The following is a 45261-nucleotide window of genomic DNA, read 5'->3' on the forward strand; positions in this document are numbered from 1 at the left end:
ATAATCCTCTACGTATTCAGGTAGGGTACGGTGCTGGAGCTTTGCTACTTGGAGCAGTCCTTGCTATAAGCATCGGTTCCTATTCAACTGCTATAGATGGAATACAGTCCTTCATCCTTATGCTAGGGCTCTATCTACTGCTCCTGGTATCTTCCTATATCTTTGTTACCCGTCGTGAATTCAAATCTGCTGTACTGCGAGAGGAACAATCATGACCCACCTTGAGGCACAAAATATCACTGTAGTTATAAGAGAGAGAAAAATTATTCAGGAAGTTTCGCTTTCTGCTATGCCGGGGCAGATTACGGCGCTTACAGGAGTCAGCGGCAGCGGTAAAAGCACCCTACTAGCTACCCTCGGTCTTCTCGTAACACCAACATCGGGAAAAGTTACTATTGATGGCCATGACACAAGCCCATGGCCAGAGAAGAAACGGGCCCAGTTTTGGGCTCAGAAGGCAGCCTTCATATACCAGGATTACGGAACATTGACTGATGAAACAGTCGGCGCAAATGTAACCCTCTCAGACCGGGATTTTAAACGTAACCGCCAGACTGTCGAAGAGGCCCTAACCCAGGTAGGGCTGGAAGGGCGTAGTCTAGAACCCGCAACCGTACTTTCTGGAGGTGAAAAACAGCGACTAGGCATTGCCCGGGCCTTGTATAAAAGGGCTGATGTTCTCTACGCTGATGAGCCCACAGCTTCACTAGATCACCATAATAGCCAACTAATATATGACTTACTCAGACAAAGAGCAGACGCCGGTGCTACGGTACTTGTAGCAACTCACGATGACTGGCTCATCTCACGTTGCGATGCTGTCTACCAACTGCCGTAAACAAAGAAACAAGGTAGACAATATGCCTTGTCTGCCCACTCTCTAAGGTAAGAGAGTAAGGACGCCCGTGCCCCGGACAGGTTGCCCCTGGCCGGGGCACTGCCCTTTAAAGACGAGGGCAGGAACCGTTCAGCGGGTGCCCAGTTCAGGCGGTAAAATAGGAAACTCACGGATGAGAGGGCAGGAAGAGCACATTATGGCACGCACACCGGGTAAGAAACCCAACCCCATCGCAGCCTTTTTTGGCTTCGGCCTGGGCAAGCTGGCGTCCGCTCCCTCTCGGGAAAAGCAGGCCAAATCCCGCCGCGCCCGGGCAGCTAAGCCCCTGCGCGCTGAGACCGCTGAAACCCCGGCACAGGAGCTGGCCACCCCGGTAGCCGCCCACTCCTTTAGCGGGCACTTCATCACCTTTGCCATCGTGTTGGTGATCATCGCCTTGTCGGTCTATAACCCCCTGACCTCCTTTATCCGTCAGAACAACGAAATCAACGACGCCAAGGCCAGCATCGCTGCCCTGCAAGCCGAGCAGGACTCACTAAACGCCCAGGTCAGCTGGTGGCAGGACGACAACTACGTCAAACAACAGGCTAAAAGCCGTCTCTTCTACGTACAGCCGGGGGAGACCCCCTACCTGGTCGTGGGCCTGGACTCCACCAGCGAACTAGCAGATGACACCAGCGCATCGGCTAAAACCGCCCCCGAAGACTCCTGGACCACCAAACTCTGGGGCTCCCTGCAACTAGCTGCTGAAGACACCTCCGTCAGCAGCCCCGCCCCCGAGAGCTCAAGCAACCCGAGCGCCAGCACCTCAGCTACCCCGAGCGCAGAGCCCACCGCTACCGCCACCACCCGCTAGCGCCGGTAGACTAGAAAAACCAGCACCACCCTCTAAGGACACCATGACCACACCCGCAAGCACCGAGCACCAGCCCCAGGGCTTCGGCGTCACCGCCGAAACCCTCACCCCCACCGAGCTTGACCTGAAAGTGCTCTCAGCCCAGCTAGGTCGCACCGTGCGCGACGTTGTAGAAATCCCGGCCCGTTGCGTCTGCGGCAACCCCCTGGTTGCTGCTACCGCCCCGCGCCTGGCCAACGGCTCGCCCTTCCCCACCACCTTCTACCTGGCCCACCCCGTCATCACCGCCGCAGCTTCCCGCCTTGAAGCAGAAGGTGCCATGTACGAGATGACCGATGAAGTCACCGACGACGAGAGCAAGGCCGCCGCCTACCGGGGAGCCCACGAGAACTACCTGGCAGAACGCGAACGCATTCGCGTCAAAGCCGGCCTAGAAGACGTGCCCGAAATTGAGGGCGTTTCAGCAGGCGGCATGCCCACCCGCGTCAAGTGCCTGCACGCTGTGCTCGGCCACACCCTAGCTGTTGGCCGCGGCATCAACCCCTACGGGGATGCAACCCTCGACCTGATTGCCGAGTGGTGGACCCCCGAAACCTGCCACTGCGACCCCGCCTGGCGTAACTAGTCGCCCACCGGCGTCCGCCCCCATATATCACCTATACCTGCCCTACGAGTCACTGGGAGTAACCATGCGCGTTGGCGCTATCGACTGCGGAACCAACTCAATTCGCCTGCTCATCGCCGAGGCCGAAGCCACCGAAGAGGGCTTTGTGCTCACCGACCTTGAGCGTCGCATGAAAATTGTGCGCCTGGGCAAGGGCGTGGACGCCACCGGCTGGCTGGCCAAAGAATCCCTGGAACGCACCTTCGCCGCGGCCCGCGAATACGCCGACCTGCTGCGCGAGTACGGGGTAGAGCACGTACGCTTTGCCGCCACCAGTGCCACCCGGGACGCGGGCAACCGCCAAATCTTTATCGACGGAATCCGCGAGATTCTTGGGGTAGAACCCGAGGTCATTACCGGCCGTGAAGAGGCCGAGCTTTCCTTTGTCGGGGCTGTCTCGTCCGTGGGCAATACCGAGGAGATGACTCTGGTAATTGACCTGGGGGGCGGCTCCACCGAGTTCGTGCTGGGAAACAAGGACGGCCTGGCCGCAGCCCGCTCGGTTGATATCGGCTGCGTGCGTATGACCGAACGCCATATTAGCTCCGACCCCGCCAACGTCACCCAGGTTTCCCGCGTCATTGCAGATACCGACCGGGCTATCGCAACCGCAAGTGCCTCCGTTGACCTATCGGCGGCCCGCCGCGTCGTGGGCGTGGCGGGAACCGTCACCACCGTGGCAGCCCACGTGATGGGCCTTGACGCCTATGACCCCGAAAAAATCGACCGCGCCGAAATCGCCATCAAGGACATCTCCCGGGCCGCTGCCGACATGGTCGCTATGACCAGCGCCGAACGTGCCGCCCTGCCCTACATGCACGAGGGTCGGGTGGACGTCATCCCCGCAGGGTCAGTTGTCTGGGCCCGCATCGTTGAGCGCATCAGCGCCCTCACCGGGGGAGCGGTCACCAGCGCTATCGCCTCAGAAAAAGACATCCTCGACGGTCTGGCCCTGTCGGTTGCCGAACGCGCCAGCCGCTAGGAGCCGTCCATGGCCTTTCGGCGACTCCCCACCGGCACCGCCCTGCTCGCAAGCAGCCTGGCTCTAGCCACCGCCCTGGCGCTCGGCGTCCTCCCTGCCCGAGCTACCACGGCAAGCCCCTCGGCTAGTGCCAGCGCCAGCCCCACAGCAAGTGCGTCAGCCAGCGCTACCTCAAAGGCCAGCGCCAGCCCCAGCGCCCTGGCCTCGGTACCCACCATCGCTACCCCCAAGGGCGACTCGATCCGCGCCCGCGAGTACTGGCTCACCCAGTACGGCTTTACCGACCTGTGGAGCGAAACCACCGGCAAGGGCGTTACCGTCGCCGTCATCGACACCGGTGTAGACGGCACCCACCAAGACCTCACCGGTAACGTGGTGAGCGGCTACGACGCCTCGACCGGAACCACTAAGAACAAGGGCTGGAAGGGCCTGGGTGTTGAACCCGAACACGGCACCCTGGTTGCCTCTGTGATCGCAGGCCACGGCCACGATGACGGCATCACTCCCGCTAATTCCGGCGAACCCGGCGAGTCCGCAGGCATGATCGGGGTAGCACCCGATGCCATCATTTTGCCTATTTCCCTAGAGCTCGGTACCACCAGCGCTACCACCCGCTCGGTCGACGAGCAGATTCCGGACGCCGTGCGCTACGCCGTCGATAACGGGGCCGATATCATCAACCTATCGGTGGGCTCCGATAAAACCAGCTGGCCCGAATCCTGGGACTCAGCCTTTGCCTACGCCGAAGAAAAGGGCATCATTATCATCGCCTCTGCCGGCAACCGCGGTGCCGGTCTCACCCAGGTCGGGGCACCTGCCACCATGCCCGGGGTACTCACCGTTGGTGGCGTCGATAAGAACAAGCAGGAATCCTGGTCCTCATCCTCGCAGGGTATCTCTATCGCTGTCTCAGCCCCCAGCGAGTCCATGATCGGCGCTATCCCCAACAACAAATACGCCACCTGGTCAGGCACCTCAGCCGCCGCCCCCATCGTCGCCGGACTTGCCGCCCTCATCATGGAAAAATACCCCGACCTGACCGGCAACCAGGTGATTCAGCGCATCATCGAATCCAGCGATGACGCCGGAGCGGACGGGCGCGATGCCCTCTACGGCTACGGCATCATCAACCCCAAAGCCGCCCTGGCCAGCTCCACCCCGGACGACACCGACACCAACCCGCTCGGCTCCATGAGCGACTGGATCAACGTCCACCGCAAAAACACCGCCTCAGCTGCGCCCAGCGCCAGCGAAACCCCCGTGCACCAGGTCGGCGAAACCATCACAGAAGCAGCCGCCCCCACTCCCGTCCGCCCCGTTGAAGACTCCGGCATCCTACCCTTCATCGTGCTCGCCGCCTTCGCCCTCTGGGTCGGCATCATCACCTTCGGCTCCATCCACCAGCTCACCAACATCATCAAACGCAGCCGTCGCCGCTAGCCCGCGCCCACCTCATCTAGCCTTCATCAAATCTTCACCCTGCTCTGAAAGGCTAGACACCGGCAGGGCAAGAAACGCTCACAGCAAATACACCGCCCAAAACTATGCTTAAACCCCGCAAAAGTGGCAATATAAGCATGGAGACTTTTTGCCGGAACACCGGCACTACACCAACAGGAAGTTAACTCGCATGGCATTCAACAAGATTGCACAGGACCGCCCCCGCGTCCTCATCGTCGGCGGCGGCTACGTCGGCTTCACCGTCGCAAAGAAGATCCAGAAGGTCATCAAGGAGTCCGGCGGCGTCGTCACCGTTGTCGACCCCAACCCCTACATGACCTACCAGCCCTTCCTCCCCGAAGTAGCTGCAGGCTCCATGGAAGGCCGCAACGCCACCGTACCCCTGCGCCAGCACCTGCGCGACTCAGAAATCATCGGCGGCCGCGTCGTAGCAATCAACCACGCTACCAAGACCGCAACCATCGAACCCATCAACGCCGGTGAAACCTTCGAACTGACCTACGACGAAATCGTCCTGGGCGCAGGCGCCGTCACCCGTGCCTTCCCCATCCCCGGCCTAGCCGAGGTAGCCATCGGCATGAAGACCGTTGAAGAAGCAGTCTCCGTCCGCAACTGGGTACTCGAGCGCATCGAAATCGCCTCCCTCACCACCGACGAGGACGAGCGCCGCCGCGCCCTCACCTTCGTCATCGTCGGCGGCGGTTTCGCAGGCGTCGAAACCATCTCCGAACTTGAAGACATGGCCCGCGAAGCCGTCAACCGCAACGACCGCCTGCGCATCTCAGACCTGCGCTTCGTCATGGTCGAAGCAGCCCCCCGCATCATGCCCGAGGTCCCCGCAGACCGCGCCGAAAAGGTTGTCGCTGAACTGCGCGCCCGCGGCATCGAGGTCCTGCTCAACACCTCACTCTCCGACGCCACCGACGGCCACCTGCAGCTCATCAACATGGGCGACAAGTCACCCGCCGGTGAACTCGACACCGACACCCTGATCTGGACCGCCGGCGTCGCAGCGTCCCCCATGCTCAAGGACACCGACTTCCCCATCGACGAGCGCGGCCGCGTCCGCGTACAGGCCGACCTGCGCGTTGCAGGCGATGAAGGCATCATCGAGGACGCCTGGGCAGCAGGCGACAACGCAGCTGTACCCGACCTCTCCGGTGGCGGCGTCGGCGGCTTCTGCGTCCCCAACGCCCAGCACGCCTCCCGCCAGGCCCTCAAGCTGGCAGAAAACCTGCTGGCCAAGCGCCGCGGCGAAGCACTGACCGACTACTACCACGAGACCATCGGCGTCGTTGCCGGCCTGGGCCTGTGGAAAGGCGTAGCTAACTTCAAGGGCAAGACCATCGGCGGCCCCATCGCCTGGCTCATGCACCGCGGCTACCACGGCACCGCTATCCCCACCACCGAACGCACCGCACGCGTCATGGCCACCTGGGCACTCAACCAGATCTTCGGCCGCGACACCTCATCAATCCGTCACCAGCGTTCACCCCGCCGCGCCTTCCAGCAGGCTACCGGCACCGCACCCGAAAAGACCAAGGCAAAGCTCTAGGAACTTTTCTGGTATAAAGGTATAAGCGAAAGCGCTCGCCGGGTGAGGCCCGGCGGGTGCCCGCTCAAGGCCCTATAGCCCAATTGGCAGAGGCAGAAGACTTAAAATCTTTGTGTTCCGGGTTCGAGTCCCGGTGGGGCTACAAAAATGGAGAGTACGTCAAGCGCAAAGCGCAGGCGTACTCTCTTTTTTGTTACCTGGGTGAACTGGGCGCCCCTGACTAATTCTGTTTAGGCTGAAGACTTGCACGGCATATCGATAAACGATAACATCGATAAACGATAGTATTGAAAAACGATATGTAAATAGTTGAGAGAGTTCATGCGAACAATCATCAATTAGTCAGAAAGGAAGCGACTGTGTCTACAAGTCCCCTTAGAAAGAAAAGCTTCTGGTCGTTTGACGTTACTGCATTGGCTATGTTGTGCACCCTATTTCTTGTCACTTACGTACTGAATGTATTTGTCGATCAGAAATTTCATACTTTCCTGAGCCCGGCAGTTGAAGGTGGTGTCAGTTTTGACCTTGCAGCTGGGGGTCCCTTTGCATACTTAATGACAGGTTTTGTGCTCAAGTCGGCGAGCCTGCTAGTTGCTATTTGGGGAATGTGGTCCATGCTGAATCGCATTAAGAATGGTCAGCTGTACACCGAAGAGACATCAAAACGTGCGGTTGTCGTTGCCTATGCGGTACTCGGCTGGCTGGTTGGCAGTGGTATTGAAGGCATGGGTAACAATTTCCTTGCGCACCGTCTTGGCCTGAACGACCAGTGGAGCGGTGGTCTACTCACCAATACTTCAGTCATGGTTCTTGTGTTCCTGCTGCTTGCGATGCTGTACGTCCTGCAGGGGTCGATTCGTCAGGCAATTGAGCTTCAGGAAGAGGTTGATGACCTTGTCTGAACCGGTTGAAAAGAGTGGCAAATACATCCACTGTAATTTGGGTGTTTTACTTGATCAGCGTTCTATGACGTTGCTTGAGTTGTCAGACCGAGTTGGGGTGACAGTTGCTAATCTTTCTAAACTCAAAAACAATCGTGCGAAAGCTATACGGTTTAGTACGCTCCTTGCTATTTGTGATGTTCTAGAATGCTCGCCGGGCGACCTTTTGAGTATTGAATAGGGAAATGACCGCGACTGTCACTCATCCCCCCCCCCCCGAGAGGGGGCTTGGGGTCATAAGTAAGACATTGTTTTATTCACCCTATTCGTTTTCTCTTGACCCCGAGATAATCTATAGGGTCAAGAGAGAACGAGTAGGGTGAACTTCTAGGTTCGGGTAAAGGACGCTGCGGCAGTAGTATCTGCGGCTTCTAGGGTTTTCGATAGAGTAGAAGCTATGAAGACACCTCATCTCTATGCCGTTGACCTCGATGGAACCCTGCTGACTGACCACAAGACCTATAAGCACGAGCAGCTGGATCACGTCCTGACCCTGTTGGCTGAGCAGGGCTCATCCCTGGCGGTAGCAACGGGTAATCAGATGCCGAAAATTGAGCAATATCTGGCCGGTCACGAGCACCATGAGAACCTCTACTACATTGCAGAGAACGGTGCCATTATCCATAACCGGGGCACTGATTTAGCTCTGTGGGGTTTTACCCCCGAACTGGTTCAACAGTGTCTGGCAGCCCTGGAAGGCTTCCCGGCCCTGGGTATTATTTTGTCCTGCCGCCACCACTCCTTTGTGCCCAGCGACCGCTTGGCAACCATCGCAGGGCGAGTATATGAACAGGTGACTAAGGTGGGAATCGATTTACCCGGGTGGGACCCGCAGGATCCCATTACGGCCATCCGTCCTTTCTACCCCAATGTGGAAGCCATCGATGACCCGAGCACTATCACCGAAACCGTGGTGAAGATTGCCCTGAACGCTGACCCCGGTGAAGGTATCTATGAGACCATTGAGAAACTTCATGCCGCCCTGCCGGCAGGGGTTGCGGCAACCTCCAGCGGGTTTGGTGCTATCGACCTGATTATCGAGGGCAACCACAAGGGGCACGGCCTGGCCTGGTTGGCTGACCACCTGGGGCTGGCTGCTGAGCAGACCACAGCCTTTGGCGACTCTGGCAACGACCTTGAGATGTTTAGCTACGCCGGGCGCGCTATCGCCATGGAACACTCTGACCCGGTTCTCGCCCCGGTCACCGACCTGACCATCGGCTCGAACAACGATGGGGCCGTCCTTAACTTTCTTGAAACTGAACTGACTGCCTAAACCGCAGCTGCTCACGCCCTGAGAAAAACGGGCAGAAATACCGGCCAAGATTCGGTAGGGTAGAAGACAAGACATTTACCACGACTACTTATTACCACTAGGAGACAACAGCCGTGGCAGGTAACCCCCTGATTAACAACATGACTAAGCCCGCTGGCGATCCCCGCTTCGGGCAGTTCGGTGCTGGCGGCACCACTACCGCCAACCCCTATGGCCAGCAGGCTCAGAGCCCCTACGGCACCTACCAGCAGGGTAGCTACACCCAGCAGGCTCCCTATGGCTACGAGAACCAGCAGGTGTCGGCTGGCCAGCTCAACGACATGTACAACGCCGGTACCGCTGGTCCGGTTGATACCAACCGCATCACTATCAACGACATCATCATGAAGACCGGCCTGAACCTGGGTCTGGTTGTCGTGGGTGCTGTCCTTGCCTGGTACATGCCCGTCCCCATGTTCGTCGGTTTCATTGGCGGCCTGGTGCTGGGCTTCGTCAACGCCCTGAAGAAGAAGGTCTCACCTGCCCTGGTGATGACCTACTCGGTCATGGAAGGTCTGCTGGTTGGCGGTATCTCTCGAATGTTCGAGGCTTCCTACCCCGGTATCGTGGTTCAGGCTGTTCTGGCAACCGTCATCGTATTTGCAACCATTCTGGCGCTCTACAGCTCCGGTAAGGTGCGGGCAACTCCCAAACTGACCCGCTTCTTTATGATTGCGACGATTTCCTACGCCGTCTTCTGCCTAGTCAACCTCGTTGCCTCCTTCTTCTTCGATTTCAACGCCCGCGGTGTTGAGGTAATGGGTATTCCCCTGGGTCTCATCATCGGTCTCTTCGCCGTGCTGCTGGCTACCTACTCCCTGCTGCTGGACTTCACCCACGCTTCTGACGCCATCAAGATGGGCGCCCCCGAGCGGGAATCCTGGCGCATTGCCTTCGGCCTGATCGTGTCACTGGTCTGGCTCTACATCGAGATCCTGCGCGTTCTCTACTATGTACGCTCTATGGCCGATGACTAAAATTTAGGCTCTCTCCTAGCCTGCTAGGAAAGGAGCACAGCCCGGGGTGGAAGCAGCTCTGCTTCTGCCCCGGGCTTTTCTGTGTCGTGCCCCAGCTGCGGGGGAGGGGCAGGGGGATCCGGCAGGACGCACCCCGCCCGGCTTCATGGGGCGAGTTTGGTCACGCTTGTGCCCGGGATGCGGGCAGGCAAGGGACAGATAGTAAGGAAACGTGGGAAGATGGAAAGTATGAGTGTCATTATTCCTGAACCCCCTGCCCGGCAGAGTGAATCTGACCGTCAGGTGCCTTTTGCCTTGCAGACGGCAGCAGCCTGGTCTTGGCGTTTGATGATTGTGGGTATCGTAGCCGCAGCCCTCTACTGGATGCTGGCTAAGATCTCCCTCATCGTCATTTCAATCATGATTGCGGCCCTGCTGGCCGGTCTCATGTCGCCGGTTGTCTACTTCCTCCGTCGCAACCGAATCCACGCCGGTATCGCTACCGCAATTACTGAACTGGGTCTTATCGCCGGTGTCATTGGTCTACTAGCGCTGGTAGGCCAGCAGCTGACCGCTGGTTTCTCATCCCTGTCTGACCAGGTTGTCGAGGGCTGGAACCAGATTGTTGCCATGCTCAACAACCTGCCTATCGACCTGGGGGCAGACAAGATTGACCAGTACATCAGCCAGCTGGTCACCACCTTGCAGGACAACACCTCCAGCATCCTCAACGGGGTAGCCAGCGTCGGTTCTACCGCAGCCGATATCGGTACCGGCATGGTAATTGTTCTCTTCACCCTCATCTTCTTCCTCATGGAAGGTGAACGGATCTGGCTTTTCATCGTCAAGCTCTTCCCCCGCAATGCCCGTCGTGCTGTCAACGGTGCTGGCCGTCGCGGCTGGACCTCACTGGTTTCCTATGTGCGTGTGCAGGTCTTCGTGGCTGCCGTTGATGCTATCGGTATTGGCCTCTCAGCCTTCTTCCTGGGCGTCCCCCTGGCGCTGCCCCTGGGCGTCCTGGTCTTCCTGGGCTCCTTCATTCCCGTCGTCGGTGCGCTGCTGACCGGTGTTATCGCCGTCCTGCTAGCCCTGGTCGCTAACGGCCTGGTCAACGCCCTTATCATGCTGGCCATGGTGCTGATTGTGCAGCAGATTGAATCCAACATTCTTCAGCCCCTGGTGATGGGTAAGGCAGTTGCTCTGCACCCCCTGGCCGTCGTTATCGTTGTGGTCGCAGGCTCTATGCTCTACGGCATCGTCGGTGCCCTCTTCGCCGTGCCCGTCCTGGCCGTGGTCAACACTGTGATCCGCTACCTGTCTGGCCACGAATGGGAGCACGACCCCCATATTCGCGAGGAGGAGTTCCTCTACCCCCACGAGATTAAACGCCGCGAGAAAAAGGCAATCGCAGAGAAGGTCAAGGAACGTCTCAACCGCATTAAGGAAGCCGAAAAGGCCGATGAAGATGCTCTAGAGGCCATTAACAACGGCGCCCAGAAATAAGAGACAAGACGAGGTAACGATGCAAGAAGCACCCGCCCCGGTTGAGCTCCCCGTGAGCCTAGGCCAGATTGAAGATGCCGCCCGCCTACTTGACGGCGTTATCGAACGCACCCCCGTTGCTCACTCGCGTGCCCTGAGCGAGCAGATTGGCTCGGAGGTCTTTCTTAAGTGTGAAAACCTCCAGCGCTCTGGCTCCTTCAAGGTACGCGGTGCCTACGTGCGCATGGCTAAGCTCACCGAGGCTGAAAAAGCCGTGGGCGTGGTGGCAGCATCGGCAGGCAACCATGCCCAGGGCGTAGCCCTGGCCGCCTCTCGTCTTGGCATCGCAGCCCGTATCTACATGCCCCAGGGTGCAGCCCTGCCCAAGATCGCCGCTACCCGCAGCCACGGGGCTGAGGTTGTGCTACACGGCGTGAACGTAGACGAAGCCCTGGCCGAAGCTAAGCGCTACGCCGAAGAAACCGGCGCCGTCTTCGTACACCCCTTCGACAACGAAGACATCATCGCGGGCCAGGGCACCCTGGGCCTAGAGATTCTTGAGCAGGTTCCGGACGTCGACACCATCTTGGTGGGCGTTGGCGGCGGCGGCCTGCTGGCGGGGCTCTCTATCGCGGTGCGCTCGCTGGAAGAAAAGCTAGGGAAAAAGATCCGTATTATTGGTGTGCAGGCCGAGCATGCGGCAGCCTACCCGCCCTCCCTCGCAGCGGACGCCCTTGTACCCTTGAAGAAGGTCTCCACCATCGCCGACGGTATCGCGGTGGGCCGCCCCGGCCAGCTGCCCTTCACCATCATCAAGAACCTGGTGGACGACGTCCACACCGTCTCCGAAGACGAAATTGCCCGCGCCCTCATCTTCCTGATGGAGCGCAACAAGCTGGTCGTTGAACCGGCCGGTTCTGTCTCGGTGGCGGCGGTCATGAGTGGTTCCCTCAAGGAAAAGTACGGTGATTTGGGCACCACGGTCTGCCTGCTCTCGGGCGGCAACATCGACCCCATGCTCATGCTCAAGGTTATCCAGCGAGGCCTCTCAGCTGCGGGCCGTTACATGACCATCAAGCTCATGCTCAACGACCGCCCCGGCGAGCTCACCACCATCTCCCGCATCATCTCGGAGCATGACGCCAACGTCACCGGCGTAGACCACACCCGCCTGGGTGGGGCCCTTTCTATGGGTGATGTCTCCATCACCATCGACATGGAAACCAAGGGCGTAGAGCACTGCCAGGAGGTCATCGCAGCCCTGGAAGCTGAGGGCTACAAGCCGATTGTGGTTTACTAAACACAGCAGTGTGCGGCAGGCATGCCGGGAGCCTGCTGGCCTGGGGCTGGCATGAATTGGCTAGTTCGCGAAGCGAACCGGCCAAGAGGGTCGCAGGCAGAGGCATGCCTGCCGCACTACTAACTACTGTGTGAAAGCAAACCGAAGCCCGGGCGTCCGCCCCTGTAGAAAGGGGGAAGGACACCCGGGCTTCGGTTTTATCTACCGGCGGGCAGGTTTAGCCCTGGAAGGGCTTAGCAGAGACAATCTTGACGGGAATCTGCTTGCCGTTGGGGGCCTCGTAAGAAAGCTCGTCACCCACCTTGTGGCCGTTAATGGCGGCGCCCATGGGGGACTTCTCCGAGAAGACCTGCAGGTCGGAGCCACCGACCAGGGTGTCGGCTACTTCGCGGGAACCGAGCAGGAAGGTCATGGTCTTGCCGGCGATATCGGCTTCAACGACCATGCCGGGCTCAACTACGCCGTCATCGGCTGCGGGCTTGTCTGATACCTGGGCGGTTTCGAGCAGGTGCTGTAGCTGCTTGATGCGGCCCTCGTTCTTGCCCTGTTCTTCGCGGGCTGCGTGGTAGCCGCCGTTTTCTTTGAGGTCGCCTTCGTCGCGGGCCGCTGAGATACGGTCGATAATTTCCTGGCGGTAGGGGCCGGAGAGGTGCTCAAGCTCAGCTTTGAGCTTGTCGTAGGCTTCCTGAGTGAGCCAAGCGCCTTCGTTTTCTGCCATGTGTTTACTCCTTGTCAGCAAGGCCCCGAAACCGTTGTGGCTGGGGACCCTGTATGCGGACGGGGCTAGTGAGGGCCCCGTGTAAAAGGTCAGTCGTGAGCCTAGTCTACCCATAGGCGGGGTAAGCTCCCTAACTTTACCCCTAGAGAGAAAGGGCTTTAGTTAACCTTCCAGCAGCTATCGACGGTGGCTGTGGTTGCTTCACCGAGTACCCTAAACTGTACGGTCTGCACCGAGATACCGTTCCCGTTGTCGTCGGCGTAGGGGCCGATAGCGACTTCCTTCCAACCGACGGGGGCACCTGCGGTATTCAGGGCCTTAACAGCGCAGACAGCGGTGTCTTCAGCTCGTTTGCTCACCTCAAAGGTGACTGAGACTTCATCAGCGCTGGTGAGGGTAAAACCAACATCACGACCGGTGGGATCATCGCTGGAGTCCGACTGTACCCAGACCACAAAGGCGATGCCCACCAGTACAGCTACCAGGGTCAACCCGTACCAGAACCACTGGGGTAGGGTAGTACGCTGGCGGGGCATGCCATAACGGGCGGACAGGTCAGGGGAGGTCATCGACCCACACCTTTCATACGGGGTAACAGAGAAGGAGGGCGGCTCCGCTAAGACGGGTAGAATTGACCAGTGTCTTTGAATGCGGGCCTTCCTCATTTACGATACCCCAAACATTACTCGAGCCACCTTCGCACAAATGGAGTTTTGCATGAGCAGCATTGAATCACCCGCACCCGGTTTTGACCCGTCCCTGCTGGCCCCCCTGAAAGAGGACTACACCGGCCTGCGCATTCTGGCCGTTCACGCCCACCCCGACGACGAATCCTCCAAGGGTGCCGCCACCATGGCTGCCTATGTAGCCCGAGGTGCCCGCGTGATGGTGGCGTCCATGACCGGTGGCGAACGGGGAGACATCCTCAACGAAGCGGTCAAGAGCAACCCGGCTGCCCACCGCGATTTGGCGGGCGTCCGCCGTCTTGAGATGAAGCGGGCCGCCGCCGTGCTGGGTATTGAGCACCGCTGGATTGGTTTTGTTGATTCGGGCCTGCCCGAGGGTGACCCCCTACCCCCGTTGCCCTACGGTTCTTTTGCCAGCCTACCCCTGGAGCAGGCGTCCGCCCCGCTGGTGCGCCTGGTACGAGACTTTAAGCCCCACGTCATCCTCACCTACGACGAAATCGGCGGCTACCCCCACCCCGACCACATCATGACCCACCGGGTCTCCATGGAAGCCTTCGAGAAGGCGGGGGACGCGGACGCCTACCCAGGTACCGGTGAGCCCTGGCAAGTTTCCAAAATCTACTACGACCGGGCCTTCAACTACGACCGCATGCTAGCCTTCCACCACTATCTCGAAGAAGCAGGCCTGGAGTCACCCTTCGCGCAGTGGATTGCCATGTCAATGGAAGAAGACATTGAGGGGCACCGCCCGCCGGTCTCCCGCCACCAGACCACCACCCGGATCTCATCGGCAGACTTCTTTGAGAAACGAGATGAGGCCCTGCACGCCCACCAGTCCCAGGTCGCCCCGGACTCAGCCTTCTTTGCCGTCTCTCCCGAGATGCAGCGTAAAATCTGGCCCTTCGAAGACTACGTGCTGGCCCACAGCAGAGTGAAGAGCGAGGTGCCGGAAACCTGCTTCTCAACCGGTATCGACTACCGCTCCTAAAGACAGGAAAGGCCCAGCCCCACCGCGTAGAATAGGGGTGACCGCCTAAAGGCGGCCCCTGCGCCCCAGACCCAGACCAGAGGAAACCTTGACAGTGTCAGCCCTGATCCCTGTATCTCTTACGATTCTTGCAGCCGAAGCGACCCCCACCGTCATTACCACGGTCAACCCCGACGGGTCCTTCCGCGGCTCACCCGGTATCGTGGGCTTCATTGTCACCTTCTGCCTGGCAATCGCCATCGTGCTGCTGGGGCTAGATTTGACCCGCCGCGCTCGCCGTCTGCGCTACCGCAGTGAATACGCCATTGCCCGTGAGGCTGAGGAACGGGCAGCCGCTGAGGCAGCGGCGCAGGGGAAAACTGAGGAGCCCGTTCACGCCACCGTGCGCGATGAGGCAGTGGTGGCTCAGGATCACCTGCGCCGCCCCCACTAGCTTTCTTCGAGAAGATAAACTCAAGGACGCCCTACCCTACTCGGGTGGGGCGTCCTTTAGTTTGAAGGTCACGGGGTGCGTCTATACAAAGATGCAGAACATGACGGCAATGTAGTGCTGGATGAAGCCGAGCACCGTAAAGACATGGAAGAGCTCGTGGAACCCGAAAATATGTGGGGCCATAACGGGTCGCTTGGTGCCGTAGAAGATAGCACCGATGATGTAGCTGGCCCCGCCGGTGGCGATGAGAATAGTGGCGACGGGTGAGACCTGCCAGAAATCCCCCAGGTAGAAGACCGCCATGAGCCCCATGACAACGTAGATGGGGGTGTAGAGCCAGCGGGGAGCCCCGGTCCAAAAGACTCTGAAGAGGGTGACCGACAGGGCGCAGCCCCAGATACTCCAGAGCAGCACTGCCTGCTTAGTGCCTTCTAGGAGGGTAAGAGCCACCGGGGTGTAAGTACCCGCAATGAGCAGGGTGATGTTGGCGTGGTCCAGGCGTTTGAGCAGCATGCGGGCCTTAGCTGACCAGAAGCCGCGGTGGTAGATGCCGGAGATGCCGAAGAGTAGGACGCCGGTGAGGGCAAAAATGGCACACCCGACGCCCACCATGCCACCGCCGGAGAGGGCAATCAGCACGATACCGGCAATAAAGGCGACGGGCGCGAAACCCGCATGAATCCAGCCCCGCAGCAGGGGCTTACCGTTCTCGCGGTAGAAGTCGATGACTTCACGCTGAACATCGGTGAGCCGGTCAAGGACGCTCGGGTGGGGTGTAGTTGAGGAGCCGGTGGTCTGGGAGCGGTGAACACGTGAAGCCATATATTTAGTATGGCAGTTCAAAATAAGTGCGGTCTAGGGGGTAGCTAGAAGCTGAACCTGAGGGCAGGAGCCCAGGGCAGCGTCCGCCTAACCACCGCAGACGAGGCTAAGGAGCCTACCCGCCCCGGTCTTACAGGTAGAATGAGCAGGTAAGAACCCCGGCCACCTTCAGACCAGGAGCAGCACATGAAGCTACCGCAGCCACTGTACACGGTGTATGAGCGGTCCCTGATTTCTGGGATTCCAGCGGAGAAACTGCCCCAGCATATCGGTGTGCTGGTTGATGGTAACCGCCGCTGGGCTGCCCTGCTGGGAGAAAGCACTAAGCACGGCCACGAGGCCGGTGCTGCCCGTATTATCGAATTTTTGGGCTGGTGTACGGAGCTCAAGATTCCGATGGTCACCCTCTATATGCTCTCGACCGAGAACCTCAAACGTAGCAGCGATGAGCTCAATGATCTGGTTGAGGTTATTGAGGGGTTCGTGGGAAAGCTAGCTGCCAGCGGTCTAGCCCGCATTCGCCCGGTGGGCCAGCTCGAATCTCTACCTACCAGCCTGCGCTCTGCTTTCGAGGTGGCCGTTGAACAAACAGCGGCTGTGAGCGGCTTACAGGTCAATATCGCTGTTGGCTACGGCGGGCGACAGGAGATTACGGACGCCGTGCGCGGCCTACTGCAGGAAGCAGCAGCTTCGGGGCACAGCCTGGACGAACTCGCAAAGAGCCTGACCAGTGACGATATCTCCCGCCACCTCTACACCAGTGGCATGCCCGACCCCGATCTCTTAATCCGCACCTCTGGCGAGCAGCGTCTCTCTGGCTTTATGACCTGGCAGTCGGCCTACTCCGAGTTCTATTTCTGCGAGGCCCTGTGGCCGGACTTCCGCCGGGTTGATTTTCTGCGGGCCCTGCGCGACTATGCTCAGCGTCAGCGCAGGTTCGGCTCCTAATAGTGGCCGGGAGCAAATGTGCTCGAACAGATATATAACCTAGCAGTAGAGGGTCTGGGCGGACGCTGGCAGTCGGCTCTTGCCTGTGTGCTCCTGGTCTGGGTGGTGGCGTGCTACCTGGTGGCAGCTGCCCGTCTGTGGGTGATTGATGTGCGTGAGCACCGTCTTCCTGACCGCATCGTCCTTCCCCTCTATGCCCTGCTGGGCCTACCCCTCTTTTGGGTGATCCTGCTAGCTTCGCCTGACTCCTTTGCCCAGACCAGGCAGACAGCCTACGGGGCAGCGGTCATGTTCGGCTTCTACGCGCTCATGCGCCTAGCATCTCGCGGGGCACTTGGATTAGGCGATGTAAAACTGGCCGGGGTACTGGGCCTGCCCTTGGCCTATTTCTCGCCCCTGAACCTGCTCTGGGGCAACCTGCTTATTTTCCTCACCGGCGGGCTATATTCTCTAGCGCTCATACTGACTCGTCGCGCTACCGGCCGTACCCACATAGCCTTCGGCCCCTTCATGCTGTTAGGCACCACCATCGCTCTTTTCTTCCCCGCCACCTAACTAGCCAAGCGTGGTCTGCTGCCACGGGCGTCCGCACCGGCGCCCATTCCACGAAAGGACACTATGCCTACCCCACCATTCATTACCGACCTGCGGGCTAAAATCGGCTCCGACATGCTCTGGCTCTCTGGCGCTACAGCTGTGATTCAGAGGGACAACGGCGATATTCTGCTGGTTCGTCGCAGCGACACCGGGGCCTGGACGCCGGTCACCGGCATAGTCGACCCAGGTGAGAACCCAGCCCTGACCTGCCTGCGGGAGGCCGAAGAAGAAGCTGGGGTCGTTATCGAAGTCGTGGGCTTTGCCCAGCTGAAAGCCGACCCGCCCATGACCTTTGACAACGGGGACCGCTGCCAGTTCCTCGATCACACCTTTTACTGCCGCTACATCTCGGGGCGAGCCCGGGTCAACGACGAGGAATCGAGCCAAGTGCGCTGGGTACCGGTGGACCAACTGCCTGACTACTGTAGCGAGCGCATGCTCGATAGAATCGATGCCGCCCTGCACTGGCAGAACGGCGCCCGATTCGATCTAGAAGCCAGATAATTAGGACTCGGCTGAGAGCTTACGCAGGAGCTCAACCAGCAGGGTACGTTCAATCGGTGTGAGCTTCTCAGCCCACCGGGCTTCTAGCTGGTTCTGCTGGGTGAAGATGGAGCTGATGAACTCGGTGCCAGCGGGGGTAAGCTCAACGAGGGTGCCGCGGCCATCCTCGGGGTCCTTGGCCTTGGTGATCAGCCCCTTGGTTTCTAGGGGCTTGCTGATATTCGAAACAGCGGCCCTGGTCATACCGGTGATATTGGCCAGGGAGCTAGCTGAGGTTGCACCCGAATGCCAGAGAGCAAACAGCACCCGGTAGGCTGCCCAAGAGCTCCCCGCAGGGCGGTGTACCTTAGACTCAAAATCGTGGGTGATAGCCACAGAAGCGCGGTTGAGTGACATGGCGAGTAGGGTGGCATCAATATTGACGGGAGCCTCAGACTGGTGGGTGAGATTATCTCCGACCCGGTCGATAAAAGACCAGTAGGTGTGGTTACGGGGTGATGGTTCCATTCCTTAAGCCTACTCATTGCGGGGCCAGGACGGAAAAATTAGCCCCCTATTACAGGCTCGAGGCGTGGTGCGTGCGCCATCTATCAGTCTAGTCTTGACCGACAGGCTGCTCGGGGTTAGTCTCTAAGAAATCCCTGAGATAGCAGGTGCAGCGATGATGCTGCAGAAGGAAGAAATATGCAGACTACCAACAAAGACGTTGTCATTATCGGTGCTGCCCGCACGCCCCAGGGCAAGATTATGGGAGCTATTTCCTCGCTGACCGCCGTAGAGCTGGGGTCGATTGCCCTAGACCGTGCCCTGCAGGGGGCAGGCGTTACCCCTGAGCAGGTAGATGCCGTGGTCTTTGGTCAGGTGGTGCAGGCGGGTGCGGGGCAGAACCCTGCCAAGCAGACCGCCCGCGCTAGCGGCGTCCCTGTATCCACCCCGGCGGTGACGGTGAACAGTGTGTGCCTTTCGGGGCTGCGCGCGGTGATGGATGCTGCCCGCCTCGTTCGTGCTGGAGAAGCAACCGTTGCTGTAGCGGGCGGTCAGGAGTCTATGTCTCAGGCTCCCTTCCTGCTGCCGGACTTCCGCTCGGGCCGGGTCTTTGGTGCTACCGGGGTTCTGGACGCTGTAGAACGCGATGCCCTCACCGACGCTCAAAGTGGGGAATCTATGGGCCTGCTCACCGAGGGCGCTAACGCTGATTTTGAGCTGACCCGCGAGCAGCAAGATGAAATCGCCGCTGCCTCTCACCAGCGAGCCCACGCTGCTGCTGCCGCGGGACTTTTCGAGGCTGAAATTGCACCTGTGCAGGTGAAAGGACGCCGCGGGCAGGTCACCGAGGTCACCGCCGACGAAGGAGTTCGTGAGGGAACCACGGTGGAGGTCCTTGCAAAGCTGCGCCCCGCTTTTGACAAGGACGGCACCATCACCGCGGGGAATGCCTCCCCGCTGTCTGATGGTGCAGCTGCCCTGGTGCTTTCCACCCGAGAATTTGCCGAAGAGAACGGAATCAAGCCGCTGGCAACCGTCCTCGCCTGGGCTAATACTGCAGGCCCTGAGAACGTGCTGCACTACCAGCCTTCCCGCGCTATTGCAGCTGCCCTCAAGAAGGCGGGTCTCACGGCATCTGATCTCGACCACGTTGAGATTAACGAGGCCTTTGCTGCGGTCTCGGCTGTGTCTATCCGTGAGCTGGGGCTGGATGCAGAGAAGGTCAACCCTCATGGCGGCGCTATTGCATTAGGGCATCCGGTGGGGGCATCCGGTGCCCGTCTGGTTGTGCACGCGGCTCACACCCTGAATCAAACACCCCAAGCTACCTATGCGGCAGTAGCGCTCTGCGGAGGTGGTGGACAGGGAGACGCTCTCATTCTGGGCAAGGCATAGCCAGCCTTGCCAGATGGCCCCAAACACTGGGCCCCTGCCCTGTCAGAAGTAGAGATATAGAAAGGCTGGCCCCCGAGAACTCCTCGGGGGCCAGCCTTTACTCGGTGGAAAAGCAGGGTTAGAAGTTACCCAGCATCTTGGTGACGTCCAGCGCATCATCAAGCTGGGCCTCGGTGACTTCACCGCGCTCAACGTACCCCAGGGCGATGACGGCCTCACGCACGGTGGTCTTGTTAGCCACCGAGTACTTCGCGATCTTGGCTGCTGCCTCGTAGCCAATTAGCTTGTTCATGGGGGTGACGGTAGAGGGGGAGGCCTCAGCCAGGAATCGAGCCCGCTCCACGTTGGCTTCCAGGCCGTCAATCATCTTGTCTGCCATGACGCGGGAGGTGTTGGCCAGCAGACGGATGGACTGCAGCAGGTTGGCAGCCATGACGGGGATACCCACGTTCAGCTCAAAGGCACCGTTGGTGGAAGACAGCGCGATAGTGGTGTCGTTACCGATCACCTGGGCACAGACCATAATGGCTGCCTCACAAATCACGGGGTTGACCTTACCGGGCATAATCGATGAGCCGGGCTGCAGGTCGGGGATGTGCAGCTCGCCCAGGCCGGTGTTGGGCCCTGATCCCATCCAGCGAATATCGTTGTTGATCTTCATGAAGGAGTAGGCGATATTACGCAGCTGGCCGGAAGCCTCAATCAGGCCGTCACGGTTAGCCTGGGCCTCAAAGTGGTTGCGGGCCTCGGTCAGGGGCAGGCCGGTTTCCTCAGCCAGCAGTTCAATGACGCGGGCGGAGAAGCCGTCGGGGGTGTTGATGCCGGTGCCCACAGCGGTACCACCCAGGGGAACCTCAGCGACACGGGGGAGGGAAGCGTGGATGCGCTCAACTCCGTAGCGGACCTGGGCTGCGTAACCGGAGAACTCCTGGCCCAGGGTCACAGGGGTGGCATCCATCAGGTGGGTGCGGCCGGACTTAACGACGTCCTTGAACTCTACAGCCTTGCGCTCCAGGGACTCAGCCAGGTATTCCAAGGCCGGAACCAGGTCCTTGAGCAGGGCCTCGGTAGCGGCCACATGCACGGAGGTGGGGAAGACGTCGTTGGAAGACTGGGAAGCGTTGACGTGATCGTTGGGGTGGACCTCGACGTCCTGGCCCTCCAGAGCCTGGTTAGCCAGGGTCGCCAGTACCTCGTTGGTGTTCATATTGGAGGAGGTGCCAGAGCCGGTCTGGAAGACGTCGATGGGGAAGTGTTCATCGTAGTCACCGGCAGCTACCTTATCTGCAGCATCGCGGATAGCGGCGGCGCGGGTGGCGTCAAGAACACCCAGCTCTTCGTTGGCGCTCGCTGCTGCCTTCTTAATGAGGGCTAGGGCGCGGATGTGGGCAGACTCCAGTGTCTGGCCAGAGATGGGGAAGTTTTCAACGGCACGCTGGGTCTGGGCGCGGTAGAGGGCGTTAACCGGTACGCGGACCTCACCCATGGTGTCGTGTTCAATGCGGTATTCAGTGTTTTCTGCCATACTGCCTAGTCTAATACGCCGCCGTGACGGCTGTCGCACTGGTCGTAAAAATGACGCGGTAGCGGACTATGCCTGTGGGAAGAAGCGCCGCCCGGTTGGAGATTCTAGATAGTAATCAGCGGTGAGGAGGAGTAGACCAGGTCGGCCTTACCGTCGGCCAGGTGGTAGAAGACGCCAATGACGGCCAGGGAGCCGTCCTCAATGCGTTGACGAATAATGCCCGACTGCTCAGCAATCCGGGCCGCAGTCTGGCGGGTATGCTCCACCACCATATCGTTGATAGAGGCACCTTCGGGCAACTCCGGTGAAATAACTGACGGCAAGATACCCTCCACCAGATTGCGGATAAACCCGCCGGGCATTTCACCCTCGACCAGGGCCTTATGGGTTGCGGTAATAGCGCCACAGGAGTCGTGGCCCAGCACCATAATCAGCGGGGTCTTGAGCTCCCCGCTGGCGTATTCCAGGGAGCCGAGGACGGCGTCGTCCAGCACCTGCCCCGCCGTACGGACCACAAAGGCATCGCCCAGGCCGAGGTCGAAAATGATTTCTGCTGCCAGGCGGGAGTCGCCACAACCGAAAATGGCGGCGAAGGGGTGCTGGCCAGCTACGAGTTCAGCACGACGGGCGGCGTCCTGATGGGGGTGGGAGCGGTTGCCCTCCACAAAGCGGGCATTGCCTTCAACAAGGCGTTCCCATGCCTGGACGGGGGTTTCGATAGCGGTCATAGCTGACGTCCTTTCGCAGTGGCTTAGGTCTAACCTAGCAACCTGCCAACCTAAAAACCTGTGTAAGGCGAATTACATTTTTGAAAAAGGACGCCGGTGAGCGGCTTATTGGATTCCGCTTGAGGGGGTGGGGGAGGCAGTGGAGGAGGGGGCTGCCATGTAGGCGACAGTAGCCTCAGCCAGGGCCTGGAACTCAGCCGCCTCAGCCTCGCCTTTGAGAATGACGGTGGTACCGTCCACCTCACCGATATAGAAAGTGGTGACCTTGCTCTTGTCGTCAGCGTCCACGAGAGAGCGCACGTCCCAGTCCACGCCCCCGGCCTGCACCGTAGCCTCGGGCACAGCCTGCCCTACCGTCTGGGCAACCCAGGTGGGGTTGGTGTCGGTGGCCTGAATGAGCTCGATAAAGTCGTTGGAGGGGGTTACTTGGCCGGTGGACCAGTAATTGATGCCGTCTGCCTGGCCGGTGTTCCAGCGGGCATAGTTGTAGTGCCAGCCTTCCTGCTCGGCGGCTGCGACCGGGTAGCCTGCCTGGTCGCTGGCCTCGTAGGCAATCACGGGGAGGTCAACGGTGGGTCGGTAGGGGTTCTTGTTGGGCTGCGGCATCAGCCAGATGACCGGCAGTAGCAAGAGCACCATGACGATCATCGAAATCACCATATTGCGGGCGGGCGCATTGATGCGGGCAGCCTGCTTTTCGGTAATTTGTGGGACTACCTGCTCGGTGGCGTCCGGGGCCTGGGTTTCAGGGGCGGACGCCTGTGGCAGGGGCTGGTTGCTGGGGTTAGTCGATGAAGTCACGCCTTCTATTCTGGTCTAAAGGGGGCGCCCTGTGCCACTTGCGAGCGAGAATTGCCGGCATCATCTGTGTCAAGTAGGGGCGCACCGGCCCGTAACACGGCGGGGAAGCGAGTACTCTAGAGTGTGGAGGCTGAGCGCCCCATAACAGGGAGCCAGCTGGCACTGTTAGAAGCTACTCGAAGGTGAGTCATGTCAGAAGTAATGAACGAAGATCGTAACCTTGCGCTGGAACTGGTGCGTGCAACCGAGGCTGCCGCTATTGCCTCGGGACCACTGGTGGGCGCAGGCGATAAGAACATGGCCGATGGCGCTGCTGTTGATGCCATGCGCGCCCGCCTTAAGACCGTGCACTTCAACGGCACCGTGGTGATTGGCGAGGGCGAGAAGGACGAGGCCCCCATGCTTTTCAACGGGGAGCAGGTGGGCGACGGCTCAGGTGCTAAATTCGATGTTGCCGTTGACCCTATCGACGGTACCCGCCTGACCGCTCTGGGTATGGATAACGCGCTTTCCGTCATTGCGGTAGCTGAAGGCGGCACCATGTTTGACCCTTCCGCTGTCTTCTACATGGAGAAGCTGGTTACCGGCCCCGAGGCGGCTGATCTGGTCGATTTGCGCCTGCCGGTCAAGCAGAACCTGCACCTGGTTGCTAAGGCTAAGGGCACCAGCATTAACCAGCTCACCGTGTGCGTACTGGATCGCCCCCGCCACGCCAAGCTCGTTGAAGAGATTCGCGCAACTGGCGCCCGTACCCGCATGATTCTCGACGGCGATGTGGCTGGTGCTATTGCTGCCTGCCGTGAGGGTACCGGCGTAGATTTGATGATGGGCACCGGCGGTACCCCTGAGGGTATCGTGGCTGCCTGCGCTATCAAGGCCACCGGTGGCATTATCCAGGGCCGTCTTGCCCCTATCGATGACGCTGAACGCCAGAAAGCTCTGGATGCCGGCCATGACCTGGACGCCGTGCTGACCACCGATGAACTGGTCACCACCGATAACTGCTTCTTCGCCGCAACCGGCATCACCGACGGTAAGCTTCTGCGCGGTGTGCGTTACGGCCGCGACACCGTCACCACCCAGTCCCTGGTCATGCGTTCTAAGTCAGGCACCGTGCGCCTGATTGAGGCTGAGCACAAGCTCTCCCGCTACTCGGCAATGATCGCCGGGACCATGAATCGTTAGAACTCTAGAGCAGATGTAGGTTCGGATACTAGAGATTGAGCAGGTCTTCCCGAAAGCCGACTGGCTGGGGCTGGCATGAATTGGGCGAGCGCCCAGCGCGAGCCCAAGAAGGTTAGTCGGCGAAGGGAAGACCTGCTCAATCTTATTTACCGATATGCGCCCGAACCTTACCGACGGCGTCCTTGGCCTTGGGAAGCAGGGTGCCGGTGGCGAACTTTTTGCCCTGGGCTAGGGCTTCGCGGCCTGCGCGGATGCCCTGGTAGGCCTTGTAGCCGGCGGTTGAGACGGGCAGGTCCCAGGTGCCGGGGTAGGCTACCGAGGTGCCGCCGAAGGACTTCTTGAACTTGGTGAAGCCAGCCCATTCGTGGTTGGGGTCGTCGTTGGGGGCGATGCCGAAGAGGTCCATGTAGGTTAGGCCCTTTTCTTTGGCGTCCAGGATGATGGTGGAGAGCAGGGGGTTGCCGACCTTGAGTTTGCGGTGCTCATAGGAGGTGGCGGTGTGGGCGTAGACGCGGGTGTCGTCTGAGTCGTAGATGAGGGAGGCACCGATGGGCTCGCCGTCTACTTTGGCGATGAAGAGGGTGGCGGCGTCGGCGGGCATAAGCACCTGAGCAACTCTGGTGAGGTAGTCGTCCTGCTGACGATTGAAGCCAGCACGACCGGCGGTTTCGTCGAGGTATTTGAGCAGAATCGTGATGTCTGCGGGGTTCTGAGATTTCTCGAAAGTCACGCCCTTCTTATGGATGTTCCGGTGCAGGTTGCGGTTGGTCGATTTCATGTCTTTCAGAATCTGATCTTCAGATTGGGTGAGATCAATGATCTGAGTGTGTGAGGGTTGCACCTGGCGCGGTGAGAGGGTGAATCCGCGGGCGGCGAGGAAGGCTTCGCCGCTCTGGGAACCCCAGATTGCGTCATTGATGGGCTCAATGCGGATGAACCAGCATTTGTTGTCGGTTGCTACGCGTTTCATATCTGCGATGGCTGCGTCGAAGGCGGCGGCGCTGTCGGCTTCGGGCCCGTAGGGGGCGTAGAGGTAGCGGCCGGTGGAGCCGCCTTCAAGGGTGGCCATGTAACGCCAGCCTTTACCTTCGCCACGGAAGACCTGATGGCCGTTGGCTTCTTGGAGCTGGGCCCAAATATCTGACTGCAGAATTGTACTCATGGGCACCAGCTTACCGTTTTGCCGCGGGGCGTGGGGTTAGGGGACCGAGCAGGTGCCGTTCTCGCTGAGTTCTGAGGTGAGCTGTGCGCGGTAGGCGGCGGTTTCAATCACGTCGAGGCCTGAGGGGCCGGACGCTGCTGAGCCGGTGCTTGAGGCAGCTGCGGTGGTGACGGTGGGCTGGACGCCTGAGGCTGAGTCTGCAATGACCTGCTGGACTGCGGTGTGGAGCTGGTCGAAGTCGGGGTAGGTGGGGAAGCTGGTGTCGAAGTAGGGTGGGCCTGCTGCGAACTGGATCAGGTCGTAGTTTTTGGATTTGAGGGCAACATCACCGAGGGCTGCGAGGCCGTTTTGGGGGATGTTGGTTTCGATGACCTGTTCGCCGGCTGCGGTGATGTCTGCGAATTTGGTGAGTACGTTGGCGGGGTCGAGCTGCTTGAGCATAGCTGCCTGTACGCAGCGTTGGCGGGCTTGACGGTCATAGTCTGAGGCTCCTTCGCGGGAGCGGGCGTACCAGAGGGCGTGGAAGCCGTCGAGGTGCTGTACACCGGGTTCGATGTAGCCGTCGATGGGGTTGGGCAGGCCGGTAATTTCGTTGGTGCCGCCGCCGATGGGAACGTAGCCACCTACGTCGATGGTGATGCCGCCCAGGGCGTCGATGAGCTGCTCAAAGCCCGACATGTCGATGAGGATGTAGTTCTCGACGGTGATACCGAGGATACCTGAGACAGCGTCCATGGTTGCTTCGGCTCCGGGGTCGTCGGTTCCGGGGTAGAGGTCAGCGTAGTCGGCGGTGACGGTGGGGTAGAGGGCGTTGAGGATGCATTCGTCACCGCAGTCGAAACCAGTCGGGTAAACCTCCCAGAGGGGGGAGCCGTCTTCAAAGATGGCGTTTTGTAGGTTGCGGGGTACTGAGATGGTGATGGCCTGACCGGTGGCTGCGTCGATGGATACCACGGTCATGGAGTCGGGGCGGCGGCCTACGCGGTCGGCGCCGGCGTCCCCACCCATGAGCAGGATGTTGTAGCGGCCGTCCTGTTCCTTGATGGGGGTGCCACCTGCAAAGATGTTGCCGAGTGCTCCGCGCCCTACCCAGGTGATGTAGGCGGCGTATCCTAGCCCGCCGCCGGTGAGGGCGATGCAGGCGACCAGGGCGAGGGTTATCAGGGGTTTGGAGCGGCCTTCGAGCAGGCCGGGGCGGATAGCGCGCAGGGTCGCTAGGAAGAGGTAGACCCAGCCCAGGGCTAGCACTAGGAGGGCGGCAGTTACGAGTAAGAGCACCCAGGTGTTGGTGACCAGGGAGAGTACTAGGGTGCGGCGCAGGGTCCAGAGGAGCAGGAGGGCCAGGAGCAGGCCCCAGACGGTAAAGGTGATTTTTAGAGCCTTGCGGCCCAGGGGTTTCTGCCCGGTCAGTAGTTGGGCAGAACCGGGAAGGAACAGGGTGAGCAGAAGCAAGGCCCAGGCCCGGCGGGTACGGACGGAGGCCGACGCCGCTTCGGGGTGTTTCAGCGGATCGGTGTAGGTAGGTTCTACCAGGTGCTGGCCTCGTCCCCTGATACCCGTGATAGGGGCTGCGGAGCGTGGGCGCTTGCGCTCACCGGACATGTGTTTGCCTCCCTGGCGTGGTGGGCCTAAAAAATAACCGAGTGTGGTTGAGTATCTTGGTATCTACTCAACCACACTACTGAAAGAAGCTGGGTGCTCCCGGAGCGGTCTTCCTTAACTTGCCGAGGGGCAGGCAGGAGCCGCTGGGCAGGGGGTTAGGGCGCGTAGGGGGTCTTCTGCTGGCCGTCTTGCTCGTCGTTGTGGGCCGGGGCTGGTGCCGCCTGGGTGGGGCGGGGTGCGGCGTCCTCATCGAGTTCTGCCTTGTGCTCTTCGACTTTGGCGCGCAGGGCTGCGCCCTTGTCCATGGCGGTCTGGCGCAGGGAAGCGGCAAAGTCTACGAGGTCGGCCCGTACCTGGCGGGCGAAGCCGTCGCTGCCTGAGCCCAGCATACGCAGGGCTAGCAGGCCGGCGTTGCGGGCGCCGTTGATGGAGACGGTTGCGACGGGCACACCGGCAGGCATCTGCACGATGGACAGGAGGGAATCCATACCGTCGAGGGACTTGAGCTTGACCGGCACACCGATGACGGGCAGAGGGGTAACCGAGGCCAGCATGCCGGGCAGGTGGGCTGCGCCGCCGGCACCGGCAATGATGACGCGGATGCCGCGGTCTGCTGCTTCACGCCCGTAGGCAATCATGTCTTCGGGCATACGGTGGGCTGAGACCACGTCTGCCTCGTAGGGGATGCCGAATTCTTCGAGGACTTCAGCGGCTGCTTCCATGACCGGCCAGTCTGAGTCTGAGCCCATCACGATGCCGACGATGGGATTATTGGAGTCGTAGGGGGAGGTCATCTTGCTCCTTGAAGGTAGGGGTGGTGCGGACGCCCGCCCCACCTGGGTAGGGCCGGGCTGGGCCTGCGGAGTTAGGGGGTGGAGGGGCCGTCGGTGAGCAGGGAGGCTGCTGCGGTGGCCTGCTGGCGGAGGGCGGGGAGCTCGTTGGCGGGGCCGGTCATATTGATGTGCCCAATCTTGCGGCCGGGCTTGACTGCCTTGCCGTAGTAGTGGACCTTGGCTGCCGGGTAGTCTTCCATGAGCTGCGGGTAGACGCCGAAAATATCGTCGTTGGTACCGCCCAAGAAGTTCTTCATCAGGGCGACCTCGCCCTTGATGTCGGTGCTACCCAGGGGGTAGTTAGCAACGGCCCGCAGGTGCTGCTCAAACTGGCTGGTGACTGAGCCGTCCTGGGTCCAGTGCCCGGAGTTGTGGGGGCGCATGGCGAATTCGTTAATGAGGAAGCCCGACTCAGAGCCGGGAACTTCAAAGAGTTCAGCGGCCATCACGCCGGTGACGCCCAACTCAGTTGCAACCTTAAGGGCGGCTGCCTGGGCAGCTTCTGCTACCTCGGGGGAGATGCCGGGGGCCGGGGCAATAACCTCGTCACACACCGAGTTCACCTGAATGGACTCAGCTACAGGCCAGGCCATAACCTGGCCAGAATCACGGCGGGCTACCAGGGCAGAGAGCTCGCGGGTAAAGGGAACCTTTTCCTCTACTAACAGCGCCGAAAAGTCGGTGCGCGCAGGCAGCTGCTCAAACCAGGTCGCTGACTTCTCGCGGGCGTCCTGCTCATCATCGAGCACCATCACGCCCTTACCGTCATAGCCACCGCGCGGGGTCTTCAGAACAACAGGCCAACCACCCTCATTACCGAAGGCGAGGAGTTCGTCCAGGGTGCGTACTTCGGCCCAGTGGGGGTTGGGCAGGCCCAGGCGGTCAACGGCTTTGCGCATCTCAATCTTGTCCTGGGCATGGACCAGGGCAGCGGGGCGGGGCTGAACATTGACGCCCTCGTCCATCAGACGTTGCAGAAAATCGGTGGGCACATGCTCATGATCGAAGGTGAGCACATCAACCTCGCGGGCAAAAGCTGCCAGCGTATCGTAATCGTGGTAGTCACCTACCGGAGCGAAAGGCACCGCCCGGCGAGCACAGACGTCCTCGCTCTCAGCCAGAATACGAAGGTCGAAGCCAAGCTCGGTAGCGGCGGGCGCCATCATGCGCGCCAGCTGGCCGCCACCTACAACACCAATTTTTGGTCCAGTCATAGGGTAAGTCACAGTCACTAGGCTACCTGGGCACACGGTGCTTGTAAAAGCCCCAGCTACATGCTGAACAGGCCCAGAGGCACCGGGGTCAGTTCCCAGGCAATGCCCCGCAATCTGTGAGCAAAATACTACCCCTGCCAGGAGGGCACCGAGCCCATAGCGCCTGTACTATGTGAACAGAAAAGACCTGCTCCCCAGTTCAGTCAGTGCGCCCCAGGCCCCCTGCCGAACTCATGAACGTTCCCGCCGGGAGGGGCCCGCACCAGAAGACTAGGGAGAAAACCATGAGCTCGCTCAAGCAGCGCCTAGAAACCCTGTGGCACAGTCACGGCCGGGAGATAGCCCAGTTCCTGAGCGTCGGTGGCATAGCTTTCGTCATCAACTCCCTGGTGACTTGGTCGCTCATGCACTCTATCTTTGCCGACGGGCACGCCAAGGCTAAGGTCGTAGCCGGCATTGTCGCAACCATCTTCTCCTGGGTAGCGAACCGCCTGTGGACCTTCCGCGAAAAGCGCACCGGCAACAAGGTACGTGAAGCCGTTGAATTCGGCATCGTCAACGCCATCGGTATCGGTGTTGAGGCCTCCTGCGTGCTCTTTAGCGTCTACGTGCTGGGCCTGACCAGCCCGCGGGCGTCATTTATCTCGGGCACCATCATCGGTACCATCTTGGGCACCATCGTGCGCTATTTCCTCTACAAGTTCTGGGTCTTCTCACAGAGCAGGAGCCATAACGGCGATAAGACCTCCGAAGAAAAGCGGGCCGAGCTGATCGAAGAGGCTACCAAGATTATGACCGGCTCCCTGCCTATCGTTGAGAAGGCAGAGACCGGGCCCGTTCGTCGCCCAAAACTCGACTAAGACGCTCCTGCTCCCAGGTCACCGCCGGATCGAGAACCAGAGCTGCCCGGCCTGAAGCCATGACCGCCAGGGCCTGCTCTAGGTAAGCGGCATCAAAAAGTTCACCTGGAACCTGGAGGGCGGCTACTTCGTGCTCATATTCGGTAGTCAGGGCCGTAGCCTGCTCGGTAAGCTGCTCCATCAACCGGCCATAGCTGATGCCAGCCCATGCCTGCCCCTCTGCTGCTGGGGCAGCCCAGCCCACATAGACGTCGGGGTGGGACCTCACCTCAGCGGCATAATCAAGTACCTCAGACGGCAACTGTCCCATAAAACGAGGTGCCAGCGGCTCGGCGGCGACAGCCAACAGGTATTCTTCCTCGGCATCCTCTAACTCTGACATATCAAAGGCGGCGCGGACGTCCGCCCCCGCCTGCAGCTCCCACGTCAAGGTCGCCCCGACCCGCAGACCAGCTGCTGCCAAAACTAGCGAACGCCAGTGCAGGCGCTGGGGGAGCGCCAGCAGAGAGCCAGGCTCTACCTCACACTCATCAACCAAAAAATTAGCGGTCTTTGCGACCCAGTTGTCAAAAACCCGACCCGAAAGCTCAATCCGCTCACCCGGCGCTGAATACCAGAGCAGGGCAGGAGACTGCCGCTGAGCCAAAAGATTCATGAACTGAGGGAACGAAGAAGCTGCCTGGGAAAATGATGCTGTCATGCTCCCTACTCTAGGGCACCGCCCGCTCCGCGGCCAGAGGGCCCCGTACGCGGTAAATGCATATACCACAGAGAAACGCAAATTATTGTGAGAGAATCTCGTGTGAAGAAGATTTTTTTAATCCCAGCTTGACGAATAGGCGGTTACACGCGTGTAATTAGGTGCAGGGAATTTTTTTATTCTGTCCTCAGTTTGGGATATGAAAGGGAAGACTATGGGCCTCCACAGCCGCCTGCCTCAGGGCGCTGCAGGGCGCACGCCTGATGTGGCCCAGTACCACACTATGCACTCTGCCCAGTATTTAGAAGACCAGGCTACCGCTTTGCTCAATGCCGCAGCCCCCAAAAGCCGCGGCCGTGCAAGCTCACTTGCCAGTAGCTCAGCTACCGACATGTTCTCCACCGACTCCGAGGCCCTCTCCCTCTGGCAGCAGGCCGCCGGTATCTACAGCACAGACGGTGACGACGGCGAACTCTCTTGGCAGGCAGATGCCCTCTGCGCCCAGACCGACCCCGAGGCCTTCTTCCCTGAAAAGGGCGGATCAACCCGCGACGCTAAGCGAGTATGCAGCGAATGCCCCGTTCGCGAAGCCTGCCTAGAATACGCCATGGAAAACGACGAGCGCTTCGGTATCTGGGGCGGCTTATCAGAGCGTGAACGCCGCCGCCTCCGCAAGCAAGCTATCTAAGAAAGAAGGGCTTGATTCATGGCAATCACCCGCCAGTGCTCACGCCAAACCTGCCAGCGTGAGGCTATTTTCACCCTCACTTATGCCTACGCCCAGTCAACCGCTGTGATTGGCCCCCTTTCCGTGCACCGGGAACCTCACGCCTACGACCTGTGTGAATTCCACGCTGACCGTCTCACCGCCCCCCAGGGCTGGGATGTTGTGCGCCTGGACGGGCCCACCACCAGCCCCGCGGCAGAAGAGCAGGCAGAAGCGTCCTACCCACCCCTACGTTCTGTTTAGAGCGAGATCCGGTATAACCCGTTGGTCTATGACCAACGGGTTTTCTTGTAGGCCCTATATCAAAAAGAGCCCTTATCCGATAAACTTTGACGAGCACACAACACACTTGCGCCCACAGTACGTGACATAAGGAAGATAAGTTCGTGGTCAACCCCATCAACGCAGCCAACCGAGACACCTTTACCCGTCGGTCCTTCGTGACCGTAGGAGCTCTGGGCACAATGACTCTTGCTGCCTGCTCCACACCCGAGAGCAGTACCAACAGCGCAAGTGCCGCTGCGACTGCAAGCTCAAGCCCCACTCCCACCGTAAAGTTTGCCGGTACTGTAGAGGTTTACCCCGCCCTCGACGAGGTAGAAATCAACCCCATCGAGACCGTCACCGTTACCACTGCTGATTCAACACTCACCAAGGTTACTGTCGCCACCGCGGAGGGTGAGGAACTCGCCGGTGAGCTAGCTGCAGACGGTAAGAGCTGGACATCCACCGACCGTATGCTCTTCCACAGCGATTACACCGTAGAGTGGGAAGCAGAAGACGCTGCAGGTACCGCAGGAACCGGCGAGAGCACCTTCTCTACTGTCTCCGCTGCCTACGAAGTAGACGCCCTCATGAACTTTGAAGATGGAGCCAGCTACGGCATCGGCAAAATCATTCAGTTCAACTTCTCTGAGCCCGTGCTCAACAAGGCTGAAGTAGAAAAGCGCATCACCGTGAAGGGCGGAGGCGACCAAGCCGGTAAGTTCCGTTGGTACAGCGATTACATGGTGCGTTATCGCCCTGAAGATAAATGGGCCACTAACTCTACCGTAACTGTCACCATTGATATTTTTGGTCTCGATGTAGGCAACGGCATGATCGGTAACCACACCACCACTCGTACCTTCAAAACCTGGAATAAGCGCTACGCTTTTGCAGATAACAACACCAAGACCATCAAAATGTACGTTGATGATGTCATGGTGCGCGAAGCATACATCACCCTGGGAAATGCTGATTGGCCTTCAGTAGTGGGCCAGCTGGTCATCATGGAAAAGGCCGAGAGCTACTACTTTAACTCTGGCTCCCTTAACCTGGCTCCTGGTGACCCCCACTACTACGAGCCTTTCTGGGCTTCTTGGACTTCCCGCCTGACCTCCGGCGGTGTATTCGTGCATCAGGCCCTCCCCTCAGCCTGGTCATCGGTAGGCCGGGTAAACGTCTCCCACGGCTGTATCGGTATGCTCCCTGAAGACGCTAAGTTCTTCTACAACACCTTCGGTGTAGGTGACGTTGTGGAGACCGTAAACACCGGCTACCCCCAGGCTGACCCCGACGACGGTTATGGCGACTGGAACATCCCCTTCGCCAACTACCACGACTCAAACTGGAAGGGTAACTGGTAAGGTCAAAGCCTGCCTCAATAGTCTTAGAAACTCCCGCTCTGTAGCACCATCTCCGGTGCCCGAGCGGGAGTTTTTGATATCTACCGCGTAGAATACACAGGCAGACGCACCCTACATACCCGGGAGGAAACCCACCGTGGCCCAGCAGCCCGACCAGAACCAGGAGTGGAAGAAACTCACCCCCGCCGTCACCACGCCTAAGGCCGATAGCCTACTATCAGCCCGCCGGGCTGAGCGCGGTATTCAGACTCCGGCTCCTACCGCCCACGAGGTAGGCGACACCGGTTCATCGGCAGAGCAAACCGGCACAGATACTCCCTCAGAGGCCGCCCCCTGGACCGCGCCCCTAGCCGCGGTGGCAGCTCCCGAAGGTAACGCGTCCGCTCCCGAAGCCACCCCGGCTGCAGAACGTGCCGAAGCCCGCGAGGTCGCGGTAGATGACAAGCCCCGCCTGCTGGGGCTGCGCCGGGCTATCATCGCCCTGGCCGTTCCCGCTCTGACCATCATGCTAGCTGTGCGTGCCGTCGCCAGCCCCGCCTTCCTCTGGCTCGAATACCACCGCCCCGGCTTTCCCTCAGACAGCTACGGCTTCGATACCCAGGAAAGACTGCGTCTGGGCTCCTACGGGCTGGACTATATCTTGAACTTTGCCCCCCACACCTACCTGGCCGATATCACCACCGGCGGCAACACTGCCTTCCTTGCCAGCGAAGTTGAGCACATGACCGACGTCAAACGGGTCATGCTGATCAGTATGACCTTTGCCCTCATTATGCTGGTGCTGGCCCTGCTCTCAGCTCGAACCCTGCGCCTGCGGGCCCCGGGCGTCCTGCGCTCCTCCCTTTTCACCGGTGCCTGGCTCACCCTAGCCCTACTCATCGGTCTGGGCGTTGCCGGAGCTATCGGCTGGGAAGCCTTCTTCACCACCTTCCACGAGGTCTTCTTCCCCCAGGGCAACTGGCAGTTCCGCATGAGCGACACCCTCATCCGCCTCTACCCGCCCCAGTTCTGGGTGGACGCCGCCGCCACCGCCGGTGCCCTTACCCTCTTGATGATGGCAGCCGTCCTCGTCATGACCTGGCCTACCCGCTACCGCAAGCAGCTAGCCCTCAAGCGCCGGGCAGAGCGTCAGGAGCTCAAAGAACTCCTGACCAAGTAAACCCCTAAATCCAGGCGTCAAACCACATGCGCTCGCGCCACTCAGTGTAGGGGACGGTCTGGGCTGTCCAAATAGGCCAGTAGTAGATAGAGACCAGTAGCGCGAAGGCTACAAAGAGCCCTACCACCAGCAGCCCGGCCCGGCGGCGGCGTACGCTGTCGCCGGGGCGTCCTAGCGCTAGCCCCAAAATACCTGCCAGCATAAGAATCAGGTAGGGCTCGAAGGAGAGGGCGTAGAAGAAGAACATGGTGCGCTCGGGGTAGGCAAACCAGGGGAAATAGCCCACCGCGAAGACCGCGAAAAGGGTTGCAAAACGCCAGTCGCGGCGCAGCAGCACAATGAGCAGGGACAGGGTTGCAACGATGATAAAGGACCACCAGATGAGCGGGTTGCCGATATTCAGCACCGCCTCAGAGCAGGAATCAACCGTACAGTCGTTCACGCCCAGGTCAGGGGATTCATAGTAGTAGCTGGTGGGGCGGCCCAAAATTAGCCACTGCCAGGCCGGGGACTCGTAGGTGTGGGGGGAGTCCAGTCCGGAATGGAAGGAGTAGGCAGAGCGATGGTACTCCCAGAGGGAGCGCAGAGACTCTGGCAGCCAGAGAAGTCCCTCGCCGGGGTGCTCCGCGGCCCAGTTGCGGTCGTAGGCTGAGTCTGAAAGGAACCAGCCGGTCCAGGTCGCCAGGTAGGTGAGCAGGCCGGTACCGATGAGAGCAAAGAAGGCGAGGACGCCGTCGCGCAGGAAGCCCGCGACATACCAGCGGCGGATGCCGGCTATACGGCGGGCGTTGGCGTCCCAGAAGACCGTGAGCAGGCCGAAGATAGCGATGAAGAAGAGGGCGTTCCATTTGACCCCGACCGCCAGACCCGCACAGATGCCTGCGATGAACCGCCAGTAGCGGAAGCCCAGCCAGGGGCCATAGCGCATGAAGTCGTCGGTGGGGGTGCCCTTGTGGTCGCGGGTGTGAGCTGCGATCCGGGCAGCGAGCTGGCGCCTACCCTGGTAGCGGTCAAGCAGCAGAGCCACAAAGGTAGCCAGCAGCCAGAACATGAGGAAGATATCGAGCAGGGCAAAACGGGACTGCACAAAGTGCAGGCCGTCGATAGAAATCAGCAAGCCAGCAAGGGTCGCTACCGTCACTGAGCGGAAGAGCAGCCAACCAGCCAGCATGACCAGGCCCACCGACAGGGTGCCGGTGAGTGCTGCGGCAAAGCGCCAGCCGAAGGGATTATCGTCCCCAAAAATTGCCATACCGAAGGCGATCATCCACTTACCAACCGGCGGGTGGACCACATATTCGGCGGTTTCAAGGATGCCCGATGGGGCTCCGGCAACGAAGGTCTCGTTGGCTGTATCAGACCAGTTGCGCTCATACCCAAAGTGCAGCAGGGAGTAGGCGTCTTTAGCGTAGTAGGTTTCGTCAAAGACGATGGCGTTAGGGTTGGCCAGGTTTACAAAACGCATGAGCCCGGCAAGTACTAGCACAAGCAGGGGCGCCACCCAGCCGTAGCGGGGCAGCGGTACCGCTGTTACAGCTAGTCGCGCCCGGAGGGCTGACTCGGTGAAAGCGTCTTTGAGGGTCAGGACGGCAGAGGTTGGGTTAGATGTCACCCTAGATATGCTACCCGGGGCAGCAGAATCATGCGCGCGGACGCGGAGCACCGAACCCCACAGGGCGTAAAAGTAGTAGGGTTTAACCCTATGGAATCCTCCCCTCATACCACGTCCGCTGCGCCGGCCGAAGGCGGCGCCCTCATCCTTGGCGGAACCCCCATCGGCAACCTAGCCGATGCCTCCCCGCGCCTGCGCGAGGCGCTCGCGTCCGCCGACGTCCTCGCCGTTGAAGACAGCCGTACCCTGCGTAAACTAGCCGCCGGGCTGGGCGTCACCACCCGGGGACGGGTGCTGGTCAACCACGACCACAACGAGGCCGACCGTGCCGGGCAGATTGTTGAAGCCGTGGCAGCCGGTCAGACCGTGCTACTCATGTCGGACGCCGGTATGCCAGCAGTCTCTGACCCCGGCTACGTGGCAGCAGCAGCCGTAGCCGACGCTGGTCTGACCGTCACCGCCCTGCCCGGCCCCTCAGCTGTGGTCACCGCCATTGCCGTTTCCGGCCTACCCTCGGGCCGTTTCACCTTCGAGGGCTTCCTGGCCCGCAAGGGCTCAGATCGCACCCGCCGCCTGGCGGCGCTCGCCACCGAAGATCGCACCATGGTCTTCTATGAGTCCCCCCACCGGCTGGCCGCGACCCTGCACGACTTTGCTGAAACCTTCGGGGCAGAGCGCCGGGCGGCTGTCTGCCGCGAACTGACTAAACTGCATGAAGAGGTAGCCCGCGGCAGCCTGGCAGAACTTATCACCTGGGCAGAGTCCAAGCAGATCAAAGGCGAAATTGCCATCGTGGTGGAGGGGGCGCCCGCACCCGAAGCTGAAGAAGCAGAGAACCTAACCGATCTCGTCCTCGAACTGATTGCCGGTGGCGTCCGCCTGAAAGCCGCCTGTGCCCAGGTGGCCGAAGCTCACGGGGTCTCTAAACGCGACCTCTACCAGGCGACCCTGGCCGTCAAAGACTCAGAAAGCTAAACCTATGTGTACCGACCACACCCTCACCGACTCCGAGTTGTACGAACTTGCCGAGCGCTTTGCCTCTTACCTACCCAGTGAGGCTGAGCAGACCGCCACTATCTTTGAGGCCCCCGAACCGATTCTTGAGGGCGAAGTACCTCCGGCCTACCGGGCTGACCGCTACAACACCGCGGGTGAGCCCAGCGGGGAGGGCACCCGCCGCCGCGGAGAGAAGGGCGAGGACGGTCGCCGCCGCAACCTGGTCTTTCCACCGGCTCCCGCACCCCTGCCCTACGCCATCGTCGATAACCACACCCACATGGACCTGCTGGACGGTGAGGTCGCCGTGACCGCCCGCGACGCTCTCGACACCGGCGAAGCCCTGGGCATCGGTGCAATTGTGCAGGTTGGCTGTGACGTGCCCAGTTCCCTCTACGCTGTGCGAGCAGCCCAGGCTGACCCACGCGTGCTAGCCGCTGTAGCCCTGCACCCTAACGAGGCTCCCAAACTGGCAGAAGCTGGCCAGCTAGAGGCGGCCCTAGCCGCTATCGACACCCTGGCCGCTGACCCGCGCGTCCGTGCCCTGGGGGAGACCGGCCTGGACTACTTCCGTACCGGTGAAGAAGGCAAGGGGGCTCAGGAGGAATCCTTCCGCGCCCACATCCGCATGGCCAAGAAACACGGTAAGGCCGTGCAGATCCACGACCGGGACGGCCACGAGGACGTTGTACGTATCCTGCTGAGCGAAGGCGCACCCGAGACCGTCATCTTCCACTGCTACTCCGGCGGGCCTGACCTGGCCGAGATCTGCAACGACCAGGGCTGGTACATGAGCTTTGCGGGCACCGTAACCTTCAAGAACTCGCACGGTATTCAAGAGTCGCTGAAGCTAGCCCGCCGGGACCTAATCCTGGCGGAGACCGACGCCCCCTTCTTAACCCCCCACCCCTTCCGGGGCCGCCCCAATGCCAGCTACATGACCAACTACACCGTGCGTTTCATGGCTGAACACCTGGGGGCTGACCTGGAAGAACTCTGCCGGGATATTCGCGCTAACTCTCTGGCAGCCTACGGGAGCTGGGGAATTGAGGGCTTCTAGCCGCTAGCGCGATGTAGGCGACCGCCCAGACTACCGGCAGGGCGTGTAGGAGGGCCAGGTGTTCGGGCCATTCGTTACCGCCCCAGTTGTGCCCGCCAAACCAGACCGCAAAGGGCATAGCAAAAATCAATGTGCCGGTGGCGGCCAGGTAGAGGTAGCCGCTGTGGGCAGTACGCCAGCCGTAGAGACCTGCGAAGATGAGGAAGGTCACGAACCAGACCCAGTGGTGGGTCCAGGAGATAGGGGAGAGCAAGAGCCCCAGCACCGCAACACAGGAGGCTGCCCCCAGGTAGGCGCCGGGGGCGTCCTGCCCCGTTAACCTGCGCACAGCCAGGTAAGTCAGCACTACCGACCCCAGGGCGGTGATGACAAAAAGGACGCCGGTGAGCCAGCTGGGGAAGAGCATGGCCCAGGTGCCCAGCAGATTATAGTTCAGCGCCCCGGTAATCGACCCCACGCGGGAAGATTCAAAGATTTTCTCGGTGAAGTACTCGCGGGCTACCTCAAAATCGACGGCAAAACTCAGTGCGATAGAGGCCAGACCGGTGCCCACGAAACGGGCCAGAGACTTCCAATCGCGGGTGGCGAGAAAGAGCAGGCCGAAGATAGCCGGGGTGAGTTTGATGCAGGCGGTCAGGGCAATGAGCACCCCGTGCCAGCGGGTGTTCTTGAGGTAGATGACGTCGGTGAGAATCAGCAGTACCAAAAAGATGTTGATCTGCCCCAGTTCCATATTGAAGCTGATGGGGAAGAACTTGAGTAGCAGGGGAGTGAGCCAGAGCCCGGCAGCTAGGGCGGGGCGCTTGCCTACCCTCATACCCCGGCAGGAGAGGTAGACCAGGGCCACCAGCGCGGCAATGTTGAGCAGCAGGAATATAGGCCCTGCGGTATCTGCACTGGTGAGCAGCACAAAGGGGGTGAAAACGAGGGCAGCAAAGGGTGGGTAGGTGAACCCGTAGATTTCTTCGGGCGGCAGAGCCCAGTTGTAGAGCTGGCCGGTTTCTAGCCAGTGGGCCACCCCGCCGTAGTAGACCTGTAGGTCGAAGAATTCCCGGGCCACCATTTTTTCGTCCCAGAGGAAGGGATAGGCGCTGATGAGGGTCAGCACCAGGGCAGTGGCCAGGGCGGGTGTGCTGGTGAGTGCTCGGGTAAGGGCGGCGATGGGCGGACGCTGGTGGGCGGTAGGTGCTACAGGCATGGGGTTCCCGGGGTTGGGTGGCTTGGTACGAGCAGTAATTCTACCGGGGGTGTTCTGAGGGTGGTGAAACCTACGTGTATATACAGACCCGGTAGACTAGAGAGCGTGACTGAACAGCTTGCTCCTGCGCCCGATGCCCTGTTGGGCCCCCAAGAAATTCGTGACCTGGCAGCCCAGCTCGGCATCCGCCCCACTAAGACCCTGGGGCAGAACTTCGTGATTGACCCTAATACGATTCGTCGTATCATTGCTGCTGCCGATATTAGCCCCGATGAGACGGTGGTTGAGGTCGGCCCGGGCCTGGGATCCCTTACCCTGGGTATTCTGGACGCTGCCCGCGACATGGTTGCTGTTGAAATTGACCCGCCCCTGGCCGAGCAGCTACCTGCAACGATTGCCCGCTTTCGCCCCGGCTCAGAAGACCGTATCAATGTGGTGCTCTCCGATGCCATGAAGGTTACTGAACTGCCGCGCACCCCGTCCGCCCTGGTCGCCAACCTGCCCTACAACGTGGCGGTGCCGGTGCTCCTGCACATGTTCGCGACCTTCCCCTCGATTGAGCACGCCCTGGTGATGGTTCAGGACGAGGTCGCCGATCGCCTCTCAGCCAAGCCAGGTTCAAAGATTTACGGGGTTCCCTCGGTCAAGGCCAACTGGTTTGCCGAAGTGTCTAAGGCCGGGGTGATCGGCACCAACGTTTTCTGGCCTGCCCCCAAGATTAAGTCTGGTCTAGTGGCTTTTAAGCGCCGCCCGGAGCTGCTATCTGACCTGCCTCGTGAAGAGGTCTTTGCCATTGTCGATGCCGCCTTTGCCCAGCGTCGTAAGACCCTGCGGGCCGCCCTCGCTGGCTGGGCCGGCTCTGCTGCCCGCGCCGGTGAGATTCTTGAAGCTGCCGGTATTGACCCGCAACTGCGTGGGGAGAAGCTCGATATTTTTGACTTCATCAAGATTGCCGAAGCCGCCCGGCAGGTACCTGCCCCTGCCGGCCAGAGCGGGGAGGGCGCGTCCGCATGACTCTGAGTGTTTCTGCTACCGCCCCCGGCAAGGTCAACCTGTATTTTGCGGTGGGGCCCCTGCGGGAGGACGGCTACCACGAGGTAGCCTCGCTCTACGCCGCTACCGATGTGCTGGAGCGCGTGACGATTTCTTCGGCCCAAGAGCCGGGTATCGCCCAGTCGATGAGCGTTGCTGAGGGCTCCCCTGTGGCGGAGCAGGTCGCTGCCGGGGCTTTTGACCCGGCTGTGGTTCCGCTCGACGAATCTAACCTGGCCTATCGCGGTGCCGCAGCAGTGCTGGCGGAGCGCGGTCTGGAGCCCGCGGACGTCGCTGTCCAGCTTCATATTGATAAGGCAGTTCCGGTTGCCGGTGGTATGGGCGGTGGGTCAGCCGACGCTGCTGCTGCCATGAAGGCGATGAACGATTACCTGGTGCAGGCCGGTCTTGCTACTGAGCCTCTTGCGCTTGAGCGCCTGTTGGAGCTGGCTGCTCCGCTGGGCGCCGATGTGCCTTTCGCCCTGTTGGGCGGCCTGGCCGTGGGCACCGGGGTGGGGGATAAGCTCACTCCGATCAAGGTGCCCGAGGGTGTGGAGCCGCTGAGGTTCGGGTTTGTGCCTTCAACGGCTGGGCTATCAACCCCTGCGGTGTTTAGGGAGCTGGATACTGGCCGGGCTGAGGGGCGCTACCCTGCTCCGGACGCCACCCTGCAAGTTCCGCAGGAGCTGCTAGACCTGCTGACCTCGGCCAAGCCGCTGCAGGAGCGCCTCCCGGCTATCGCCGGGATACTGCGCAACGACTTGGCTGCGCCTGCTGTTGCCTTGTTGCCCGAACTGGCAGAAACGCTGGAACAGTCCGAAGCCCAGTTCGGTGTAGCGGCAAGCTTTGTGTCAGGCTCGGGGCCGACTGTCGCCTATATCTCGCAGTGGGCATGAGCATAGAGTGAACCCAGTTTAATGGGAGCACCAGTAGAATAACGATATTACTCGTAGTCACTTCAGCATCGTAGGGGTCATGCTTAATAACATTCGGAACCTGTTTTACCTCGTTGACTTTCCAGTCAAGGGTAAGTTAGCTTTTTCAGTCGTAGGCGCCTTCATAGTCTCACTGCTAGAAATTTTTGGTGTCGTTGCAACTTACCCACTACTTCTTGTAGCATCGGGTCAGACTCTTGACACAGGTATTCTAGCTACAATCACGAGGGTCGCAGGAACCTCAGACCGGCAGCAGCTTATCATCATTCTAGCGTGTCTTATTGTTCTTGCATTTGTGTGCAAAGCTTTGTTTACGATAGGTTTTCGATGGTGGCAAGTTGGATTAATCAGCAAGATAGAGCGCTCAGCACGTGTGAATCTTTTGAGTCTTTATCTAGATTCTTCATACCAAGAGCACAAAAAACGTGAGCTTTCAAAGATTCACACTAATCTGGTTACCGCAATATCACAGAGCTACGGTCAAACAATTTTTAGTTTACTAAGTTTTATAACTAGCGTTCTGACTCTCATCTTGATGTTTCTTGTGATTATTATTATTTCACCTGAAGTGGCTGTATTTGCTATCCTATTATTTGCGGGTATTGGGTACCTGATTCCTTTAATGCTGCGAAAGCGTCTTGCTAAGATTAGTCGAGATTTTACTGAGGCCGACTACCTATCGTGGTTCTCATCAATGCCAGCTTTATCTGCTTTCCGAGAAATGAGATTGTTCGGTGTAGCGGATAATTTTATAGCTAAATATAATGAGGCCTCTAAAATACGCGCTAGAGCCGGTCGAGAGCAGTCAGTAATTAACGATTTGCCCAAAAATATTATTGAAATAATTTTTGTACTAAGCATTGCAGCATTGGCTACCTATATGTTTGCAACGAAAACTCAGGCTGAAGCTGTAGCTACTATGGGTGCCTTTAGCGTTGCTGCCGTTCGTATCATGCCCGCTTTAAACTCTGCTATTGCCTCCTTAAATGGGGTGCGCGCAGGATCTGCTGGCGTCACCATTATCGACAGGGAGATTTCATATTTTAGAAAAAATCATCGGTACTCACAAATACCTTCAGAGGGTGTTGAATTCGATGGTGATATCTTGGTTGATGGCGTAAGTTTTCGCTATTCACCTACAGATCGAATGATTCTAGAAAATGTATCACTCGAGATTCCTGCACGTAAGACTGTTGCTTTCGTTGGTTCCAGCGGATCAGGTAAATCTACTCTTGTAGATATTATTCTGGGAATGTTGGATCCCACTAAAGGACGGGTGACCTGCGGGGAACATCGCATCGACTCAGATATTAAATCATGGCATCAGCAGCTAGGTGTTGTTCCGCAAAGCGTCTATGTTCTACCTGGCAACCTTAAAGAGAATGTTGCCTTTGGGCTTAACCATGATCAAATTGATGAGGAGCGAGTTCTCACATCACTAAAATATGCAGAGCTAACTGAACTAGTTGAGAGTCTGCCTCAGGGAATAGATGAAGACCTAGGGCAGGACGGTAGTCGACTCTCAGGTGGTCAACGGCAACGACTAGGAATTGCGCGTGCGCTGTACCGCAACCCAAGCTTGTTAGTGCTTGATGAAGCAACCTCTGCTCTAGATAATAAGACAGAGCACAAGATTACCCAAACGATTGAAAATCTATCAGGCGAAATGACGATTCTTATAGTGGCTCACCGGCTATCTACGATTCGTAAAGCGGATATTATCTACTATATGAAAGACGGAAAAGTTGTGGGTCAAGGTAACTTCGAAGAACTGTCTCGTACTGTTCCAGATTTTAAAGAACTTGTTAATTTGGGGAAGCTGTGATGTATTATTCTATTGTTATTATTTCTAACTGTGTTCCTAAGGTAGAGCCAACAAGCGCGGGTGAACGTCTAATACGGGAGCTTTACTTCGCACTTAAAGAGGTGGGCCATACACCTATTATTTTTTCAGCGCGTCCTGTAAATGGTGTAGAAGAATCTTACGACGTCGACCATATTTTTCTTGAAATTAATTCAGATTCTTGGTTTCAACGGATTAGAAATCTTTATAATAGTTGGTCCCCTAATATTCAGCTTCTTGATGCTATTAAAAATAACACTGAAGCTATAGATATTCTGCAGCGGGCACGCATTATTGACTTACAATGGTCCTCAAATTTGCTTCTTGCACCTTGGATAAAAAAGCTGAACCCTTGCGCTAGAGTGATAGGTACTTTCCATGATGTTAGCAAACAACGTTTTAATCGGAGGGCACAAAGCGAGCCTGTTCTTCTGAAATCACTATATTGGAGGACTCTTGCAATAGCTGCTGGTATTTCTGAGAATTTTTACTCGAGATCTTTAGATACTCTAGTAACTTTATCGGAGAAGGATGCCCACCTTCTAGTTATCAAGCCCAGTAGAAGAGAATCCTGCCAGGTGATACTACCTCCTGCGTATGTGAAGAAGGAAAGCAGCCCTCGTCAGCCTGATGATGCGAGTATCTTGTTTGTTGGCACGATGTATCGGTGGGAGAACCATGAGGCAGTGGAGTGGTTTATCCGTGAGATTCTTCCCGGTGTGTGGGAGGAGATTCCTAATGCGCGTTTACTCGTGGCGGGGGAGAGCCCGTCAACTGATCTTGTTGCTTTAGGAGCTGACGAACGTATAGAGTTCTTGGGTTTTGTCGATGACTTAGGGCCTCTATATGCGCAGGCAACAGTGGTAGTCTCCCCCATCCGTTTAGGAAGTGGGGTAAAATTTAAGACTCTGGATGCTATTTTGCGTGATGTTCCCTTGGTGTCGACTAACGCAGGTGTTGAAGGGATAGCTAAAGTAAGGTGGGCAGCAAAGCTCGCAAACAATGCGGAGTCCTTTAAGCAAGCAGTAGTAGATGTGCTTAGCCATTCAGAATATTATGCGGCAAAGGCTCAAATCTATCGTCGGGAAGCAGAAAAGCTTTATTCGCAAGAAACTTATCGCAGCCGCATCGCAGAAGTATATGGGAGAGAAGATGCGTAGCTTTACAGTTGTAATACCTGCTTATAACGCAGCTGACTACTTGCAAGAGCAGCTTGAAGCGCTTCTACATAATACGGTTGATATCCCCGAGATTATTGTTTCAGATAATGGGTCTACTGATTCTACAAAAGCTCTTGTAGAATGTTTTGCGCAGAAGCATAAAAATATAAAATACTTGTATTCGGGGGAACGTGCTGGCGTGAGCTATGCTCGAAATAAGGGTGTTCAGCAGGTCCACAATGAGCTAATCCTCCTATGCGATGCAGATGATATTGTTGCAGAGGATTGGGCAGAGAAATTAGTAGAGGCTCTCGAGACTGCAGATTTAGTCGGGAGCGGATACCATTCTTATCTTTATGACGAAGATAAAGATGGCTATGAAGTTCTCTCCACATCATTTCAACAACCATCTGTTTTTAATAACCAGCCTTATTCTTTGAGCTGTAGTATGGGAATGAAAAAGAGCACCTTCGATGTGGTGGGCGGGTTTGACGAATCCTATCGAGGAGGCCACGAAGAGGTAGATTTTTGTCTGCGAGTTTCTGCGGTCGGCCTGATCCATCGGTGGGTGGATGAACCTTTAATTTTTTATCGCCAGCGCCCTTCAACCAAGGGATTGGCGCGACAATCACGCCACTACGGACGCACTTGGGTACAGCTAGCAACAAATTTTTCACCTGAATTCGACCATCATATACCGAGTTTTAAGCTTATGTTGCGTAAGGTTTTGCCCTCTCTGCCGAGATATTTTCGGCAGAAGGGGCATACCTGGTCAGAGATCAGAGGCTTTTGGTGGAATCTTGGCGTATTGGAGGGGGTAATCCGTTACAGAGTGCTCGGAATGCTTCCTAGCCGTAGTCTTGTTGATGGAAAATAGGATCTGTTCCTATTTTTTGTTGAAGTTTTCTAATTAGAGAATTTTTATTTTCTTTACGAATAATTGACTAATCTTCATATATTATAGCTATTTAATGTCTAATCGGTTTATGATGGGGAAAATCTAGTTAAATTTTAGTCAAGATTAAATATAAATATTTTTTTATGTTTGCGATTGGTGGGAAAATAAGTAAATAATGGTCAGTTGTTACTATTTGCAGGGTTAATTTGTCTTGTCTGCTTGATATGGTGCAGAAGTATCAAGGTCACCAAGTTCGTAGAAGAATTTTTGAGTGATACGGAAGGTCCCTCCTAATGGTGTTGGCTAATAATTTTCACGTATTATCTGTTCTTCTCCAGGTATGCGTCAATCAGAAATAAATCATGGTATCATGAACCGTGCTCAGATAGTTTTTGTCTTTAATCTTTCCTGCAATTCCGGTAAAAATTACCGTTGGCTTGAAAATAATGAGGCTTATTCAAAAGTCCCACCCA

The 45261-nt window shown here is 58.7% G+C and carries 46 protein-coding genes and 1 tRNA gene; 33 read left to right on the forward strand and 14 right to left on the reverse strand.

What is annotated here, in order from left to right:
- From ACRCJM_RS10385 to ilvA, 14 genes are all read left to right on the forward strand, one after another.
- Positions 1-215, forward strand: a 215-nt coding sequence (locus tag ACRCJM_RS10385; protein WP_431464842.1) for a hypothetical protein, incomplete at its 5' end; no start/stop codon positions are given.
- Complete coding sequence (locus ACRCJM_RS10390; RefSeq protein WP_237205934.1) at positions 212-838, forward strand: ABC transporter ATP-binding protein; 627 nt, start codon at positions 212-214, stop codon at positions 836-838. The genes ACRCJM_RS10385 and ACRCJM_RS10390, both read left to right, overlap by 4 nt.
- Before the next feature lie 196 nt (positions 839-1034).
- Positions 1035-1694: an FtsB family cell division protein gene (locus tag ACRCJM_RS10395; RefSeq protein ID WP_431464843.1), complete on the forward strand. Its 660-nt coding sequence runs from the start codon at positions 1035-1037 to the stop codon at positions 1692-1694.
- Positions 1695-1737: 43 nt separating this feature from the next.
- Positions 1738-2319, forward strand: a complete 582-nt coding sequence (locus ACRCJM_RS10400) for a DUF501 domain-containing protein (protein WP_431464844.1) — start codon at positions 1738-1740, stop codon at positions 2317-2319.
- A gap of 64 nt (positions 2320-2383) precedes the next feature.
- A complete protein-coding gene (locus ACRCJM_RS10405) occupies positions 2384-3340 on the forward strand; it encodes an exopolyphosphatase (protein ID WP_431464845.1) in 957 nt (318 codons plus the stop codon).
- Between the two features lie 9 nt (positions 3341-3349).
- Positions 3350-4780: a S8 family peptidase gene (locus ACRCJM_RS10410; RefSeq protein WP_431464846.1), complete on the forward strand. Its 1431-nt coding sequence runs from the start codon at positions 3350-3352 to the stop codon at positions 4778-4780.
- A 190-nt stretch (positions 4781-4970) separates the two neighbouring features.
- Entirely contained in the window at positions 4971-6356 is a 1386-nt protein-coding gene (locus tag ACRCJM_RS10415; RefSeq protein WP_237199316.1) for an NAD(P)/FAD-dependent oxidoreductase, read from the forward strand.
- A gap of 68 nt (positions 6357-6424) precedes the next feature.
- Positions 6425-6498: transfer RNA gene (locus ACRCJM_RS10420), tRNA-Leu, on the forward strand.
- Between the two features lie 217 nt (positions 6499-6715).
- The gene (locus ACRCJM_RS10425; RefSeq protein WP_431464847.1) at positions 6716-7258 is read left to right on the forward strand and encodes a DUF2975 domain-containing protein; all 543 of its coding nucleotides are present in this window, start codon (positions 6716-6718) and stop codon (positions 7256-7258) included.
- The gene (locus ACRCJM_RS10430) at positions 7245-7478 is read left to right on the forward strand and encodes a helix-turn-helix domain-containing protein (RefSeq protein ID WP_237199318.1); all 234 of its coding nucleotides are present in this window, start codon (positions 7245-7247) and stop codon (positions 7476-7478) included. The genes ACRCJM_RS10425 and ACRCJM_RS10430 overlap by 14 nt, the downstream gene beginning before the upstream one ends.
- 216 nt (positions 7479-7694) lie before the next feature.
- Positions 7695-8573, forward strand: a complete 879-nt coding sequence (locus tag ACRCJM_RS10435; protein WP_431464848.1) for an HAD hydrolase family protein — start codon at positions 7695-7697, stop codon at positions 8571-8573.
- A gap of 113 nt (positions 8574-8686) precedes the next feature.
- On the forward strand, positions 8687-9589 hold the full coding sequence (locus ACRCJM_RS10440; RefSeq protein WP_431464849.1) for a Bax inhibitor-1/YccA family protein: 903 nt from the start codon (positions 8687-8689) through the stop codon (positions 9587-9589).
- A 228-nt stretch (positions 9590-9817) separates the two neighbouring features.
- Positions 9818-11071 carry an AI-2E family transporter gene (locus ACRCJM_RS10445; RefSeq protein ID WP_237187221.1) on the forward strand — a complete coding sequence of 418 codons (1254 nt, stop codon included), beginning with the start codon at positions 9818-9820 and terminating at the stop codon, positions 11069-11071.
- 19 nt (positions 11072-11090) lie between these two features.
- Positions 11091-12350: a threonine ammonia-lyase gene (ilvA, locus tag ACRCJM_RS10450; protein ID WP_431464850.1), complete on the forward strand. Its 1260-nt coding sequence runs from the start codon at positions 11091-11093 to the stop codon at positions 12348-12350.
- A gap of 217 nt (positions 12351-12567) precedes the next feature.
- Here the strand turns inward: ilvA and greA are convergent, their stop codons facing one another.
- Both greA and ACRCJM_RS10460 read right to left on the reverse strand, forming a co-directional pair.
- The gene (greA, locus tag ACRCJM_RS10455) at positions 12568-13068 is read right to left on the reverse strand and encodes a transcription elongation factor GreA (RefSeq protein WP_237187219.1); all 501 of its coding nucleotides are present in this window, start codon (positions 13066-13068) and stop codon (positions 12568-12570) included.
- 158 nt (positions 13069-13226) lie between these two features.
- Positions 13227-13637, reverse strand: coding sequence for a DUF4307 domain-containing protein (locus ACRCJM_RS10460; RefSeq protein WP_431464851.1), 411 nt, complete (start codon positions 13635-13637; stop codon positions 13227-13229).
- A 148-nt stretch (positions 13638-13785) separates the two neighbouring features.
- On the opposite strand from ACRCJM_RS10460, the gene mca reads away from it, so the two are divergent.
- Together mca and ACRCJM_RS10470 are read left to right on the forward strand one after the other, a co-directional pair.
- On the forward strand, positions 13786-14745 hold the full coding sequence (mca, locus tag ACRCJM_RS10465; RefSeq protein ID WP_431464852.1) for a mycothiol conjugate amidase Mca: 960 nt from the start codon (positions 13786-13788) through the stop codon (positions 14743-14745).
- Positions 14746-14839: 94 nt separating this feature from the next.
- Positions 14840-15178 (forward strand): hypothetical protein, encoded by a 339-nt coding sequence (locus tag ACRCJM_RS10470; RefSeq protein ID WP_237205921.1) that lies wholly within the window; start codon positions 14840-14842, stop codon positions 15176-15178.
- Positions 15179-15259: 81 nt separating this feature from the next.
- Here ACRCJM_RS10470 and trhA read toward each other — a convergent pair whose 3' ends face one another.
- On the reverse strand, positions 15260-16000 hold the full coding sequence (gene trhA / locus ACRCJM_RS10475) for a PAQR family membrane homeostasis protein TrhA (RefSeq protein WP_431464853.1): 741 nt from the start codon (positions 15998-16000) through the stop codon (positions 15260-15262).
- Between the two features lie 186 nt (positions 16001-16186).
- On the opposite strand from trhA, the gene ACRCJM_RS10480 reads away from it, so the two are divergent.
- The 3 genes from ACRCJM_RS10480 (at position 16187) to ACRCJM_RS10490 (ending at position 18049) form a co-directional block, all read left to right on the forward strand.
- The gene (locus ACRCJM_RS10480) at positions 16187-16948 is read left to right on the forward strand and encodes an isoprenyl transferase (RefSeq protein ID WP_431464854.1); all 762 of its coding nucleotides are present in this window, start codon (positions 16187-16189) and stop codon (positions 16946-16948) included.
- Between the two features lie 18 nt (positions 16949-16966).
- Positions 16967-17503, forward strand: coding sequence for a prepilin peptidase (locus tag ACRCJM_RS10485; protein WP_431464855.1), 537 nt, complete (start codon positions 16967-16969; stop codon positions 17501-17503).
- A gap of 63 nt (positions 17504-17566) precedes the next feature.
- On the forward strand, positions 17567-18049 hold the full coding sequence (locus ACRCJM_RS10490) for an NUDIX hydrolase (protein ID WP_237234282.1): 483 nt from the start codon (positions 17567-17569) through the stop codon (positions 18047-18049).
- Here the strand turns inward: ACRCJM_RS10490 and ACRCJM_RS10495 are convergent, their stop codons facing one another.
- The gene (locus tag ACRCJM_RS10495; protein ID WP_431464856.1) at positions 18050-18556 is read right to left on the reverse strand and encodes a MarR family winged helix-turn-helix transcriptional regulator; all 507 of its coding nucleotides are present in this window, start codon (positions 18554-18556) and stop codon (positions 18050-18052) included.
- A gap of 177 nt (positions 18557-18733) precedes the next feature.
- Between ACRCJM_RS10495 and ACRCJM_RS10500 the strand changes: the two genes are divergently transcribed.
- Positions 18734-19930 carry an acetyl-CoA C-acyltransferase gene (locus ACRCJM_RS10500; protein WP_431464857.1) on the forward strand — a complete coding sequence of 399 codons (1197 nt, stop codon included), beginning with the start codon at positions 18734-18736 and terminating at the stop codon, positions 19928-19930.
- A 118-nt stretch (positions 19931-20048) separates the two neighbouring features.
- Here ACRCJM_RS10500 and ACRCJM_RS10505 read toward each other — a convergent pair whose 3' ends face one another.
- The 3 genes from ACRCJM_RS10505 to ACRCJM_RS10515 all read right to left on the reverse strand — a co-directional run bounded on the left by ACRCJM_RS10505 (position 20049) and on the right by ACRCJM_RS10515 (position 22984).
- Complete coding sequence (locus ACRCJM_RS10505; RefSeq protein WP_431464858.1) at positions 20049-21455, reverse strand: class II fumarate hydratase; 1407 nt, start codon at positions 21453-21455, stop codon at positions 20049-20051.
- Between the two features lie 104 nt (positions 21456-21559).
- Positions 21560-22183: a carbonic anhydrase gene (locus ACRCJM_RS10510; RefSeq protein WP_431464859.1), complete on the reverse strand. Its 624-nt coding sequence runs from the start codon at positions 22181-22183 to the stop codon at positions 21560-21562.
- A 105-nt stretch (positions 22184-22288) separates the two neighbouring features.
- On the reverse strand, positions 22289-22984 hold the full coding sequence (locus ACRCJM_RS10515) for a DUF4245 domain-containing protein (protein ID WP_431464860.1): 696 nt from the start codon (positions 22982-22984) through the stop codon (positions 22289-22291).
- 189 nt (positions 22985-23173) lie between these two features.
- Here ACRCJM_RS10515 and glpX point away from each other — a divergent pair, with 189 nt between their 5' ends.
- On the forward strand, positions 23174-24169 hold the full coding sequence (gene glpX / locus ACRCJM_RS10520; RefSeq protein ID WP_237205912.1) for a class II fructose-bisphosphatase: 996 nt from the start codon (positions 23174-23176) through the stop codon (positions 24167-24169).
- Between the two features lie 142 nt (positions 24170-24311).
- On the opposite strand, the gene ACRCJM_RS10525 is transcribed toward glpX, so the two are convergent.
- The 4 genes from ACRCJM_RS10525 to ACRCJM_RS10540 all read right to left on the reverse strand — a co-directional run bounded on the left by ACRCJM_RS10525 (position 24312) and on the right by ACRCJM_RS10540 (position 28980).
- The gene (locus tag ACRCJM_RS10525; protein WP_431464861.1) at positions 24312-25331 is read right to left on the reverse strand and encodes a lipid II:glycine glycyltransferase FemX; all 1020 of its coding nucleotides are present in this window, start codon (positions 25329-25331) and stop codon (positions 24312-24314) included.
- Positions 25332-25367: 36 nt separating this feature from the next.
- On the reverse strand, positions 25368-26933 hold the full coding sequence (locus ACRCJM_RS10530) for an LCP family protein (protein ID WP_431464862.1): 1566 nt from the start codon (positions 26931-26933) through the stop codon (positions 25368-25370).
- A gap of 155 nt (positions 26934-27088) precedes the next feature.
- Entirely contained in the window at positions 27089-27727 is a 639-nt protein-coding gene (purE, locus tag ACRCJM_RS10535; protein WP_237222353.1) for a 5-(carboxyamino)imidazole ribonucleotide mutase, read from the reverse strand.
- Positions 27728-27798: 71 nt separating this feature from the next.
- On the reverse strand, positions 27799-28980 hold the full coding sequence (locus tag ACRCJM_RS10540; protein ID WP_431464863.1) for a 5-(carboxyamino)imidazole ribonucleotide synthase: 1182 nt from the start codon (positions 28978-28980) through the stop codon (positions 27799-27801).
- A gap of 284 nt (positions 28981-29264) precedes the next feature.
- On the opposite strand from ACRCJM_RS10540, the gene ACRCJM_RS10545 reads away from it, so the two are divergent.
- Positions 29265-29840: a GtrA family protein gene (locus ACRCJM_RS10545; RefSeq protein ID WP_431464864.1), complete on the forward strand. Its 576-nt coding sequence runs from the start codon at positions 29265-29267 to the stop codon at positions 29838-29840.
- Here the strand turns inward: ACRCJM_RS10545 and ACRCJM_RS10550 are convergent.
- A complete protein-coding gene (locus ACRCJM_RS10550) occupies positions 29788-30540 on the reverse strand; it encodes a TIGR03089 family protein (protein ID WP_431464865.1) in 753 nt (250 codons plus the stop codon). The genes ACRCJM_RS10545 and ACRCJM_RS10550 overlap by 53 nt on opposite strands.
- A 214-nt stretch (positions 30541-30754) precedes the next feature.
- Between ACRCJM_RS10550 and ACRCJM_RS10555 the strand changes: the two genes are divergently transcribed.
- From ACRCJM_RS10555 to ACRCJM_RS10570, 4 genes are all read left to right on the forward strand, one after another.
- Entirely contained in the window at positions 30755-31228 is a 474-nt protein-coding gene (locus ACRCJM_RS10555; RefSeq protein WP_431464866.1) for a WhiB family transcriptional regulator, read from the forward strand.
- 18 nt (positions 31229-31246) lie between these two features.
- Entirely contained in the window at positions 31247-31510 is a 264-nt protein-coding gene (locus tag ACRCJM_RS10560) for a DUF3499 domain-containing protein (protein WP_431464867.1), read from the forward strand.
- 143 nt (positions 31511-31653) lie between these two features.
- Positions 31654-32895 carry an Ig-like domain-containing protein gene (locus tag ACRCJM_RS10565; RefSeq protein WP_431464868.1) on the forward strand — a complete coding sequence of 414 codons (1242 nt, stop codon included), beginning with the start codon at positions 31654-31656 and terminating at the stop codon, positions 32893-32895.
- Positions 32896-33031: 136 nt separating this feature from the next.
- A complete protein-coding gene (locus tag ACRCJM_RS10570; protein WP_431464869.1) occupies positions 33032-34054 on the forward strand; it encodes a TIGR01906 family membrane protein in 1023 nt (340 codons plus the stop codon).
- Positions 34055-34058: 4 nt separating this feature from the next.
- On the opposite strand, the gene ACRCJM_RS10575 is transcribed toward ACRCJM_RS10570, so the two are convergent.
- Positions 34059-35666 (reverse strand): dolichyl-phosphate-mannose--protein mannosyltransferase, encoded by a 1608-nt coding sequence (locus ACRCJM_RS10575; RefSeq protein ID WP_431464870.1) that lies wholly within the window; start codon positions 35664-35666, stop codon positions 34059-34061.
- A gap of 90 nt (positions 35667-35756) precedes the next feature.
- On the opposite strand from ACRCJM_RS10575, the gene rsmI reads away from it, so the two are divergent.
- Together rsmI and ACRCJM_RS10585 are read left to right on the forward strand one after the other, a co-directional pair.
- The gene (gene rsmI, locus ACRCJM_RS10580; protein WP_431464871.1) at positions 35757-36641 is read left to right on the forward strand and encodes a 16S rRNA (cytidine(1402)-2'-O)-methyltransferase; all 885 of its coding nucleotides are present in this window, start codon (positions 35757-35759) and stop codon (positions 36639-36641) included.
- 4 nt (positions 36642-36645) lie between these two features.
- Entirely contained in the window at positions 36646-37722 is a 1077-nt protein-coding gene (locus tag ACRCJM_RS10585; protein WP_431464872.1) for a TatD family hydrolase, read from the forward strand.
- Here the strand turns inward: ACRCJM_RS10585 and ACRCJM_RS10590 are convergent.
- Positions 37676-38920, reverse strand: a complete 1245-nt coding sequence (locus ACRCJM_RS10590) for a glycosyltransferase 87 family protein (RefSeq protein WP_431464873.1) — start codon at positions 38918-38920, stop codon at positions 37676-37678. The genes ACRCJM_RS10585 and ACRCJM_RS10590 overlap by 47 nt on opposite strands.
- Before the next feature lie 78 nt (positions 38921-38998).
- Here ACRCJM_RS10590 and rsmA point away from each other — a divergent pair, with 78 nt between their 5' ends.
- The 5 genes from rsmA to ACRCJM_RS10615 all read left to right on the forward strand — a co-directional run bounded on the left by rsmA (position 38999) and on the right by ACRCJM_RS10615 (position 44767).
- Complete coding sequence (gene rsmA, locus ACRCJM_RS10595) at positions 38999-39934, forward strand: 16S rRNA (adenine(1518)-N(6)/adenine(1519)-N(6))-dimethyltransferase RsmA (protein WP_431464877.1); 936 nt, start codon at positions 38999-39001, stop codon at positions 39932-39934.
- Complete coding sequence (locus ACRCJM_RS10600; RefSeq protein WP_431464874.1) at positions 39931-40848, forward strand: 4-diphosphocytidyl-2C-methyl-D-erythritol kinase; 918 nt, start codon at positions 39931-39933, stop codon at positions 40846-40848. The genes rsmA and ACRCJM_RS10600 overlap by 4 nt, the downstream gene beginning before the upstream one ends.
- A gap of 79 nt (positions 40849-40927) precedes the next feature.
- On the forward strand, positions 40928-42712 hold the full coding sequence (locus ACRCJM_RS10605) for an ABC transporter ATP-binding protein (RefSeq protein WP_431464875.1): 1785 nt from the start codon (positions 40928-40930) through the stop codon (positions 42710-42712).
- Positions 42712-43890, forward strand: a complete 1179-nt coding sequence (locus ACRCJM_RS10610) for a glycosyltransferase family 4 protein (RefSeq protein ID WP_431464878.1) — start codon at positions 42712-42714, stop codon at positions 43888-43890. The genes ACRCJM_RS10605 and ACRCJM_RS10610 overlap by 1 nt, the downstream gene beginning before the upstream one ends.
- Complete coding sequence (locus tag ACRCJM_RS10615) at positions 43883-44767, forward strand: glycosyltransferase family 2 protein (RefSeq protein WP_431464876.1); 885 nt, start codon at positions 43883-43885, stop codon at positions 44765-44767. The genes ACRCJM_RS10610 and ACRCJM_RS10615 overlap by 8 nt, the downstream gene beginning before the upstream one ends.
- Positions 44768-45261 lie beyond the last annotated feature (494 nt).

It is taken from the genome of Rothia sp. L_38 (genome assembly GCF_050689125.1).
Classification (GTDB): Bacteria; Actinomycetota; Actinomycetes; order Actinomycetales; family Micrococcaceae; genus Rothia.

Coding starts and splice junctions, on each gene's coding strand:
- ACRCJM_RS10585 (WP_431464872.1), top strand. CDS start 36,646: ATGTGTACCGACCACACCCTCACCGACTCCGAGTTGTACGAACTTGCC.
- ACRCJM_RS10430 (WP_237199318.1), top strand. CDS start 7,245: ATGACCTTGTCTGAACCGGTTGAAAAGAGTGGCAAATACATCCACTGT.
- mca (WP_431464852.1), top strand. CDS start 13,786: ATGAGCAGCATTGAATCACCCGCACCCGGTTTTGACCCGTCCCTGCTG.
- ACRCJM_RS10530 (WP_431464862.1), bottom strand. CDS start 26,933: ATGTCCGGTGAGCGCAAGCGCCCACGCTCCGCAGCCCCTATCACGGGT.
- ACRCJM_RS10505 (WP_431464858.1), bottom strand. CDS start 21,455: ATGGCAGAAAACACTGAATACCGCATTGAACACGACACCATGGGTGAG.
- ACRCJM_RS10600 (WP_431464874.1), top strand. CDS start 39,931: ATGACTCTGAGTGTTTCTGCTACCGCCCCCGGCAAGGTCAACCTGTAT.
- ACRCJM_RS10590 (WP_431464873.1), bottom strand. CDS start 38,920: ATGCCTGTAGCACCTACCGCCCACCAGCGTCCGCCCATCGCCGCCCTT.
- ACRCJM_RS10445 (WP_237187221.1), top strand. CDS start 9,818: ATGAGTGTCATTATTCCTGAACCCCCTGCCCGGCAGAGTGAATCTGAC.
- ACRCJM_RS10550 (WP_431464865.1), bottom strand. CDS start 30,540: ATGACAGCATCATTTTCCCAGGCAGCTTCTTCGTTCCCTCAGTTCATG.
- rsmI (WP_431464871.1), top strand. CDS start 35,757: ATGGAATCCTCCCCTCATACCACGTCCGCTGCGCCGGCCGAAGGCGGC.
- ilvA (WP_431464850.1), top strand. CDS start 11,091: ATGCAAGAAGCACCCGCCCCGGTTGAGCTCCCCGTGAGCCTAGGCCAG.
- ACRCJM_RS10545 (WP_431464864.1), top strand. CDS start 29,265: ATGAGCTCGCTCAAGCAGCGCCTAGAAACCCTGTGGCACAGTCACGGC.
- ACRCJM_RS10460 (WP_431464851.1), bottom strand. CDS start 13,637: ATGACCTCCCCTGACCTGTCCGCCCGTTATGGCATGCCCCGCCAGCGT.
- ACRCJM_RS10410 (WP_431464846.1), top strand. CDS start 3,350: ATGGCCTTTCGGCGACTCCCCACCGGCACCGCCCTGCTCGCAAGCAGC.
- ACRCJM_RS10615 (WP_431464876.1), top strand. CDS start 43,883: ATGCGTAGCTTTACAGTTGTAATACCTGCTTATAACGCAGCTGACTAC.
- ACRCJM_RS10480 (WP_431464854.1), top strand. CDS start 16,187: ATGAAGCTACCGCAGCCACTGTACACGGTGTATGAGCGGTCCCTGATT.
- ACRCJM_RS10555 (WP_431464866.1), top strand. CDS start 30,755: ATGGGCCTCCACAGCCGCCTGCCTCAGGGCGCTGCAGGGCGCACGCCT.
- trhA (WP_431464853.1), bottom strand. CDS start 16,000: ATGGCTTCACGTGTTCACCGCTCCCAGACCACCGGCTCCTCAACTACA.
- ACRCJM_RS10405 (WP_431464845.1), top strand. CDS start 2,384: ATGCGCGTTGGCGCTATCGACTGCGGAACCAACTCAATTCGCCTGCTC.
- ACRCJM_RS10500 (WP_431464857.1), top strand. CDS start 18,734: ATGCAGACTACCAACAAAGACGTTGTCATTATCGGTGCTGCCCGCACG.
- ACRCJM_RS10395 (WP_431464843.1), top strand. CDS start 1,035: ATGGCACGCACACCGGGTAAGAAACCCAACCCCATCGCAGCCTTTTTT.
- ACRCJM_RS10540 (WP_431464863.1), bottom strand. CDS start 28,980: ATGACTGGACCAAAAATTGGTGTTGTAGGTGGCGGCCAGCTGGCGCGC.
- ACRCJM_RS10400 (WP_431464844.1), top strand. CDS start 1,738: ATGACCACACCCGCAAGCACCGAGCACCAGCCCCAGGGCTTCGGCGTC.
- ACRCJM_RS10490 (WP_237234282.1), top strand. CDS start 17,567: ATGCCTACCCCACCATTCATTACCGACCTGCGGGCTAAAATCGGCTCC.
- ACRCJM_RS10605 (WP_431464875.1), top strand. CDS start 40,928: ATGCTTAATAACATTCGGAACCTGTTTTACCTCGTTGACTTTCCAGTC.
- ACRCJM_RS10525 (WP_431464861.1), bottom strand. CDS start 25,331: ATGAGTACAATTCTGCAGTCAGATATTTGGGCCCAGCTCCAAGAAGCC.
- glpX (WP_237205912.1), top strand. CDS start 23,174: ATGTCAGAAGTAATGAACGAAGATCGTAACCTTGCGCTGGAACTGGTG.
- ACRCJM_RS10510 (WP_431464859.1), bottom strand. CDS start 22,183: ATGACCGCTATCGAAACCCCCGTCCAGGCATGGGAACGCCTTGTTGAA.
- purE (WP_237222353.1), bottom strand. CDS start 27,727: ATGACCTCCCCCTACGACTCCAATAATCCCATCGTCGGCATCGTGATG.
- ACRCJM_RS10390 (WP_237205934.1), top strand. CDS start 212: ATGACCCACCTTGAGGCACAAAATATCACTGTAGTTATAAGAGAGAGA.
- ACRCJM_RS10415 (WP_237199316.1), top strand. CDS start 4,971: ATGGCATTCAACAAGATTGCACAGGACCGCCCCCGCGTCCTCATCGTC.
- ACRCJM_RS10435 (WP_431464848.1), top strand. CDS start 7,695: ATGAAGACACCTCATCTCTATGCCGTTGACCTCGATGGAACCCTGCTG.
- ACRCJM_RS10495 (WP_431464856.1), bottom strand. CDS start 18,556: ATGGAACCATCACCCCGTAACCACACCTACTGGTCTTTTATCGACCGG.
- greA (WP_237187219.1), bottom strand. CDS start 13,068: ATGGCAGAAAACGAAGGCGCTTGGCTCACTCAGGAAGCCTACGACAAG.
- ACRCJM_RS10610 (WP_431464878.1), top strand. CDS start 42,712: ATGTATTATTCTATTGTTATTATTTCTAACTGTGTTCCTAAGGTAGAG.
- ACRCJM_RS10560 (WP_431464867.1), top strand. CDS start 31,247: ATGGCAATCACCCGCCAGTGCTCACGCCAAACCTGCCAGCGTGAGGCT.